Genomic DNA, 51,006 nt, shown 5'->3' with positions numbered 1-51,006 from the left:
TGCGATACTAGCTCAGTTGGTAGAGCGCAACCTTGCCAAGGTTGAGGTCATCGGTTCGAACCCGATGTATCGCTCCAGCTTTCTTCTAAAAAGCTATTAAGACTCTTTAAACCACCGTGTTTTTCTTTAGATCACAGAGTTTAAAGGCGACCTTAAGGGTCACGCTCTTTCTTTAATGCTGCGAAGCATAATCCCCCCAAAAAGCAAATAATCCTCCATCATGGTGGATATTTTTTTGTCTTAAATTTTTCTTAGCAACTGGAATGCTAGTAAACATCAGGTCTCTGAAGCAGATACTTGAGGTTTTTCATATCTATAAACAGACTTATCCACAAAATGTTAGGTGTGGATAACTTGGTTGATAAAGTTATTTCAGTCTTAATTCTTTACATATCCCTAAAAGATCTTTCTTGTTTTCAATATATTAGCTGAATTGTGGTGATCGTAACTTGTTGTTTTTTATCAAGTTGAATGCTTATCTTGAATTTGATAAAAGATCGTTAACTTGTTGTTTTTTGATCTTAATCATTTATCGGTACTGTGTTTAACTTTGTGCGGGTGTCGGAAGTTTACGAGAGTTCTGAATTTTTTCCACATTGTTAGAATTGAGAACAAGGTCAAACATTGTTCTAAAATTATGTGCAACGAGTTGTCTTAAATATTGGACTATCGATGTGGGTGTCGCTGTCAATCCTTGATGCCAAAAGGGCTAGGCGTCTCTTGGTAGCCCTTTCTCAACAATGCGTATCAGTCTGTGCTTTTTGGTGAGGATTTTGCTGTTACTTTTTTGTACACCGTTATCTTCTTGCAGACTGCTAGAGTTGGGTAACTGCTGTAGTTGTTTATTCAAAGCCCACTCTATATGCACATCCAACATATCGTTTTTTCCTTGATGGGATTCCAGCGTTTCAACAATGCGTTGTTGGAATGGTGCATTGCCCATCGCAACAAAGATGTTGCGTAACCACTGGGTGTGGCCGATACGTCTTATTGCTGAGCCTTCCATTTTCTTTAGGAAGGTTGCTTCGTCCCAACTTGAAAGTGAAACCAGATCGGCTTCTTGGAAATCTTCTCTGCGGTGAAAGTCTGTTTGCTCTGTGAGTTCGGCATGACGATTCCACGGGCAAACTAACTGACAATCATCGCAACCGTAGATACGGTTACCAATAGCATCTCTATACTCTTCAGGGATCACACCATCATATTCAATAGTTAAGTACGAGATACATTTTCGCGCATCAACCACGCCATCAGCAATAATGGCACCCGTTGGGCAAGAAGTGATACATGCGGTGCATTTGCCGCACTCATCGACACTGGGTTCATCCGTTGGAAGAGGGATGTTAACCAACAGCTCCCCTAAAAAGAACCAAGAGCCAGCGTCTTTATCAAGAATTAATGAGTGTTTACCTGTCCAACCCAACCCGGCTTTCTGAGCGAGCGGTCTTTCCAAAATAGGTGCTGAATCGACGAAAGGGCGTGAGTCTAAACCCTCGACCTCTTTTTCAATTCTTTGTCCCAGCTTTTTCAACTGGTTACGGAACAATTTGTGATAGTCGCGGCCTAAAGAATAACGGCTGATGTAGCCTTGAGTGGTATCGCTTAGGTTAGAGGCAAACTGAGCTTCTGGTGGTAGGTAATTCATTCGAGCGCTGATCACTCGAATTGTGCCTGGGTGAAGTTCATCAGGGCGTGCACGCATCATCCCATGTCGAGCCATCCAATCCATTTCGCCGTGATTGCCAGCATCTAGCCATGCTTGAAGAGGGGCTTCGTGTTCACTTAAGTCAACATCGCAGATGCCAACTTTTTGAAAGCCTAGCTCTTTTCCCCAGATTTTAATTTTTTCAGCAAGATGGTCTAGATTCATGGCTTAATTCTTATTTTCTCTGTTTTACAATTAGAGATAAGGCTAATTAAAATTAGGTTCGGCAAAAATGGGGGCGGATCTTAACGGATCTTAGTGGTATTGACCAGAACAGACGCGTTTTGAGCAGTATTTTTCATAGAACTTACACTTGAGTGCTTGTCTCCCAAAAGCATCACGGTTTACTATTCTTGTTCTTTTGATTTTTATATAGTCAACGATCGATTTTTAGAGAACGTATTCATGAGCACGAAACAATTTACTTTGAAAGATGAACAAGCAACGATTCAATTAGGAACGGAGCTTTCTAATCTTTGCTCACAGCAGACGACTATTTATCTGCATGGTGATCTTGGCGCAGGTAAAACGACTTTCAGTCGTGGCTTTGTAAAAGCACTTGGCCATCAAGGAAATGTAAAAAGCCCAACGTATACTCTAGTTGAACCTTATCAACTTGCCGATTGGCAGGTGTACCACTTTGACCTTTATCGCCTAGCCGATCCTGAAGAGTTAGAGTTCATGGGAATTCGTGACTATTTTACGCCGGATGCTATCTGTTTGGTTGAATGGCCTGAGAAAGGTTATGGGATGCTACCAGAAGCCGATTTGGATATTGATATTCGTTACCAAGACGATCACCGTATTGTTTCTTTAACCGCTAATAGTGAATACGGACAGCGCTTACTTAGTCAGTTGGAGTTATGTTGATTTCTAAACGCCTTATTTCAACAGTGGCCATGATGGCTGCTGTTTTTTCTATACTGTTTTCTTCACTTGTTTCTGCAAACTCACTGAAAAGTTTAAGGGTTTGGCCTTCTCCAGAAGAAACTCGTGTGGTTATCGACTTAAAATCAGAAGCGGACTTTAGCTATTTCACTCTGAGTAGCCCTAGTCGTTTAGTGGTCGATTTAAAGAATACCAATCTTGCGACTAAGTTACCGGTCGTGGTGAAAGACAGCCCTGTTCTATCTAAAATTCGTAAGAGTTCACCACCAGACAAAAACACCTATCGCTTGGTTTTTGAGTTAAAGAAGTCGTCTAAAGCAGAATTATTCAAACTGAGCCCGACTCCGGGTGGTCAGTATGGACACCGTTTGGTGATTGACTTACCTCATGGTGCGGCAAGTAAAGCGACATCGACGCCGAGTAAGCCAACGGTCAGTAAGAACATTAATCAGGTTAAGCGCCAGAAAGACATTCTAATTGTGATTGACCCTGGCCACGGCGGTGAAGATCCTGGCTCAATCGGTCCATCTCGTAAGTATGAAAAAGACGCGACTCTGAGTATTTCTAAGAAGTTAGCAGCTCAACTGAATGCGGTCCCGGGGATCAAAACTCGTATGACTCGTAATGCTGACTACTTTGTGAACCTGAATCGACGTGTTGCAATTGCTCGAGAGAATGAAGCTCACCTGTTGATCTCTATTCACGCCGATGCCTTTACGACGCCTCAACCAAGAGGTGGTTCGGTATTTGTGTTGAATACTCGACGAGCGAATACCGAGATCTCACGCTGGATTGAGAACAAAGAGAAACAGTCAGAACTGCTGGGTGGTAGTGGTGCGGCTTTCACTGGCAATATTGATGATAAGAACGTAAACCAAACCCTGCTTGATTTGCAGTTCAGCCACTCACAGAAAGAGGGCTATAAGCTTGCAACAACGATTCTGTCTGAGATGGGTAAGGTTGCGAAACTGCATAACAGTAAGCCGATTAACACCAGCTTAGCGGTATTGCGTTCACCGCAGATCCCATCTGTATTGGTAGAGACAGGTTTTATTTCGAATCCGACCGAAGAGAAGCTTCTTTTCCAACGTTCGCACCAAGATAAATTGGCACGAGCAGTGACTAAAGCGGTCGTTAAGTATTTGAAGGCTAACCCGCCTGAAGGGATTATCTTGTCTAACGCAACGTCATCAACGGGCAGCGTGAGCCAACATAAAGTCTCTCGTGGTGAGTCTTTGTCTGTGATTGCGAGTAAATATGGTACCTCAACACAGACGTTGATGAAGTTCAACAATCTGAAATCGAGCAGCCTAGCAATTGGCCAAGTACTTAAGATTCCAGGCAGGGCTTCAAGCTCATCATCAAGCAGTACTGTTAAAACGAAGACCATCACTCACACGGTTAAGTCTGGAGAGTACCTAGGTAAGATAGCCAGCCGTTACAAAGTATTGGTTGCAGATATCAAACGTGAGAACCGCTTGAAGTCTGAAACATTGAGAGTCGGTCAGAAGTTACGTATTACGGTTGAAGTGAAAGATGTCCCACTGCGCAAACACAAAGTTGCAAGAGGTGATTACCTTGGCAAGATAGCTTCGAAATACGGCGTGAGCGTCAACAGCATTCGCCAAGCGAATAAGCTACGATCTGACAGCCTGGCTATCGGCCAAGTGTTGATTATTCCTCACAAGTAGTCTTGGGAATACTAAGCGGCTTCAGGTATATCAATGTTAAAAAAGAAGAACTAGTGCAAACGTAACAGCGTTTCCACCAATGGCAGTAAGGTAGCTATAAATATGACGATCAAAATACTGCCAGCTCGGTTAGCTAACCAAATCGCAGCGGGTGAGGTGGTAGAAAGACCCGCTTCTGTTGTAAAAGAGTTGGTTGAGAACAGTTTGGATTCGGGTGCCACTCGTATCGATATTGATATCGAGAAAGGTGGCGCCAAGATGATCCGCGTTCGTGACAACGGTAAGGGCATCGTTAAAGATGAGCTTGCCTTGGCGCTGAGTCGTCATGCGACCTCTAAGATCCATACCCTTGATGACCTAGAGGCGATCGTCAGCCTCGGTTTCCGTGGTGAAGCGCTGGCGAGTATTAGCTCGGTTGCGCGCTTAACCATGACTTCACGCCCTGCCACTCAAGATCAAGCTTGGGCGGCACACAGTGAAGGTCGTGATATGCAGGTGAAACTGCAGCCTGCAGCGCATCCCATTGGTACTTCGGTTGAGGTGTTGGATCTGTTCTTCAATACACCAGCGCGCCGCAAATTCTTACGTACCGAGAAAACCGAGTTCACCCATATCGATGAACTGCTGAAACGCATCGCATTGAGCCGTTTCGATGTGACGATCAACCTTCGCCATAACGGTAAAATGATTCGTCAGTACCGCGCTGCAAAAACACAAGTTCAAGCAGAAAAGCGCATCGCTGCGGTATGTGGCAATCCTTTTGTTCGCCATATGCTTAAGATCGAACTTGAGCATCAAGGCCTAAAACTTCATGGCTGGATCACCACGCCAGAAGGGGCAAGACAACAAAGCGACCTGCAATACTGTTATGTGAATGGTCGTATGATGCGTGACAAGCTGATCAATCATGCGATTCGTCAAAGCTACGAAACCAGCCTGCGTCCAGACCAATTCGCGACTTATGTGTTGTTCATTGAGTTAGACCCTCATCAAGTGGACGTGAATGTTCATCCCGCAAAGCATGAAGTACGTTTTCATCAAGCGCGTCTTGTGCATGACTTTATTTACCAAGCATTGAGCGATGGTTTAGCACAGAGCAAGCAGATTAATGCTGCGCCAATCAATCAGTCGGCTTTTCATCAATCAGAAGTGATTCATCGTCAGCAAGATAGTACGAGCTCTGAAGTTGATGGTGTTGCAAGTTTCGCTGAGCCAGAAAGCGTAATGCCTAGCAGTTCGGATCAAACCCAAGTTTCGGATAGGGTGCGACACGCTATTGAGCAAACGCCTGCCTACCCGAGAAAAGCAGAATCAGAGCACGCTTTTGATAAGCCTCAACACAGCGTTAATGATGGTGGGCGACACTATGCTCCATCAACCAGCTCAAGTTCATCTGCTGGCCGAAGCTCGTCTGCTAGTGAAAGCAGTTTTACCGGGTCTCCTCGTCAAGAGTGGATAGAGTCTCGACCTGAACCTAAAAAAGAGAAAAAGCCACATCAGCATCATGGTGAACCTGCGCCATCTAAGCGAGAAGTGAAAGCCTATAAAGAGCTTCTGAAAACGCCTGATTTTGATGATCAAGTTTTACAGCCTTCATCTTCTCAAGCGCATGTGGCACCAGTAGAAACCAGAGATAACATAGACAAAGAAGCTAAGCCTGCTCAACAGAATCCCGTTAACTTGAAACCAAGAGCACCTGTAACGGACTTGGGTAAAGCGGTCTCGATTGTGGAACGTCAATATCTGGTGATGGGCAATAAGAACGGCAGTGTATTGGTTTCCTTGGCTAAGGCTGAGTTATTGCGTGTTGTTGGTCAGCTTGATACTCGAGGGGGCGCGTTAAAAAGCCAGCCACTATTGGTACCCTTATCGATTAAGCTGGGTAGTGAACTTGTCGAAGTTGCTAAGGCGCTGAGCCAAACTCTGGCATTACTGGGGATTGAGCTTAAGGCGCGAAACAGCGAGGCGGTAATGGTGATGGGCGTGCCTTCTCCTTTAAGGCAGCAAAACTTACAAATTTTGATCCCAGATCTGTTATCTTACGCGGCTTCATTAAACGCTCAGATTGCTGATAATCACACGGCTAATGTTTCTAACGACCTATTGCCATCATTGGTCAACTGGATCGGGATTCAAACAGCACAAGTAAAAAGCGACTACACTTTATCTGAAGCGGTTCAACTAGTTGGGGAACTTGAACAACTTTGGCATGGTCTACTTCCATTAGATGATCCAGAGTTTGTTAATCCTATCGACTTTTCAGCGACTATAGCCGCGTTTACGGTTTAATTTTTTCGCGACGACATTTGTCTTTTTAGCTGAATACGTCGCGACACAAAGCCCTTTGCTAAAAAGCGCTAAAACAGAGAAGCAAATACAAAATATCATGACTGAAAAATTACCTTTAGCGTTGTTTTTAATGGGCCCAACGGCGTCAGGAAAAACAGATTTAGCTATCCGCTTACGTCAGAAATACCCTGTAGAGATCATCAGCGTCGATTCGGCATTGATCTACAAAGACATGGATATTGGTACCGCTAAACCGGATGCGGAAGAGCTTGCGCTCGCGCCTCATCGCTTGATTGATATTTTGGACCCAAGCGAAGCGTATTCTGCGGCAGATTTTCGTCGTGATGCGATCAATGAAATGAATAAGATTGTAGCGGAAGGCAAAATCCCCTTACTTGTTGGTGGCACAATGCTGTACTACAAAGCATTGTTGGAAGGTTTATCGCCATTACCAGCAGCGGATCAAGAGATTCGTAAGCAGATTGAAGCGGAATCTATCGAACAAGGTTGGCAGGCATTGCACGATCAATTAAGAGAGATAGATCCCGTATCCGCTGAAAGAATACACCCAAATGATCCACAAAGGCTTTCAAGGGCATTGGAAGTTTACCGAATTTCGGGTAAAACATTAACAGAGCTAACTCAAACGAAAGGCGATAGCCTGCCATTTCGTGTAAAACAATTTGCAATAGCTCCCAAGGAAAGGACTGAACTCCATCGCCGCATTGAGCTGCGTTTCGAGAAGATGATAGAAGCGGGATTTGAAGATGAAATGAAGGCGTTGTACGCCAGAGAAGATCTTCACCCTGAACTGCCATCGATCCGATGCGTTGGTTATAGGCAGATGTGGGATTATTTAGACGGTAATTGTAATTTAGACGAAGCGGTTTTCCGTGGTGTCTGTGCAACCCGTCAGTTGGCCAAGCGACAAATCACCTGGTTGCGCAGTTGGGATGATTTAACTTGGTTAGATAGCGAAAACATTGATCAAGCGTTAGAAACTCTTTCAGATGCAATAGCATCTGATTAGTATTGCTGTGTATAATGTGATCGCTTTTGCGTGAATATACTCTGGAAAGGATCCGTTATTGAGGCTTTTAAAAAATCACAGCCTTTCAATAACAACGGAGTTTTTTTATTCATTTAGCTCAGATGCAAAGGCCGCACCTTTTTGTGCACCACTAGCTAAATAATTACAACAAAATACAAATAAGGAAAATAAAATGGCTAAGGGGCAATCGCTACAAGACCCATTCCTAAATGCACTCCGTCGTGAGCGCATTCCAGTCTCTATCTATCTTGTTAACGGCATTAAGCTGCAAGGTCAGATCGAGTCTTTCGATCAATTCGTGATCTTATTGAAGAACACAGTAAACCAAATGGTTTACAAGCATGCGATTTCTACTGTGGTACCTGCTCGCGCAGTTAGTCACCACAGCGGCGAGCAACGCACGCCATCTGATCGTCCAGAGAAGACTGAAGATTAATCGTTCAATTGATACAGCTTGCGCTGTAATAAGGAGTTGGTTGCTTGTTTGACCGTTATGAATCCGGCGAGCGAGCCGTACTTGTTCATATCAACTTCACGCAAGAGGGAGAATGGGAAGACCTAAGCGAATGTGAAATGCTGGTCTCCTCAGCGGGGGTAGAAACGCTACAAGTGATTACTGGTAGCCGACAATCCCCACTCCCTAAATACTACGTTGGAGAAGGTAAAGCCCTAGAAATCGCACAAGCTGTTCAGCTAACCGGTGCTGAAATTGTGATTTTTAACCACTCCCTCTCTCCTGCCCAAGAGCGAAATCTCGAGCAATTGTGTAAATGTCGTGTGATTGATCGCACGGGTTTGATCTTAGATATCTTTGCACAACGTGCGCGAACTCATGAAGGTAAGCTACAAGTTGAGCTCGCTCAGCTTCGTCATATCTCTACTCGATTGATTCGTGGTTGGACTCACCTTGAAAGGCAGAAAGGTGGTATTGGTCTTCGTGGTCCAGGTGAAACTCAACTGGAAACCGATCGCCGTTTGTTGCGTGACCGTATAAAGGCAATACTACGTCGTTTAGCGAAAGTCGCTAAGCAGCGTGAACAAGGACGACGTGCTCGTAATCGAGCTGAAATCCCAACAATTTCTTTGGTTGGTTATACCAACGCAGGGAAATCAACACTTTTCAATCGCATCACAAGTGCTGGTGTTTATGCGGCAGACCAACTGTTTGCAACCCTAGACCCAACACTACGTAAGATTGATTTGGCAGATGTCGGGCCTGCAATTCTCGCAGATACCGTAGGTTTTATCCGTCATCTACCACACGACTTGGTCGCTGCGTTCAAGGCAACATTACAAGAGACGCAGGAAGCTGACATTTTGTTACATGTTGTCGATGCCAGTGATGACCGTTTTCGTGAGAACATTCAGGCTGTTCATGAAGTATTAGAAGAAATCGATGCTCATGAAGTGCCAACCCTTGTAGTCATGAACAAAATTGACTGCATGGAAGACCAAAAACCTCGAATTGAAAGAGACGAAGAGGGCGCACCTCGCGCTGTTTGGGTTTCTGCAATGGAAGGAGAAGGTATTGAACTGCTGTTTGAAGCTTTAACTGAGCGTTTAGCTAGCCAGATGGTTCAATTCCGGTTGTGTATTCCACATCAACATCAGGGCCGTATTCGCAGCTTATTCTTCGAGATGAAATGTATTCAACAGGAAGAGTATGATGAAAATGGTAACTTGTTGATAGATATCCGAATGCAACAAATAGATTGGTCTAAACTTGAAAAAAGAGAAGGGGCGCTCTTAGGTGACTTTATCGTTACCAAAGAGACTGCTACAGTATAACGTCATATCAAATGATGGAGCTTTCTAATGGCGTGGAATGAGCCTGGAAATAACAACAACGGCGATAATAACGGCCGCGATAATGACCCTTGGGGTAATAAAAATAATCGCGGCGGCCGAGATCAAGGACCGCCAGATCTAGACGAAGTGTTTAGTAAACTAAGTCAAAAGTTAGGTGGCAAGTTTGGTAAAAAGGGTGGCAACGGTAACGGGCCATCTATTGGTGGTGGCGGTGCAATTGGCTTTGGTGTCATTGCCGTTATTGCTATTGCTATCTGGTTCTTCGCTGGTTTCTACACCGTTGGCGAAGCAGAAAGAGCAGTAGTACTTCGACTGGGTCAGTTCGACCGTATCGAAGAACCTGGTCTTAACTGGCACCCACGCTTCATCGATGAAATCAAAGATGAGCAACTAGTCAACGTTCAAGCGATTCGTTCTCTACGTGCTGCTGGCACGATGCTAACGAAAGATGAAAACGTTGTGACCGTTGAAATGGGTGTTCAATACCGTGTTTCTGACCCATACAAGTACTTGTATCGTGTAACGAATGCAGACGACAGTTTACGCCAAGCAACCGATTCTGCGCTTCGTGCGGTAATTGGTGACTCACTAATGGATAGTATCCTGACAAGTGGTCGTCAACAGATTCGTCAAAGCACTCAAGAAACGTTGAACCGTATTATTGATAGCTACGACATGGGTATTCTGATTGTTGACGTGAACTTCCAGTCAGCACGTCCACCTGAGCAAGTGAAAGATGCATTTGATGATGCTATCGCGGCTCGTGAGGATGAAGAGCGTTTCGAGCGTGAAGCTGAAGCTTACCGAAATGACATTCTTCCAAAAGCAACAGGTCGAGCTGAGCGTTTGAAGAAAGAAGCGGTGGGTTACTCAGAGCGCACAGTTAATGGTGCTCTAGGTCAAGTAGCTCAGTTCGAGAAACTGCTACCTGAATACCAAGCTGCTCCTGAAGTAACACGTAACCGTATGTATCTAGATACAATGGAAAAAGTGTACTCAAGCACATCGAAAGTCCTGATTGATTCTGAATCAAGCGGTAACTTGCTATACCTACCAATTGATAAGCTAGGCGCACAAGGTGGTTCTCAGTCGGGCTCTCGCCCTGCAAAAGCATCATCAACTTACGATCAAATTGAGTTAGAAACTCAAGCGGATCCTAAGCCTAGCACTCAAACTCGTTCAGACAGTTCACGCCAAGGGAGATACTAATAATGCGTAAATTAATGATCCCTGTATTAGTTGTGACGATTGCCCTTCTATTGATGTCACTATTTGTGATTCAAGAAGGCGAGCGTGGCATGGTAATTCGTTTTGGTCGAGTTCTCGATGACAACGGCGTATCACGAATCTATGAACCAGGCCTGCACTTTAAACTGCCTATGTTTGATCGCGTAAAAGTACTTGATGCTCGTATTCAAACGATGGATGGTCGTTCTGACCGTTTCGTAACATCAGAGAAAAAAGACGTTCTAATTGATACTTACGCAAAATGGCGTATTGCTGATTTTGGACGTTTCTATCTGAGTACTGGCGGCGGTAATATCATGACGGCAGAAGCACTTCTTGAGCGTAAAGTGACAGATGTTCTTCGTTCTGAAATTGGTTCTCGTGAAATTAAGCAGATCGTGTCAGGTCCTCGTAATAAGGACATCCTGCCAGACTCTGCTGATAGCGAAGTCGTCACAACGGTAGCGGCTGCAGAAGCACTAGAAGTTGATGGCGAACGCGATAAGATCATGGAAAACGTTTTGTCTGGAACGGCAGAAAGTGCGATGGCTGATTTAGGTGTTGAAGTTGTTGATTTCCGTATGAAGAAGATTAACCTTCCTGACGAAATCAGTGAATCTATCTACCGTCGTATGCGTGCAGAACGTGAGTCGGTTGCTCGTAGACACCGTTCTCAAGGTCGTGAGAAAGCGGAAGTTATCCGTGCTCAAGCTGAGCTAGAAGTGGCAACAGTTCTTGCTGAAGCTGACCGTACAGCTCGAATCACTCGTGGTGATGCGGATGCAGAAGCAGCGAAGATCTACTCTGATGCGTTCAGCAAAGATCCTGAGTTCTACGGCTTCATGCGTTCACTGCAAGCTTATGAGACATCATTTAGCGATAAGAGCGACATTCTAGTACTGGATCCGAAGACTGACTTCTTCCAATACATGAATCAAGCAAGCGGCGCTCCAGCAAAATAAGCTGATGCGTTAGCGAATGCTTAGCTCAATAAGCAAAATACGTTAAAACTTAAAAGGCTCCCATTGTGGGAGCCTTTTTGTTTTCTATGACTTATTTCAGGAGGAGACATGTTTGCGGATTCACTATTGAGGCACGAGTGAAGGCGCTCAACAGCGTTCTACTTATAGAAACTAGCGGTAGGTCATGAAAGCGATAACCGCTCCAGCCACCACAAGACAGCCTCCAATGCGGCGCAGTTGCGTGTCTGGTTGCTCGCTCAGTTGTGCGACCATGTTTCTCCAGCCATTGGGTGCAATCAAGGGGCCGAGCCCTTCCACAATAAGTACGAGCCCAATAGCGAGCCAAATTGATTGAGACATGGTTCTGCCTTTTGTCTGTAAAAAAGCAATGATATCAGTATCTTTACACATCTGCCCCCAGTTATGGCTGGTTTATTTTTGTACAGCGTTAACGTTTATGAACAAAAAGTGACTGCAAGAAGTGTGATTCAGTGCTAGAATCCATTTTTAATTAGCAACAGAAATTGGAAAGATGGGAAATAACGTAGTCGTTCTAGGCACCCAATGGGGTGATGAAGGTAAAGGTAAAATCGTTGACCTTTTAACTGAAGATGCAAAATACGTGGTTCGCTACCAAGGCGGTCACAATGCAGGTCACACACTTGTAATTGACGGTGAAAAAACCGTTCTTCACTTAATTCCATCAGGCATCCTACGTAATAACGTTAAATGTGTTATTGGTAACGGTGTAGTATTATCGCCTGACGCACTTCTTAAAGAAATGAAGCCTCTTGAAGATCGCGGTATTCCAGTACGTGAACGTCTTTTCATCTCTGAAGCTTGTCCTCTAATTCTTCCGTACCACATTGCAATCGACAACGCGCGTGAAATCGCTCGTGGCGCTAAAGCTATCGGTACAACGGGTCGTGGTATCGGTCCTGCTTACGAAGATAAAGTTGCTCGTCGCGGTCTACGCGTTGGCGACCTTTTCGATAAAGAAGCATTTGCTGAGAAGCTAAAAGAAGTGATGGAATTCCACAACTTCCAACTAGAGCACTTCTACAAAGCTGAAACAGTAAGCTACGAAGAAGTTCTTGAGCAAGCGATGAGCTACGCAGATATGTTAACTGCGATGGTTATCGACGTAACTGACGAACTAGACGCAGCACGTAAGCGCGGCGACAAGATCATGTTCGAAGGTGCTCAAGGTACGCTACTAGATATCGACCACGGTACTTACCCATACGTAACGTCTTCTAACACGACTGCTGGTGGTGTTGCTGCAGGTTCTGGTTTCGGTCCTCGTCACATCGGTTACATCCTTGGTATTACTAAGGCTTACTGTACTCGTGTTGGTTCAGGTCCATTCCCAACTGAACTATACGATGGCCTTGAGAAGCAAGACCCAGTTGGTAAACACCTAGGCGATGTTGGTCACGAGTTTGGCGCAACAACTGGTCGTCTACGTCGTACTGGTTGGTTCGATGCTGTTGCTATGCGTCGTGCAATCCAAATCAACTCTCTATCTGGTATGTGTCTAACTAAACTAGACGTTCTAGATGGCCTAGAAGAACTAAAAATCTGTACTGGTTACAAGATGAAAGATGGTTCTATCCTAGAAGTTTCTCCAATGGCTGCTGAGTCATTCGAAGAAGCGACGCCAATCTACGAAACAATGCCTGGTTGGTCTGAAAACACATTTGGTGCTAAATCTATCGACGCGCTTCCACAAGCAGCTCTAGATTACATCAAGCGTATCGAAGACCTAACTGGCGTTCCAATTGATATCGTATCAACTGGCCCAGATCGTAACGAAACTATCATCAAGGTTCACCCATACGGCGCGTAATGCCCGTTGAGTGATTACCACAGCACATAAAGTGCTTTGATAATTAAATCGTTTTTAAAAGCCGACTTTATTAAGTCGGCTTTTTAATGCCTGTAATTTAGCCGCTCACTCTTTGATGGTGATCTTTTAAGCGTCATCAGGCAAAATATTGCCCATTAGCGGCAAGTTTTGTCTAAAGCCGTCAGGATTATTGCCGATACAGATATCATGGAAAGTGAAGTTCACCCTGTTTTGTGCGTGTAGAAATCCTCTGCACTCCTCAATAGATAACTTTAGCGACAGATAATAGAGTGCAGGTATGAAGCTACGAATTGTGGCAGCTTCATTAATAATGGCGCTGAGCTCACCCTTGAGTCATGCAAATTTGGCTGATGTGGGAGAGCCCGTTCCAATATATACAGAAGCTGAACTGATTAATTTAATCGAAAATAATCAACATCTAGAGCGAGTGAAAGCTGATAAGTGCCAGTTAGTTGAAGATATCGTTGCTCGTGCGACGCGTATTAGCTTGCCTTCTTATGAGTTTTTATACGGTGATATGTTGGCTTGGGGTGTGTGTGTTCCACAAGATGTAGAGCTTGGCCTTTACTATATGGAAAACGCGGCACATCAAGGTTTACCCGCTGCCTTAGAGCAGTTAGGTCGTTATTACTCTCGTGGTACTTTGGTACAACAAGATCAAGAGCGTGCGATTCCGTATCTACGTGAAGCGGCCTCTATGGGGAACTTAAGTGCGAGCATTCACTTAGCGGAACTCTTGTTACGTGACTACGGTAGCCCATTGGATTATGAAGATGCTTACCGTTGGTTGTATAACTCGGTAACCGCAGACCAAAGACAACACAGACGTATCACTGTGCTTCGTAGCGGTCTGGAACAGAGAATGCCAGACAATATTATTGCTCGAGCAAAACGTCGAGACGTGTTCTGGTAATACCGTGCAAAAAACCTGTAATGATCCCTGCACTCATTGTTACAGGAAACAAGACTTAAAAAGCCCCGCCTAATTTAGTTAGTGCGGGGCTTTTTACGTTTAGATGGTCATGCTATTCGTTAGCAAGTTTATTGAACAACCTCACCAGACTCAATTACCGTTTCACGAACAACCTTAGTGAAATCGAGTGCTTCTTGGCGAATCTTGTCTTCGTCTACCGTTAGCATGTCGCGATCTTGCATGATGATCTTGCCATCAACGATGGAGTGACGAACATTGCCTGAATTAGCTGAGTACACCAGTGCTGAGTATGGGTTGTAGACCGGAACCATGTTTGGCGCTTTAGTATCGATCACTATGATGTCGGCCAGTTTGCCAGCTTCAAGAGAGCCGATCTTATCTTCCATATGCAGCGCTTTTGCTGCGCCCATTGTCGCCATATCGATCACTTTGATCGGCGGCATCGCAGCACGATCTTTGTTAACTAGCTTGTGAACCTTAGCGACTTGGTTGAACTCATCAATGGTGCTCAGTGTGTTACCAGACATTGGGCCATCAGTACCTAAACCGATACGCACGTTCTCGTCATACATCTTAAGGGCAGGTGATACACCTTTTGCTGACTTGATGTTAGCACTCATGTTATGAGCCACACCCATATCCGATTTTTTCACAAGTTCGATATCATGATCGTCAACGAGGATCATGTGTGCACCCACCAAGTTCTTGTTGAGTGCGCCAATGCTGTCCATGTATTGAACCGGGGATAACCCATCAGAACGCTCTGCGATTTTCTCTTCTTCACGGTGTGATTCTGCAAGGTGAATCATTACTGGAACATCTAATTCTAGGGATAGTTTAGATATTTTCTGAAGGATCTCTGTGGTGTTGGTGTAAGGCGCATGCGGGGCAAACGCTGGTGTGATGCGTGGGTGATCTTTGTACTCTTCAATAAAATTCAACGCGTACTTAATGCCTTCTTCGGCGTTAGCCGCATCGGCTACAGGGAACTTAATCACCGTTTCACCTAGGATGGCACGCATACCGATCTTATCGACGGTTTTCGCGACTTCATCTTCGAAGTAGTACATGTCGGCGTAAGTCGTCACACCGCCTTTCACCATTTCAACGTTACCTAGGTTGGCACCAATGCGTACCATGTCTCGCGATACTAGCTTCTTCTCTAGCGGGAAGATGTAACGGTGCAGGCGATCTGGCACATCATCGGCCAACGAACGGAAAACCGTCATTGATACGTGGGTATGAGTATTGATGAGACCTGGCATAACGATATCGCCATCCACGTCTAACACTCGCTTAGCTTGGTACTGCTTCTCTAGTGAAGCATCCCCAACCGCAATGATTTTGTTGTCTTTGACCACAACAGTACCGCTTTCATAAACCGTTTTGTCTTGGTTCATGGTTAGAACCATCGCATCGGTAATCATCAGGTCAGCTTTTTCCATTGCCGAACTTGCGAATGGGAACAGCGCTAGGCTCGCCATAGCTGAAGCCAATAAAGTGCGTTTTAGTTTCATATCATACTCAGAACAGGAGTTGGTAAAGTGCGTGGATAATAGTGTATTTCATTCATGGCGCAAACGTTTGTTTTATCGTTTGCTTGAAATTTTGATGATAGTCCACGTCTATGAAGCGATGTTTCACAAAGTGAAGATATGTATCAATCTAAGGTTATTTGAGTGTTTTCTAAAGCATATCTGTAGCTTACCCCTAGCATCAGATATACTAGGGGTATATACCTTCCTTGCTTAAGCAGGCCCGCCTATGTCAAAAAACACACCAACGTCAGAAAACACGACAGCGACAACCACTGTTGATCCTTTTGCCGACCGAGAGTCGAAAAATTACGATAACCCAGTACCAAGCCGAGAGTTCATTATTTCGTTTCTAACAGACGCGAATATTCCGATGAACCGCAACGATCTATTCGAAGCTTTGGGTCTGGCTGGAGAGGAACAATATGAAGGGCTGCGTCGTCGTTTACGTGCAATGGAGCGTGATGGACAGCTTATCTTTACTCGTCGTCAGTGCTACGCATTGCCTGAGAAGATGGAACTGATCAAAGGCTATGTGATTGGTCATAAAGACGGTCATGGTTGGGTTCGCCCAGACGGCAGTGTGGGTAAAGACAATGATATCGTGCTGCCGCATCATCAGATGAAAACCATCATGCACGGTGATTACGTATTGGTTCAGCCTACTGACAACAGTAAGCGTGGCCGTCGTGAAGGTCGCTTGGTTCGTGTGCTTGAAGAGCGTAAAACGCCACTTGTTGGTCGCTTCTTCCTAGAGTACGGCCATTCTTACGTTGTTGCTGATGATTCGCGTATTAGTCACGACATCCAGATCCCTACTGAGCATAAAGGCGGTGCTCGAATGGGTAATGTGGTTGTGATTGAGATTACGGATCGCGGTGGTCGTTCTCGTAACATGATGGGTAAAGTAACCGAAGTTCTTGGTGAAAACATGGCTCCGGGTATGGAAACGCAGATTGCGATCCGTACTCACCAGATCCCACAAGAGTGGCCTGAAGCGGTAGATAAACAAATTGAAAACCTAGGTGAGCATGTTCCTGAAGAAGCAAAAGAAGGGCGTGTAGACCTGCGTAAACTGCCATTAGTTACCATTGATGGTGAAGATGCGCGTGACTTCGATGATGCGGTTTACTGTGAAGCGAAGAAAGGCGGAGGCTGGCGTCTATGGGTAGCGATTGCTGACGTAAGTTATTACGTTCGTCCAGATACAGCGCTAGACAAAGAAGCGATTAACCGTGGTAACTCGGTATACTTCCCGTCACAAGTTGTACCAATGCTGCCTGAAGTGCTTTCTAACGGCTTATGTTCTTTGAACCCTCAAGTCGACCGCTTATGTATGGTGTGTGAGATGACTATCTCAGACAAAGGTAAGCTGTCGGGTTACAAACACTACGAAGCGGTAATGAACTCTCATGCTCGTCTTACTTACAACAAAGTAGGCGCGATCTTAGATGGTAATGAAGAGCTTCGTGAGCGTTACGAGCCAGAAGTACCGCATCTTGAAGAACTGCACAAGATGTACAAAGTGCTTAAGAAAACGCGTGATGAGCGTGGCGCGATTGAGTTTGAAACGGTAGAAACCAAATTTATCTTCAATGCGGATCGTAAGATCGACCGTATTGAACCGGTAATCCGTAACGATGCACACAAGATCATCGAAGAGTGTATGATTCTGGCGAACATCGCATCGGCATCTTACGTAGAGAAAGCGAAAGAGCCTGCTCTGTACCGTGTTCACGAAACTCCGGGCGAAGAGCGCTTAATGGGCTTCAAGAGCTTCTTAAGTGAATTAGGTTTAACACTGGAAGGTGGCCTGTCACCATCTCCAGTAGACTACGCACAACTGATGCAGCAGATTAACGAGCGTGAAGACCGTGAGTTAATCCAAACCATGCTGTTACGTTCAATGAAGCAAGCGGTCTACAACGCGGATAACGCGGGTCACTTTGGTTTAGCCCTTAAACGCTATGCTCACTTTACCTCGCCGATTCGTCGTTACCCTGACTTGCTATTGCACCGTGCGATTAAGTACCTTATTGCGAAAGAAGGCGGTCGTAACAGCGAACGTTGGACGCCAACCGGTGGTTACCACTACACTTTCGATGATATGGACTTCTACGGCGAGCAGTGTTCAATGACTGAGCGTCGTGCTGATGACGCAACGCGTGAAGTAAACGACTGGTTGAAGTGTGAATACATGCAAGACCATGTTGGCGAAGTGATGGATGGCGTAATTGCTAACGTGACTGGTTTTGGCTTCTTTGTTCGTCTAACTGAACTGCACATTGATGGCTTGGTACACATCTCAGCGCTAGCGAATGATTACTACCAATTTGATGCTGTTGGTCAGCGTCTAGTGGGTGAAAGCTCAGGTAATATCTACCGCTTGGGTGATTCGGTTAAAGTGAAGGTTTCTGCGGTTAACTTAGAAACTCGCCAAATCGACTTTGACTTAGAAGACACTGATCGTCAGCCGCGTGGTAAAGGCAAAACAGCCAAGAAGCGTGCAGCAGAAGCGATGAAAAAGGCGAAAAGCAAGAAGCGCTCTGCAGTGAAGAGTAATAAGCCAGGTGTATCAGCGAAGCCTATGGTTGAGCCAACTAAGCGACCTGATGGAAGCAGTGAAGGCCCTGCTAAGAAGAAAAAGCCAGCGAATAAAACCGGTGCTGCGAAAGCTCGCGCAAAGAAAAAGCGTGCTGCAAGCCGTAAGCCAAAGGCTGATAAGTCTTAAGACTGATAAATCTTAAGGTTAATAAGGCGCTCTGCTAATCAGGTTTAGCGCCTAACTGATTTAATTTAGTGCGAGAGTATCAGGCGCAAGACACATACTCTCGAAATGAACAACACAGAGAGGGATGCATCGGCATTGATGTCATTCTTCTCTGAGCAATAAGAGTAATTTGAGACAATGAGTAACGAATTTATTTACGGTATTCACGCGGTGAAAGCCGTACTAGAAAAAGATCCTGCACGTTTTATCGAAGCGTATGTATTGAAAGGTCGCCAAGATGAGCGTCTTCTTCCATTACTGAACCAACTGCAACAGTTTGGTGTGTCGATTCAACAGATGGGTCGTAAGCCGCTGGATGAAAAAGCACAAGGTGCGAATCACCAAGGTCTTATTGCTAAGGTGAAGCCTGCTAAGCAGCTTAATGAAACTCACCTAGACGATATCCTAGCACAGCACGAACAGCCTTTGCTGTTGGTTCTAGATGGCGTAACAGACCCTCATAACCTAGGCGCTTGTCTGCGTAACGCGGATGCCGCAGGTGTTGCTGCTGTTATCGTACCGAAAGATCGCTCTTCGCCGTTAACAGCAACGGTAAGCAAGGTTGCGTGTGGCGCAGCTGAAACGGTTCCTCTCGTTCGCGTAACCAACCTAGCTCGCACAATGCGTGCACTGCAAGAGCAGGGCGTATGGTTTGTGGGTACGGCAGGTGAAGCAACACATGATATCTATCAAGCGAAGCTAACAGGCCCTCTTGCGGTTGTTATGGGGGCTGAAGGTGACGGTATGCGTCGTCTAACGCGTGAAACCTGTGATGACCTAATTAAGATCCCAATGGCAGGCAGCGTGTCGAGCCTAAACGTTTCGGTAGCATCAGGCATCTGTCTGTTCGAAGCGGTACGTCAGCGTCTAGCTCAATAGCGTTAAGCTGAGTCAAAAGGCAAAACGACTTTAAGTCTATGAATTTATTAACGCTCACCACTTGTTGGTGGGCGTTTGTTTTTTGGTGATAGTAGACAGGCGTATTGGTTTGTTGGATGGCTAGATGGCGAAAGAAAAACTGTTTCATTATTCGCCAAATACCACTTGCCAATACAGGGTTCTTTCTATAATATTTGCCGTCCTTAAAACTCGGTCATTTATCTTTAGTTCCTTGCTTCCTCTGGACGACCGGGCCACTCGTGGAAGCTAATAATCCGTAAGGAGCAACCAAATGCGTCATTACGAAATCGTATTCATGGTTCACCCTGATCAAAGCGAGCAAGTTGCTGGCATGATCGAGCGTTACACTGGTTCTATCACTGAAGCTGGCGGTACTATCCACCGTCTAGAAGACTGGGGTCGTCGTCAAATGGCTTACCCAATCAACAAGCTTCACAAAGCTCACTACGTTCTTATGAACGTTGAAGCTGGTCAAGAAGTGATTGACGAGCTAGAAACTGCTTTCCGTTTCAACGATGCAGTTCTACGTAACATGATCATGCGCACTAAAGGCGCTGTGACTGAGCAATCTATTATGCTTAAGCAAAAAGAAGAGCGTGCAGAGCGTGCTCCTCGTCGCGAAGAGCGTACAGAAGCTAAACCAGAAGCAGCTGCTGAGTAATTCTTTTTTGGCTTAACGCCTTAAAAAATTCTCAACTTGTTTTAGGTCATTGATAGTTATTTCGATAATTGTGAAAGACCGCTTTACTAAATTTAAGATCAGGAGATAGCCCATGGCTCGTTTCTTCCGTCGTCGTAAATTCTGCCGTTTCACTGCAGAAGGCGTACAAGAGATTGACTACAAAGACGTAGCAACTCTTAAAAACTACATCACTGAAGCTGGTAAAATCGTACCTAGCCGTATCACTGGTACAAGCGCTAAGTACCAGCGTCAACTAGCTCGCGCTATCAAGCGTTCTCGTTACCTAGCTCTACTACCGTACACTGACAAGCATCAGTAATCGGTAATAGTTAATAATAGTTTAAGAGGACTAAGATAATGCAAGTTATTCTACTTGATAAGATCGGTAACCTAGGTGGCCTTGGCGACCAAGTAAACGTTAAATCTGGTTACGCTCGTAACTTCCTTATCCCACAGGGTAAAGCAGTTATGGCAACTAAAGACAACGTTGCTATGTTCGAAACTCGTCGTGCTGAACTAGAAGCTAAAGTTGCTGAGCAACTAGCTGCTGCTGAAGCTCGTGCAGAGAACGTTAACACTCTAGAAGGCGTTTCAATCGCTTCTAAAGCTGGTGACGAAGGTAAACTATTCGGTTCTATCGGTACTCGTGACATCGCTGACGCTATTACAGCGGCAGGTGTTGCAGTAGCTAAGAGCGAAGTACGCCTACCTGAAGGCGCTCTACGTAACATCGGCGAATTCGAAGTAAGCATCCAACTTCACTCTGAAGTTTTTGCTACTGCGAAAATCGCTATCGTTGCAGCTGAGTAATTTCAGTACCAAGACGAATTCTTTCTTTTGAAAGTTTTAAACACCAGCTTCGGCTGGTGTTTTTTTATGTCTGGAATATAGGAAAGTACAAGGGAGGGCTACAGTAGGTAAAAAGCTTACGGTGATCCATAAGCTGTTATTGCTGAACAAGCCGTTCTGAAGGTTAGAGGTGGCCTAAGATTAGAACTGGAAGAGCAAGTTGATAGATAGAACAGAGTCTTCTTTGCTTAACCCTTCAGGCACTTTATCGTGGTACTGGCGAGAGTGAGCGATCTTCAGCGCGATATTGTCAGTAATATCGTTGATGGCTTCGAGTTCAGTATCAAACTTTAGGTTACTGTGACCAGATACAAGCGTCACGTCGGCCTTGAGCTGCAAATTCTTCAACACCTGCCATGACGTATTCACGTTGCCACGGAAAATTGCTTCTTCAACAATCTCTGGGAAGATGATGTCATCGTCGTCTAATTCATCAAGGTTTGGCTCTTGGTAACGAAAACCCGGTCCCACTTCGACTTCCAACACAAACTCTTCGGTATTTGAAAACTGGTAACCCAGACCACTCGAAATTGTGTAGTCCTTAAAGTAAGCACTGTATCGCGAGTCGACCCCTTTAAAACTGCCGTAAAGGTAGGTTTTAGGACTTAACTTGTAGTCACTCTGAGCTGAGTAAGTCGATTGCCTTTTATCCTCTTCGCCATCTTTGTAGAGGTTGTAGTATTTCCATTCACCACTGGTTCTATGACGGCCAGCCGTGTACTCACCGTTAAGGCGTGCGTTAAGCGATCGTGAATCAGAATTACCAGTATGCGACTGATATCCAAATTCGACTTCCGTTTTTAGCGGGCTCGGCAGTTCTGTATCACTAGTATCACTCGGTGCGATATCCATATCTTTTTCTTCAGGTGTTGGTGCAACGACGATCGGCTCAGCAGTAGGTTCTGGTACTACTATAGAGTCGAGGATTGCATCAACAGAGGCTTTAGCATCATCCGCTAAGGCCATCGGAGCGCTCAGGAGACCAGTGCTTAGAAGACCAGTGCTCAGAGCCAATAATTTGGACACGCATACCTCTAGTTATACAGTGAGTGAATGGCAGGATCGTAATGCTACCCTTGGTTAATTCCGTCAGCAATAGGTAAATTCTTCCTGAAGAATAAAACAAACTCATAGGATCGGATTACAAACGGATGTTCTTGGGTATAATGAACGATCATTATTAGTTATTGAGTGTAGTCATAGTGGATACCAAAAGTCAGAAATCAGCCAACGATCAGGTGGACGCCATCAAGGTCCCGCCACATTCATTAGAAGCTGAGCAATCTGTTATTGGCGGTTTGTTATTGGATAACGAACGCTGGGATACGGTTGCCGAAAAGGTTGTGGCCAAAGACTTTTATAGCCGTCCTCACCGTCTGATCTTTGAAGCGGTAAAGGATATCCTTGAAGAAAGTTCTCCTCTGGATCTTATTACACTCTCTGAACATTTAGAGCTGCGTGAGCAACTTGAAGATGTGGGTGGCTTTGCTTACCTAGCTGACCTAGCGAAAAACACACCAAGTGCCGCAAACATCAATGCGTATGCGGATATCGTGGCGCAACGTGCACTTGTTCGTAGCCTGATTGGTGTCGCGAATGAGATTGCTGATTCTGGTTATGACCCTCAAGGTCGTACATCGGAAGAACTTGTTGATCTGGCTGAGAGTAAAGTCTTCGCGATTGCTGAAGGCCGTGCAAGTGAAAACGAAGGTCCACAAAACGTTGATAGCATTCTAGAGAAGACACTAGAACGTATCGAGATCCTGTACAAAACGCCGCAAGATGGTGTGACAGGTGTCGATACGGGTTTCAACGACCTCAATAAGAAAACAGCAGGTCTACAAGGCTCTGACTTAATTATTGTTGCTGCTCGTCCATCTATGGGTAAAACCACGTTTGCGATGAACTTGTGTGAAAACGCAGCGATGAAGCAAGACAAACCGGTTTTAATCTTCTCGCTAGAGATGCCAGCCGAACAGCTGATGATGCGTATGCTTGCGTCACTTTCTCGCGTAGACCAAACCAAGATTCGTACTGGTCAGTTAGACGATGAAGATTGGGCTCGTATCTCGTCGAGTATGGGTATTCTTATGGATAAGAAGAATATGTATATCGATGACAGCTCGGGTCTAACGCCAACTGAAGTACGTTCTCGTGCTCGACGTATTGCTCGTGAACACGATGGTATCTCTATGATCATGATAGATTACCTTCAATTAATGCGTGTACCTTCGTTATCTGATAACCGTACGCTTGAAATCGCCGAGATTTCTCGCTCATTGAAAGCGCTGGCAAAAGAGCTCAACGTTCCGGTTGTGGCACTTTCTCAGCTTAACCGTTCCCTAGAGCAACGTGCTGATAAGCGCCCAGTTAACTCGGACTTGCGTGAATCAGGTTCGATTGAGCAAGATGCCGATTTGATCATGTTCATCTATCGTGATGAGGTTTATAACCCAGATAGTTCATTGAAAGGCATCGCTGAGATTATCCTTGGTAAGCAACGTAACGGTCCGATCGGTTCGGTTCGTCTTACGTTCCAAGGTCAACACTCCCGATTTGATAACTATGCAGGCCCTGCATTTGATGATGAGTAATCGCTAATGACTTACATGAAAGCGGCGACGGCGAGCATTGACTTAAACGCGCTCGAACATAACCTGAACCAGATAAAGTCGAAGGCTCCTCAGTGCAAGGTCATGTCTGTTGTGAAAGCCAATGGCTACGGACACGGCTTACTGCATATCGCCAAGCATTCAAAAAGCTCTGATGCTTTTGGTGTAGCGCGTATTGAAGAAGCGTTACAACTTCGTGCTGGTGGCATTGTTAAACCTATTTTGTTGCTGGAAGGATTTTACTCTTCGGGCGATTTGCCAATCTTGGTGACCAACAACATTCAGACTGTAGTGCATTGTGAAGAGCAATTAAGCGCGCTAGAGAATGCGGATTTGGAAACCCCCGTTGTGGTATGGCTAAAAGTCGACAGTGGTATGCACCGATTAGGTGTTCGCCCTGAACAGTATCAGAACTTTGTTGAGCGTTTGCATCAATGTGCGAATGTTGCCAAACCTCTACGTTACATGAGCCACTTCGGTTGTGCTGATGAACTGGATAGAGCAACCACTGTTGAACAGACAGAGCTTTTCTTGTCTCTTACAGAAGGTTGTGAAGGAGAGCGTTCACTTGCTGCCTCGGCGGGTTTACTCGCTTGGCCAGACAGCCATCTTGATTGGGTTCGTCCGGGAATCATCTCTTACGGTGTTTCTCCGTTTGTGGATAAATCAGCGCAAGAGCTTGGTTTTTTGCCTGTGATGACCCTGACCTCACACCTAATTGCAGTTCGCGATGTGAAAGCCGGTGAAAGTGTGGGTTATGGCGGAAACTGGACCAGTGAACGTGATACCAAGGTTGGTGTTATCGCGATTGGTTATGGTGATGGTTATCCTCGCACTGCACCTAATGGCACTCCAGTGTTCGTTAACGGTCGAAAAGTACCGATCGCAGGACGTGTATCAATGGACATGCTAACGGTTGACCTAGGCCCTGATGCGGCAGATAAAGTCGGCGATGAAGCGACTCTGTGGGGTAAAGATTTACCTTCTGAAGAAGTGGCTGAACATATCGGCACTATCGCTTACGAGTTAGTCACTAAGCTGACTTCGCGTGTTGCGATGGAGTATGTGAAGTAATCATGGATCTTGAAAAGTAAATTATGTTCAAGCGAACGACTCGAAACTGGCTAATGTCTGTAATGACATTACTCGGTGTCAGCTTTTCTTCTTCCGCTGCGAGTGAAGAAAAAGATTCAGCCTTTGTCCCTTTCTACTTCAGCACCGAAACCATGGGTAACACCTTTGGGGTTGCGGGTGTCGCAAAGGGTGTTTGGCAACCTCAAGCCGCTCTGTTTGGTATGGCACTCTATTCAGACAAAGACAGTTACGTCGGTTTTCTATCGGCTTTTAACTATGCCTTGTCTGAGAACGTATTGTTTAGCACTCAGATGTATCAAGCGCGCTTCAACGACAATCCTTATTACATAGGCTCTCAAGGCGATAACGATTCATCTATCGATGACAAAACCATTGCCGATGGCTTAGAGCAAAACTATCAGTTTGAGTTTAAGTATTTGCTACCTTGGGGCAACGTTGCAGAACACGGCTTACTCGGCGCTTTTCAGCCAATCAAAGATGTGAGCTTTGCTTCGCCAGTCGAATCGGGTGTCAGTTCGATTCTATTTACGCCTTTTTATACTGCTCGTGAGTTGGAAGGTTTAAATAATACCGAGGAGGCGACAGGCTTTAGTTTGGCGTTTGATTGGGATAACCGTGATAACACACGTAATCCAACCAGAGGCTCTCACACTAACCTTGAGTTCACAACAGGCGCAGAGAGTTGGTCTAACGATGATTTGTGGCTCAAGTGGACCTTCCAAAATAGCCAGTACTTTGCTTTAGGTCCTTTAGGGGACTTATTCGATCAACAAGTTTTAGCATTCGATTTCTATACGGCTGACACGCCAACGTGGGATAACTGCTCTGGGCAAGATTGTGCTCGCCCGCCAGAAACGGAGCAAGCTCGACTTGGTGGCTTGTATCGTTTACGTGGTTATACCGGAGGTCGTTATCACGGTCGCTCTGCAGTCCATTACTCTGCTGAGTACCGAGTACTTCCAGATTGGCAACCACTTGGTGATATCCCACTGATTAACTACTACGACTTGCCTTGGTGGCAATGGGTAGCGTTTGCTGAATTAGGGCGCGTTGCGGATGAGTACGACATCAAAACACTGCACTCAGACATGAAATGGAGCTTAGGTGGCGCGGTGCGTTTCCAAGTGGAAGGCATTGTTGTACGTGCTGAGTTGGCTCGAGGTGGTGACGAAGGGACCTTTAGGGTCATGATAAACCAGCCTTTCTAAGCCTATCTAAACTAAGCAAAGCTTTAGCCGTTAAATTTTTCTTATTGTTAAAGGGTGATACATAATCGTGTCACCCTTTTTTGTTTCTTATCATTATGTTTATTAAGAGCTTATTACTCTTGGGTTGTTATGATTACTCACCTTGAATAGTCGCAATCACAGTACGGCTGCCACCACAATCTCGGTGTTCTCCTAAGTAAATGCCCTGCCATGTTCCTAAAGCTAAACGACCATTGCTAATTGGTATTGTCACACTGGTGCCAAGTGTCGATGCTTTAATGTGGGCAGGCATGTCATCATCGCCTTCATCGGTGTGTCTGTAGTAGGGCGCTCGCTCGGGAACAAACTTATTGAAGTGCGACTCCATATCAGTACGGACGGTAGGATCTGCGTTCTCGTTTAATGTGAGGCTGGCTGAGGTATGTTGGATAAAAAGATGTAATAAACCAACAGATAAAGAATTGATATCGTGTATCTGTTGTTCAATTTCATCAGTAATGAGATGAAATCCACGCTTTCGTGCATTTAGGTGTATAGTCTTCTGAATCCACATACGCCATCCTTTATAATGTATTTGGAAAAAAAGTGGTTTAACGCTATCTTTTGAACTTGAATTTATCAGGTATCGCTCACATTTAATTATGTTAGAGCTAGAGTCAGTACCGATTCTTGTATCAGGAAATCTAATCCTGATTTATCTCAAGGTACAGCTCTTCATATGCGGCATAATACGTCGTGAAAAAAAATTACAAAGAATCTTTCAGTGGTGATGCGGTTTGGTCATCACAGAAAAATATAAACTTTCGCCTAATCGGGGGTTCTATTCATCACCCAGGTGACGTTTAGAATAAAACCTACAGTAACATCGGGATAGATACCATGTTGAAAAATATCAACCCAACGCATACACAAGCGTGGAAAGCTCTAACTGCACATTTTGAGTCTGCTCAAGATATGGATATGAAAGAACTGTTTGCTCAAGATGCAAAGCGTTTCGAGAGCTTTTCTACTCGTTTCGGTTCTGACATCTTAGTGGATTACTCTAAGAACCTTATCGATGCTGAAACTATGCAGCACCTATTTGCTCTTGCGAACGAGACTGAAGTTAAGTCTGCAATCGAAGCAATGTTCGGTGGTGATGCAATCAACAAGACTGAAGGTCGTTCAGTACTTCACACAGCTCTACGTAACCGTAGCGACAACCCAGTAATGGTTGATGGCAAAGACGTAATGCCAGCAGTGAATGCAGTACTAGCAAAAATGGAACTGTTTACACACCGCATCGTTTCTGGAGAGTGGAAAGGTTACACTGGTAAAGAGATCACTGATGTAGTTAACATCGGTATCGGCGGTTCGGACCTTGGTCCATACATGGTGACTGAAGCTCTAACGCCATACAAAACTCGTCTAAACATGCACTTCGTTTCTAACGTAGATGGCACTCACATTGTTGAGACACTTAAGCCTCTGAACCCAGAAACAACGCTATTCTTAGTGGCATCTAAAACATTCACGACTCAAGAAACAATGACTAACGCGCACTCTGCTCGTGATTGGTTCTTGGCTGAAGCGGGTGATAACGCACACGTAGCTAAACACTTCGCAGCACTATCAACTAACGCAACTGCGGTCGCTGAGTTTGGTATTGATACTGACAACATGTTCGAATTCTGGGACTGGGTTGGTGGTCGTTACTCACTATGGTCTGCAATCGGTCTTTCTATCTCACTATCTGTTGGCTTCGATAACTTCGTAGAGCTGCTAGAAGGTGCTCACGAGATGGATAACCACTTTGCTTCAACTGAGTTTGAAAGCAACATTCCAGTAATCCTTGCGCTTATCGGTATTTGGTACAACAACTTCCACGGCGCTGAGTCAGAAGCAATTCTTCCTTACGATCAATACATGCACCGTTTTGCTGCTTACTTCCAGCAAGGCAACATGGAATCGAACGGTAAGTTTGTTGACCGTGAAGGCAACCCAGTAGAGTACCAAACAGGTCCTATCATCTGGGGCGAACCTGGTACAAACGGCCAGCACGCGTTCTACCAACTGATTCACCAAGGCACTAAGCTGATCCCATCAGACTTCATCGCGCCTGCTATCAGTCACAACCCAGCATCTGATCACCACCAGAAGCTAATGTCTAACTTCTTTGCTCAAACTGAAGCTCTCGCTTTCGGTAAGACAAAAGAAACAGTAGAAGCTGAATTCCTAGCTGCGGGCAAAACAGCTGAAGAAGTGGCTGAGCTAGTACCTTTCAAAGTATTTGAAGGTAACCGCCCTACGAACTCAATTCTTGTTAAGCAAATCAATCCTCGCTCTTTAGGTAACCTAATCGCGATGTACGAGCACAAGATCTTCGTTCAAGGCGTTATCTGGAACATCTTCAGCTTCGACCAATGGGGTGTAGAACTTGGTAAGCAACTAGCAAACCAAATTCTTCCAGAGCTTGCTGATGATGGTCAAGTAACGTCTCACGACAGCTCAACGAACGGTCTAATCAACGCATTTAAAGCGCTTAAAGCTTAATTGAGTTGATAGCACCAAAAAAACGCCAACCTTCGGGTTGGCGTTTTTGTATCTGTAGAGCAAGCAATGGTTAAATCGCAGGTAATAAAAAAGGCTGGCATTATGCCAACCTTCTTTGATTTGATACTCAGTACTGCTAGAAATAAACAGCTGTTATTCGAAACAGATCTCGATGAAAGCATTACCCCATTGAGATGAGAAAGGCATGATGATGATTGCCCCATCACACTTGTGACGAATCGTATGACCTTTACCGGAAACCACGATTGGTGTTGCCATATCGAAGTCAAAACCGCTTTCCGCAAGAATACGTTTTGCACCGCCAGTCACCATGTTAGTGATTTCACCCACCATATCGGTCACTTCTTCGTTGAGGCCGTTTGGTCGTTCACCGAGCATGTTTTCCATGATTTCGAGAGCGAGACCTTCATCAAAGGTGATCGACATTGAGCCACGAGATTGTGTACCAACCATACCAATTAGGCCGGATACATCACCACGAGCGATTTCATCTTTCTTAACTCTCGGTTTTTGTGGCTTCAATTCTAAAGAAGCCATCGTTTTTAATACGTTCATCAAAGAAGCTAAAAACGGGTTTACAAATTCAGCGCGCATAATGTTCTTCTATAATCTTATTCTTTCATCTCAGAGGAGCAAGATTGGCAAATGCCATGCGATTCAATGACATGATTCGTCAATTGAAAGCCATGCTTCTCAGCGTTACTGGCGAGTAGGGTGACAAGCGCATCGTCTTGTAGTTCTATCACAGTGCCACATTTATCGCAGATCAGTAGTTGGGAGAAATGTTTGTTGGCATTGCAAGAACAGCAGCATATGAAGCTATTGGTTGACTCAACTCGGTGAATGAAACCTTGTTCCAACAAGAAATCCAAAGCGCGATAAACTGTAGGAGGCTTGGCCTGTGGTTCACTGACTTTCAACTGCTCTAATAATTCATAAGCACTGGAGGCTTTCTTATTAGAGAGGATGAGCTCAAACACTCGCTTTCTTTGAGGTGTTAATCTAACGCCTCGCGATGCGCATATCCCTTCAACTTGCTCTATTAATGTGTGGTCCAAATTTTTCACCATTCAATCGGACATCCCTAATCAAACCTTATTTCTAGGTTACTACGTTTTGGGAGCCAATGATTTCTATTAAAGTCAGGTACAGAGCGTATTGTGACCCACGACTTTGAATAAGACAAGGTAACTCAAAATGACAGTGTGACTCAAGGCATAACTGATTAATGAGGTTGAATTAGAGATCTGGTGAATAGGTTTATAAAAAAGTATGAGGTAAAGTTCATATAGCACAAATAGGGCATAGCATTTACAATAGCCGACCTTGCTTTTGCTGGGTATTCCAGCATATTTTTTTGACTCGCTACTAGGGTACTTTGCCATGACACATTCATGTAGGTTGTCTGTCGCTCCAATGCTCGATTGGACTCACTTTTAAGTAATACCAGTAGTTAAAAGCAAGTCATACGTACTATGTCCGTACTAGTTTAGTTTTTCCTTTAACTTTTAACTGACCTTTAGCCGGAATTGCGTAATGCTTTCCTAAATGCAAATCTAGTATGAGGTCAAATTGCTCAGGATTATCTTGGTAAGATTTAAACTGGTGAGGATACAAATCTATTTCAAGTACTTGTAAAGGGGTTAAAGTCACTCTGGTTTTTAATTCGTTAGGTGATAGATAGCCTAAACTATTTCGAACAAAAACTCCCCGTAACAAAAGGTTTGATTCCCCTTCGTTGCATAGTATTACTTTCCCTTTAGTCTTATTTTTCCCAAGAAAAGTTCGTTCAACCTCATAAGTCACGAAAGTTGTGTTTTTAAGCTTGTTTAACATTGATGTGAAAATCACTGCAAAGATAGCGGCGGTGAAGGACATTAAAGTAGCTATGTTGATTATTTCTTGGCGTTCCTTTTGGACGTTCTTCACTTTATCTTCATAGGTTGCAGTAAATCCATTCAATAGGCTTTCCATTTCTCTGTCTTCTATCGCCATGTATTCATAAGCGCAGTACATAAAAGATAGTGTTAAGCTGAAGCATATAAACGATCCAACCATCATCGTAGACGAGCTAGGCCTTGGTGCTTTGTTTCTGATCTTTCTTCTCAAGTTTCTGAACATTTTTACAATTACATCCTTTGCCCTGACCAAACCACCTCACCGATGATCTCGAAGTCATTGCCTTTAATCTCTTCTTTTCCAAGTTCCCATGCTTCATAAGCACTATTGTCACTGACCACCTTGATTCCGTTTGGTAGAAATTGAAGTCTCTTCACCATCAGTCGATTGTCATATCTGAATACGTAAATCCCATCAGTAGAAAAACCATCAACGCGGTTCACCATTACGATGCTCTGGTTTTTAAGAGTAGGAATCATGCTGTCACCACGGACAGGCATTAAGAAAACGTTGTTTGGATTAAAGCCAAGCTCTTGTCTAATGAATCGCTCACTAAAAACCATCGCGCTAGATTCTTCTTCTTTTTCAACAAGCGCACCATGCCCAGCACTTACCTCAATATCGAAGAACTTCAATTCCAAATAGCCTTTTGGAGTCAATGAGCCACTTTTTGCGATCTCGTTCGCTTTTAGAAAAATATCTTCAGGAATTTTCCCACGCATTCTCCACGTTTGAATGGTTGATGCTGAAACCCCTAAAGCTTTTGATAAATCAGTGTTTTTTGAGGTTTTGGTTAACTTCTTAAGTTCAGATATTTGTTCGTCTACGATGCTCATTGAATGCTCCAGTGTGCTCAAAGGTGTTGCAATGTATAAATTATGATCCAATAATGTCTCATGACGACATTGAGACATTCTTGAGTTAATTATAGTTGCTCTTAGTTAACTCACCATAATTGCATAGGTGATTTATGAACACAAACTTCGCATTACTCGCTAGATTTGAAAGCCCTACTGTAGAACTTAAACAAGTCAGCCAAGAGTTTTTTGGTATCACCCCTAAGACGGCAGAGCAAAGAGCGAAAGCTTGTGACTTTCCCGTTCCTACTTTCAAGTTGCGTGATTCAGAGCGCAGCCCGTCGTTAATCAAGATAGAAGACCTAGCTGCTTATATTGATGAACGTCATTCAGTAGCTAAGTGTGATTGGCTATCGGTAAACGGGTAGGAGGATTGAGCATGAATAATGTAGCGACTCCGATTCACAGCGTTAACGTAGACCTTTCTCACTCGAGTGAAGCCAGAGAGCTTTTCATGATTATCAAAGGTCGCTTGTCTTGTTTAAGCGAGTCTTCACCTGAGTTTGAATTTTTATACCCGATTTATAACCAGTTCCTAGAAGCCACCATTTTATTGGAAAGCTTGGAGGAATAGACATGCAGGTTTCTGACCCGATCCACTTACCTTGTCCCGATATGCTCGGCATGGTTGACCCAAAACCGGAACTACGCGAACGCTCTATTCATTTGATAGAGCAGTTACGTGAAAAACATGGTTTGTCGAAGCGTTCAAAGCGCAAAGCTAGACCGATGAATTACGTTTGCACAAATCATTCGTGTACGGGGCTGTAATGAACGAACAAGCGATGATAGCCGCACTTGCTAACATGGAAGCTAAAAGTGACGCAGGGGAACTCACTCGTTACTCTGCGTTCACTAAACGCTTCTTTCCTCGCTTGCCTAAAATCGTGCGTAACGATGTGAAGCGCAAAATAGCCAAGCGTAAACAACGCCAAAACCCTACCAAAGAAAATCTGATACTAGCGGCAGAAGATGCCGTTAAATTTGGGCTGAAAAGAGCGCACTTCATTGAAGACAAATTCCCGTTTGTTGATAGTCGCGCCAAGACTCGAACTCAACCGTTAAGCCACGATATTTTGATGCGTGATGATGCCGTTAGTGAACTAGCAAAAAAGTTCGCTGATAAGTGTGCGTTACTGCTTACCGAAGAAAGCCAACCCGAAGTATTCAAAAGCTTTTTAGATGCGATAGAGCATGTTTACCAATTGCAGGAGGCTGAACTAAAAACGATTCATGTTAATGCGCCACAAGTGAACCTTAAAAAACGCGACAAGAAACCGGAAGAGTTAGAACAAGACCTACAGGTAGCCGTACTCAAGATGCAATCTGAATCTTGGATAGAGGGACGCTTGTTACACCTCCGAGCGCAGTACATTGAGTACTCACAAATCACGCTTGAGCGAGTTGGTGAGGGAAAACATCAGTCACCGGTGATCAGTGCGTTGTCATTTGCCAACTGGAAACAGAAACAGCGTGACGCTAAAGCATTCCTTGAAACGATGGCCGTGATGAATAACGAGACGGGCGATTCTTTTAATCTTGAGGATGTGGTTAAGCGAACGACCGCGAACCCAGAAAATCGTCGTATTGAAATGATGGTGCGTTCTCGCGGGTTTGAAGAGTTGGCTCAAGACTTAGGTTATACCGCGCTTTTTATTACTTGGACGTTGCCGAGTAAATATCACCGAGTCTCTAAAAAGTGGAATGGTGCGAGTATCAAAGATGGTCACCAAGTTCTCATGCAGCAATGGGCGTTAGGCCGAGCGCTAATAGCCAAAGAAGAGATTCATTACTTTGGTTTTCGAGTGGCTGAACCACACAAAGACGCGACCAGTCATGCTCACTACTTTCTGTTTTGCTCGCCTGACGACAAAGACTTCATTATCGAAACCTTAAAGGTGTGCGCTATCTCTGAGGATAAGCACGAACTAGGTTCTGATATTTCACCTCGTTTTGATGTGAAAGAGGCTGATCCGAAAAAGGGCGGGGCGACTGCCTACATTGCTAAATATGTATCGAAGAACATTAACGGTAAGCACATGCCAGAAAACGAGGGTGAAGAATCTGCCTATCGTGCTCGTGCTTGGGCTTCCACTCATCGAATCCGCCAGTTTCAGCAATTTGGTGGTAAGCCTGTTTCCCTTTGGCGAAATCTACGCAGGGCAAAACCGGAACAGACCATGATAGACCCAAAGCTCGAAGAACTGCGCCAAGCGGCAGATTCTTCGAAGTGGTCGCTGTTCTGCCAATTGGCTGACAGTGCAAAAGTGGCCTACCAAACAAAACAAAACCAATACGGTGAAACAACCAAAAAGGTGATCGGCTTTTCTTGGCTCGGTCGTCTTATCGAAACATCTAGCGAGTGCTATTCGCTCGTTAAGAAAAAAGACGTGAAGCGTCTTCAAGAGGCGCGGAGCGTCTCACCTTGGAGCACTGAAAATAACTGTAACTCTCCCTTAGTTGAACATCTTCAACGCGTGACCGGATGGAGCGTAGAGGGAGTCCAATGCTTAATCTCACCGCTAATGCGGGGGGCTAAAGTCCAAATCGATAAATACACGAATATCAGTTTTAGAAACAATCGTCTGATTGTGTATTAAACCATTGCCAACGATGTGAATCAGGGGCTAAACACTAAACAACGTCGTGAGACAGAGGATTGAAATGAAAATACTATCGCTTGAAGAGTGCCAGCGAGATTTAGCCGCTTTGGACGCGGCTGACAAACTAACCAGCAACATGAAAGTGGAAATTGACCGCTTTAAAGAAATGGATACCAGTAAGCTCATGAAAAAAGCCATGGGAATGTTGATGGGTGGCAACTTATCACTGGAGGCGTTAGGGCTTCCCGTCAATCTATTTGAGCAATTAGAGCAACTCGAAAAACTCAATGGAGTGGCGCGCAATAAGTACCGTGCTATCGTCGTGGCCAACCAAGAGCAACTTGGTGATGTCGAAAGCATCGAGGTGAACCATGGCTAAATATGAAAACCCTGTTCGTGGGTATATCGCCTGTCCTGTTTGCCAGTCTACCGCCACCACTCACCAAGTGGGTGAGGGTCAATTGATCGCCTCTGGTGAGCCACCAAAAAACAGCCGTAACATTGGGCTGATGTATTACCGTTGCCCTGAGTGCGGTAACAGTTCGAATAGCAAAAAGGTTACGGAGTTCATCAAAGCGAATTCCGTTGCTGAGTTAACCGAACTTAAACCGAACCCAACCGAGAAAGGTTCGGTTATTGAATCGGATTTGATAACCGAGCCTAACCCTATCGATGTAATTGAATTAACCGAATCGGTGCAAATGGATGAAGTCAGTAAAGACGTGGTTTCCAACCGAGAAGTAACCGAAACGATAGCAGATGAAAAAACAGAAAAGACCCTAAATAAATTCCCCTTTAAACGAGTAATCACGGGGTTAGCGTCGGTTATCTTTATCATTTGGGCGGTGTCTCAACTGCTACCGAAAGCCCCAACCGAACAACCGCAAGGGGGTGAGCATGGAGCAAGCTAACGAAGCCTTACCAGGTGAACAAGTTGAACAAGTTGAACTGGATGATTGGGGGGATTTTGGCTCCGTTATTCATCAACTTGAAGAACAAGAGAAAACCGAGAACGATTCGGTTGGCTTAACCGAGCCAGCCGAAACGGTAACCGAAGATAAAACTGAAGCTATGGCGGGCTTGCTGAATATTTTGTTTGCCTTAAGCGAGCAAGCGACCTCCATCATTTCGGGAGTTGAATTTGAGTTTGACGGTAAAGGTAAGCAAGCGGTGATGGATGCGGCTGAGCCTGTCTTTGCAAAACACGGTAGTACGCTTATGGGCGTGTTTGGGGATTACATCGAAGAGGCCACCTTATTGCTTGCGGTTCTTGGTTTGATTTATGCCTCTAAAAAGCAATTGCTCATGTTGCAGCAATCAAAGGAGGTGGACGGTGAAAAAACCGAAGCCCCTAGCCCTACCGAACCCCGTTAACTCGAACCCGTCACATGATGCCGAGCACACCATTTATGTGGCGGGAACAGGAGGAGGTAAAACCTCAGCCGTTAAGCATTTGGGGCTAGTCCCTAAAACGGCTCAAGCGGTCTTTTTTGACCCCTACACCAACTACGCAGGGAGTAAATTTCAAGGCCAAATGTGCCACGGCACTTCATCACGCTTAACCTTTGTCAAAACGCTCATTATGGCGCGTCGTCGCGGTGGCTCGTTTAAGCTGGCCTACATTCCAGCAAATGGGGCAACGGCCGACGAATTAGAGTTCTTTGCGTCGGTGGTGTGGTCGGTGGGTAACGGTCGGGCTAGCCAGCTCTATACCGTTATCGAAGAATTGGCGTCATGTGTAGAAACCTCGGGCAAGCTTCGAGGTCGTGCGGGTGAGCTTTTGCGCGGAGGTCGTCAATACGGTCTGGTGGTGCATACGGTGTTTCAACGAGGGCAAGAAGTACCCAAAACCGTGACTGAACAATCAAGTGTTTGGTGGGTAGGCGCGGTTAACTCAATGAGTGATGCTCACTGGATAGCGGATAAACGTGGGTTGGATGTGAATATCGTGGCGGGGCTAAAGTCTGCCAAGGTAAATAAAGAACGCATTGGTAAACCGATAGCCGAATACTTATTGATTGGTGATGGTATCGGCAATATCGAGCACAAAGCATTTAACTGTCAGTCCGGCTCAAAGCTTAATTTAAACTACCGTTAATCGACCTTTTTAACCTATAGGTTACCCGTTCAACCTATAGGTTACTCTCCCTTCCTTTTTTAACCTCACTCCTATTTGATAAACGCTCAATTTGATTATTCACAATCCAACGTCGAGAGACAGGGGAACTCATGAAAGCTCAACATAAAAACATGTTGATTGCTGTAGTACTGACCTTACTGGTGATTGCCATCATCAATAACGTATCAACGCTAGAAGCAGTCAAAGAACTCATTAACGGCAAGCGTGGCTGGTTTTAAGGAGAGTTAAACATGTCAGTAAAACCAATCAAACTTAATTCCATGGTCGGTGCTGCTTGGGGGCAAAAAGGTACGTTACCTATCCCTGTTGGTCCTACTTATCAAGAACTGGTATTAGAGACCAATGCCGAAGCTGCCGATATCGAGCGTTTGTCTATCACGCTTAATGCAGAAGAAATCTATGTCTTAACGGGCAGTGAGATTTTGATGCTTGAGCGTTACAAACAACGCGCTCATACAACAGGCCACTACGTGATCCCATTTAGTGATATTTCCGCACGTACTAAAAATGGTGTTCGTTACACGGGACTGGTGACGGAAGCGGGTGACAACATTCACTTAGATATCCAGTTCAAAGCGAAAGCCAGTGGCGACCCGCTATCGATTCAAGTCCATGCGTGGGTGACGAATGCGCAACCTGCACGAATCATCGTGCCAATGGTTAAGCGTGAAACCATGCCAGCGAACGCGGCAGGGGTGAACGAATTCACAAGCCTAGTATCAAGCCCATTGATTAGTTTACGTCGTGCGCACTTTATGCACACGGGTATCACTAAACTTGAAGTTGAGCGCGACTTTGTCAAAGAGTATGAAGCCAACAAGTTTATCAATGAAGCGAACGCCAAGCGTAACGAACGTACACCTCAAGCGGGTTACTTTCACTTCGATCCTATTGTGCGTGGTTTTTCTATCGATGAGCTATTTCCAACACAGCACAGCTCTAACTTGAAGTTCTCAGTAACAACGAGTGACGTAGCTGGCTCAATCCCTATTTTGGTTGAATCGGTGAAAGTGGTTCGCCCTGAAATGCTCGCGGGTCGAAGCTAAGGAGCCGATATGAGCTTTTTTGATGACCTCTTAGAGTTTGGGGGCGGTGCGCTTGATAGCGTGGGTGAAAATGCCGATTGGCTGTTTGGTGATGATGACAATTCATCTAACCCAAACACTACCCAGCAACCTAACGCGCCCGTTGTTGATAATAACGGCAACGCTGTTACAACCCCTCAAGGCTCACTTGTAGCGAAAGATAACACCCTGCTTTATATCGGAGGTGGTATTGCTGCGCTGTTAGTGCTGGTTCTGCTTGTTGTCATGCTGAAAGGTAAATAGTTATGCCATTACTTTTCATTGGTTTAGGTGGTCTTGGTCTTGGTTCTGCGCTTGGGTTTGGTGTGAGTCAGGGTATCAATAAGGCTCTGACTGCTACCGCGTTGATTGCCTTGTTATACCTTGCCTACAAATCGGGAGTGTTTCGCTAATGCTAGGTTCATTAACGTCTTTAACGGGTGGCGGTGGCTTGACGGGCGGGTCTTCGGGTCCAGCAAAATCAGGTAACACGTCTAACACCACAAATAACAGTGGCTTTACTGCTGGCGCAATGAATTTTGGCAGCAACAACGGCATACCGTGGTGGGGAATTGCGCTTGTTGCTCTGATTGCGCTGTATGTTCTCACTCGAAAGTAACTTAATTCCTGAAACTTGGGGCAATGCCAAGCCGAGGCTATGTAAAGCCCTTGGTGATTACCTCAAACAAGCAGAAATTGAAGTTCAAGAGGGGCGAGAGTCCCTTTATCGAGTGGAAGATACCTACATGTTACTACGCGGTGAGCAATCACAATCAGGCTCTAAGGAGTTGGTGGTGGTTGCGTTAGCGGGTGATATGGCCGCGGGTACGCTCAGTGCCATTAATCACGGTAAAGCGAATGGGTTTGACTCCATTCGCGCCCACTTTAGCAAACGCGGAGCCTATCGCTATATTCAGCGTAAATTACGATTGCCTGTTCGAGAGATTGAAACTCACAAGAATGAGCATGTATTACAGATAAGGTTTGATGATATGGGCGGGAAAAGTAGCTCAAAGAGTGATGCGAAAACCGTCACTACAACCACAAACAAAAGCAATAGCCAAGGTATCGGTGGCGATAACAATGGCTTTGCGCTGTCAGGGATAGAAAACTCTGACATTAATTTAAGCATGACTGACCATGGCGCAATGGCGGTTGCAGGTCGAACGGCAGAAGAAGCGTTTAAATTCGGAACTGACGCATTAGATTTTTCAGCGGATACCGTTGATGCTTCTTTGGGCTTTGGTGAGAAAGCGTTAGACGGAGCGTTCAGTTTTGGTGAGAGCGCATTGGATGCAAATGCAAATCTTAGCGAGCACGCGATAGATTCCATTAAATCCATGGCAGGCCAACAAACGGAAACGACCAAAGCTGCACTTGCCATAGCAGGAGCAGCAAAAGCGCGAGAGCAAACGGGTGAGAACGAAAGCAATAACGAGTTACTGAAAAATGTGTCTCTTATGGTCGGGATTCTCGTCTCGGTATTAACGATGGCTTATATGTTCGCGGGGCGTAAACAATGAAGCAACTGCATACCTTAAATACTGGCGAAGCCATTAAATTTAACGCAGGTCAGGCTGGTAAGTACCTCATCATGCGTGAGGCCAGTAATACCGTCATGTTGCGCGGTGATGCTCTGCGACCTGTAGAAATTGAACGTGGTGACACGGTTGATATCACTCGTTTTGATGAGCTTGAACTTTTTAATCACAAAGCGGATGCCGTGACGGTTGAATATCAAATCGCAGATGTTCCAATCATCACCAAAGCGCAAAAAATTGATATCAGTAATTCGGTAGCGATTAGCGAGATTTTAACGCCAATTACCGTTGATAAAGTTCTATCCCCGATAAAGGTGGGCGAAGTCCAAACCGAGGTAAAAACACGCATTCAAAATGACGTCCTCAAGGTGGAAAAGCTTGCTGATATGTACACCTTGCAAAAGGTCGGCAGTGGGTTATTGGACTTAACAAGCGATGAGCAAATTATTGATGGGAAAGCTGGGCGTAAAGGGCTCTTTATTCAGGCTTCTACCGACAATGCCAGTCCCGTGTTGGTGCAAGGCTTAATTGATCTTACAGCTGGCGGTCATACATTAATTCAAACGGATGCCATCGTGACACTGCAAGGTGCCATAGGCGATAGCGTCAAAGTAGGGGAGTTTATCTAATGTTCCAACTTTCAAACCCACCCCAAGCTTCTTCGAGTTCGGGCTCAGTTGGGGAAGTCGGGGCTAATGTCTTGGCCTGTATTCCTCTAAGTGCTCAAGATGGCGGGAGTGCGTCCGGTTTCGTGACCATCTTAAATAACCTTTATGACGATCCTGAGCGTAGTCATAACGCGGCTCTGTATCATCGAAATGAAAGCATTAATGGTGAGTGGGGTCGAAGAATGCAATTAAAGTCAGCAGTCGATTTGATAACGAAAGCGGAGCCTTATGATTCTGTATCGTTAATGATGTCGGTCACGCTCAAAGGGAAGATAAATCTTGATGCGTCGACGGCTGCGAAGGTGAGCGCGTTAGATACTCCTATTTCTTGCGTAATCGGAATTAAGACTCAAGCCGCCCCATCATATAGAGGCGCGTATTGCAGTGTGACAGCTGCGTACTCTTCGAGTGATTCGTCATTGGTCTTTGGTGGCTCGTCTGATGTTGTTCTTAATGTTCAAGCGGGCGATGTAGCCAGTATTGCTGAATCAGAACTTCAAATTTCTTTCGATGTGGAAGATATGACTAATGATGTGATGGTTTACTTGGAAGAGGCACCTGCAACGTTAGAAAACTTGTTTGGGCTTATCCATATCAAAAAGGCGTGGATTGCTGAGGAACCCGTTTATCCGGTGCCTGATTAACAAGGGGTTGGTGGTAATGAATATTAAGTATTGGCTAGTACTGCTTTTCCTGATCCTGTTTTGGGGGTACCTAATGAAAAAAGACAAGATAATCAAAATAGTGAGTGGCTTTGCTCTATCAGCTAGAAGTGAGATGCGCATGGTGGGTGTGCGCGGCGATTTAAAGCGAGTCGTTCGCCGCGCTATTGAGCTAACCCCGTTTGATTTTGGCATTACGTCAGGTAAGCGCACCGCAGAGGAACAGAACGTTCTATTCAAACAAGGCGCAAGCCAGTTAGACGGATACAACAAAAAAAGCCGTCACCAATCAGGCTGCGCGGTTGATTTTGTGGTGTATGACGAAAACGGCAAAGTGACGTGGGGCTTTAGTTATTACGAACAAGTGAGTTGGGCATTCAAACAGGCAGCGGATGAGTTAGGTATTCCGATTGTATGGGGCGGTGATTGGGTCAGCTTTAAAGATGGTCCTCATATCGAACTCGATAAAGCACATTACTCATAATAGGTGGCGTACCTGACGCCTACACCATCAAGTATTTAAGGAAGAGAAAATTACTATGAAAAGCTTATTAGAAAAAATCGGAATCGACCTTGACCAACCATCCACAAAAAAGGGTTTAGCGTTACTTGGCGCGGGGGCTGCTTTGGTAGCTGGTCACCCTGAACTTATCACCGCGAGCGTATCGGCAGACGGTGTTCAATTCGGTGGCATTATTGGCGCAAGTGCTCCAATAGTATTTGGCCTATGGGAAACCCTGCGTAATGAGTTTAAGTAAATGGCAGAGTATCAAACAATAATTGTTGCCGTTGTTAGTGCATTGTCTAGTGGGGTTGGTGTAGGCATCACACTCAAAACTGATGTTAAGTGGCTGCGCTTGATGATGGAAAAGATGGACGAGCGTTTGACTCGACTTGAAAGTAAAAGCCCTAATTTATAGGGCTTTTTTGAACAGTAATATAATTTTTGGTTAAATCTTTGAGTTTGGAGGTTATCAGCTTAAAAACGCCCAAAGCTCACTACTTACTACTAAAAGAATAAGGCTAGAAAATACGATAATGAAGAGCCATTTGATGCCTAACAATTCATTGAATGAAAAGTTACTCTTATTGTTACGATCAAAGTTGTCTCGTCGCATTGTGTATGAGCTAAGTCTACTAAAAAGCTCACCGAGTATATGGACTGTGAACCATGAACTATGTTCTAGTTTCAAATCGTTTATATAGAAGCTATCTAACCGTTTGACTTCAGGTAACTCTTTTACCGCGAGTACATTTATAGAATCAAGTTCAATCCCATGCTCAGTTTCTAAAGTTTTTAGACTTTTTAGATGTGAATCTAAAGTCTCAACACTTTCGAGGTGCTCTGGAGTTAGTTGAAACTCGGCTTTATTATGGTGAAACCAATGCCCATTTTTGTAGATATTAACCGAACTATCAATTCCATTCTCAGTGTATTTAACTATGTATTTGCTTAAGCTCGAAATGACAAACTCTTTACCATCTGGCTTTTCATCAAAGACTCGCCAAGGTTTAAGTGTTGCTATGTAGCCATTTCTTAAAGTTTCAAAAACAGGCATCCAGCCTTTGGTTCTTTTCTTCGTTACATATTTGCCGTTATTGGTTGAGAGGACAACTTTCACAGGTACTTTGTTTACTAAGTGGTTAATGTTAACTTTATAGTGGCTGCACCCATAAAAGGAAACGGGTTTGTAACTCCTAGTTATAGTTTCGAACGGCTGTAAAACTAGTGGGTCATCATTTAAATCTTCTAGCTCTATGTAGCAATTATTTCCGATAGAAATGCAAATACCAAAGATAGCTTCAGATTTATCTTTCAGGTTTTGAAGGGTTACATGGCTTGGATAGTGGTCATTGTAAAATGCACTGCTACTAAAAGAAGTCGAACCTATAATTTTAATAGAGCGTTTTAGTCGATATTGAGCCACTGCAAACCATACACCTAGAGCTGCGACAACTAGACTAAGTAAGGCTCCCACTACAGATACAAGGATGCTCAGGATGGTCAGTGTTGTTCCATCTAGTTTACTAAGCTCTTCAATAGCTTGAATCAATTTATCCATTAGTTGTGTCATTTAACTTATTTTAAGGGATAGCATATCAAGTGTGGTCATTAAAGCCAGTTTTCATAACTGATTCATATGCTTCATAATTGAGCCTTGTTATGTAACTTATGCGGAAATAATTGAGTATACACTTGCCACAAGATATTCAAGTTTCGGTGTCCTGTTACTTGGGCTACTTCTTCAATGGAGTAACCTTTCTCAAAAAGTCTGCTCGCTCCCTCTCTTCGTAAGTCGTGATATCTCAAATCCTCTATACCTAACTCGTTTCTCACTCGCTGAAACCCTGCGCTAACGCTTCGTGAGTTGTATGGAAAAATAAGCTCACCTTTGTTTGGTTGTTTTAGTGCGATCTCAAATGACTCGCCAAGTAACGGAACAATCATGTGATTGCCCTCTTTCTTCCTTGGGTCTTTTCTATCTCTAACGAGTATCGTCTTATGTTCTTGGTTGAGGTCTTCCCAACGTAGCTTGCAGACTTCGCCAATTCGCATGCAAGTGAGAATGCTGAACTCAAGAATGTCGGTGAATGGTATTCGAGTTTTGCCGTTTGGCCGGAATGACTCACGTTGCTCTAATCCAAGCTTTAAGCGCTTTAGTTCTTCGGAAGTTGGGCGGCGTGTTCGTTTCTGGCTTTTACCGATTAGCCCCATATCAATGAGAACCGGAACTGCTTCATCAAATATCTGGAAGTTGGCGGCAATATTGAAAACAGGTTTCGCTTTCTTCATGACAGAGCGGAGGTAAGCAACATCGTGATAGACAGTTGCACCGCCAGCCCCTCCACCTTTTCGGTTTTTACAGTGTTGGATTAAGTCGCTAGTTCTTAGCTTGTCGCTTTCAACCTTGGATATGTCGCAGTCACGAAGAAGCTTGATAACGTATTGCTTCGTTCGCCCTGTTTTATCCCATAAATCAGGCTCTTCCATAAACTTGTCCAGAAGTACGTACAGCGGTACGGATTTCTGTCCGGATTCGTCAGGGTTTTCTAGCTCCAGAACCCGCTTGTTTGCATAGGTTCTAGCGAGTTCTTTTTTCCTGAATGTTTTCGATTCCCTGTGTATAATCGCCGAATTCTTTTTGACTACAATGTCCACTGTGAAGCGTGATTCACCGCTTTTTAGTGTTCTTTTTTTAATGCTAAATGATGCCATTCGTCCTACTCCATCGATACGTACTATATGCGTACTGAAAGGGTGAGTTTGGGGCAACTCTAGCAAATTGCTGTATATATATACAGTATATAGATTTCGAGTAACACCTTATGAAACCTGACAATACTAGTAAATACGCGGCTAACCGCTTATCCGTTGCACCCATGCTCGATTGGACTGACCGCCACTGTCGTTACTTTCACCGTTTGCTTTCTCAGCAGACTCTTCTGTACACGGAAATGGTAACAACGGGCGCGATCTTACATGGTAAGGGCGACTTCCTAGAATATAACGAGCAAGAACATCCCCTTGCACTTCAACTCGGTGGTTCAAACCCGGTTGATCTTGCGGCTTGTGCGAAACTTGCTGGTGAGCGTGGTTACGATGAAGTGAACCTTAACGTAGGTTGTCCTTCAGACCGAGTTCAGAATGGTCGCTTTGGTGCTTGCCTAATGGCTGAGCCTGAGCTGGTGGCAGATTGTGTGTCGGCGATGAAAGAAGTCACTGATATTCCAATTACCGTGAAAACGCGTATCGGTATCGATGACCAAGACTCTTATGAGTTTTTAACTAAGTTTGTTTCGACGGTGTCTGAAAAAGGCGGTTGTGAGCAATTTACTATCCATGCGCGTAAAGCGTGGTTGAGTGGTCTTAGCCCGAAAGAGAACCGTGAGATCCCACCGCTAGATTACGATCGTGCATATCAAATCAAGAAAGACTTTTCTGATCTGGTGATTGCTGTGAATGGTGGGATTACTACTCTTGAGCAAACTAAAGAACATTTGCAACACCTTGATGGCGTGATGATCGGTCGTGAGGCTTACCATAGCCCGTTTATCTTGGCTGAAGTCGATCAGCAGATCTTTGGTTTAGACACACCAATCAAGAAGCGCTCACAAGTGGTTGAAGAAATGTACCCGTACATCGAACGTGAACTTTCAAATGGCGCAAGCTTAGGACATATCTCTCGTCATATGCTTGGTTTGTTCCAAAGCATGCCGGGCGCAAGACAATGGCGTCGCTACATCAGTGAAAACGCACATAAGAAAGGTGCAGGTATCGAAGTCATGCAGACGGCATTGGCTAAGATCCCTAAAGAGCTAAATGTTTAATCTCCCTCTAAGTTAAAAACTTAAGGTTAAATTCGCCATTAGAGGCTAAATTTACCACCGTAAGTTTCTAAAAAGCCATGCATGAAGATGTGTGGCTTTTTATTTATATGATAAGTAAGGTTTTTATTGGTTTGGCATACTTGGTATGGAAGCTGCAATGTTAGAAAGTAGGAAAGATAGGTCATTAACTCATTAGGGAGACCATTATGTTTGAATTAATCTTTGTTCTTATTTTCGTTGCAACTCTACTTGTCACTGGTATTACGTTTATGACGGTATTGGCTGCAACCGGAGTGGCGTTATTAGTCATGTTGGTCTTAGGTATGATGGGCGTCGTGTTTAAGTTACTGCCTTGGTTGATCGTGATTGCAATCGGTGTGTGGTTTTTCAAAAACTTTGTACACAGTTCTAATCAGAGACGTTACTAAGGTCATCGTGCCGTCAAATCTTTACTCGTCAGCGGTTTATCGTTTTAGAATTTAAGATGTGTGGTAGAATTTTCCCCAATAATCTATGAATGTGCATACAATTAGCACTACGATATGGAATTGGAGCTATCTCAAATGAATAAAATGCCATTAATTGCTTTAGTGGGAATGCTATCTTTAAGTTCAGCAGTGTCTGCTGCCGAAGAGTTTTCTTACACGGCTAAAGTCGGTGCCGATATGTGGTGGGGAAGTACAAAGCTAAACGAAGTTAGACAAGATGACGACTCTAACTCACCTTCGTTGTATTTCGCATTTGAGCATAATGCCCCAATGCTCCCAAATGCTAGCTTCCGTTATACCTCTATTGATGCGGACTCGTTGGCTTTTGATAAATACGACTACACGTTTTACTACACACTGTTAGAGCACAAGCTGATGAACTTCGATGCTGGTGTGACGTTTACTCAATACTCAAACTCTAATTACATTGAGCCAAAAGCAACAGGTGCGAAAACATCGACGTTTGATGAGTTCACGTGGAGCTTCTACGGTAACGCAGAGATCAATGTGCCGGACACCAACTTCGATATCATTGGTACGATGGAGTTCGGTGATAGCAGTGGTATTAAGAGCACAGACTTGATGGCGGGTGTTCAGTACCGAATCCCTGTATCAGAATCTGAAATTGCCCTGCGTGGTGGTTACCGTGTTATCGATTTAGATTCGGATGAGTTCTTTAGCTCAGAACTAGGCAAGAGCTTTGTCATGGTCGATGGTTGGTTTGCTGGTGCTGAAGTGCGCTTCTAGGCCATACAAAGCAAATTTAGAACGAATTTTAAGAACGCCACTTTATTAAGTGGCGTTTTTTTATATCTATTGGTTACTTGGGTATATATCTTTCTGGAATTAGTTAGCACATTCATCACTTTCGACCATCCTTATTACAGAGAGCTAATTTGCGTCTATTCTTATAAGGTCTATGTAGTGAGGTCAAAGCAAGGGATGGAATATGACACTCAATGAATTACGAAATTTATATAGAGAAAACATGCTGGTTGAAGCCATCATAGAGCCCTCAATTCAAGAAGGGTCTTGGGTTGTGGAGTTTCGTCATATGGGCGGTGGCTTTGTTCTGCTTACTGATGTTCATGGTGAAGAGTGTCATTACGCGGATTTAGACCTAGCATCTAAGTCGGCAATGGCGGTTGGCTTTCAGCAAGTACGCATTGAAAACCAGTAAGACAATTTGCGTTTCAATCGGTTTTTACTTCCAAAAAGTTATAAAACATACTTTTCTATTCTTTCTTGTTATTAAAAGGAGTGGTTAATCTATCGTCACGCAATGATTAGGGATGTCGTGACCATGTCTTTAAATAAGAAAGAGTCTTCACAAAATAATAATGCACAGTCTGGGGCTAATGAGCTACCTGGGCTAGCAGCACCACTTAATGACCAACAATTGGGTCATCTTCAGCAAACTGTTTCTGAACTGTCTTCACAGCAACTGGCATGGGTCAGTGGTTACCTTTGGGGAGTGAGCCAAGCTCAGCCTGTCGGTGCTGCTGCGCCAATCGCTCAAGCGGCCGCTGCAGTAGCGGCTAAGCCTGCGGGTAAGCTTAGCATTATCTTCGCTTCTCAAACTGGTAATGCTAAAGGTGTCGCTGAATCGCTCGAGGCAGAAGCTAAAGCCTTGGGAATCGCGGTCGAGCTTTTCGATGCGAGTGATTATAAAGGTAAGAACTTAGCCAAAGAGACTCACGTCATTTTCGTCGCTTCAACCAATGGTGAGGGCGAAGCCCCTGATAACGCGATTGAGTTGCATGAATTCCTTCAATCGAAGAAAGCGCCAAAATTATCAAACCTACAATACGGTGTGATTGGTTTAGGTGACTCAAGCTATGAGTTCTTCTGCCAAACGGCTAAAGACTTCGATAACTTCCTCGCTAAGCTTGGTGCGAAATCGTTTGTCGATCGCCTTGATTGTGATGTTGATTACGAAGAGTTAGCAACGGAATGGCGCGCTAAAGCGTTATCACAAGTTCAAGAAACGCTATCGACAGGTGCTGAGGCTGATATCGTTCAGTTACCAGTAGGCCAAGCAGCTGCCGGCCATTCGCAATACACCAAACAAAATCCATATACAGCGACACTATTAACCAGTCAAAAGATCACGGGTCGTGACTCGGGTAAAGATGTTCGTCATATCGAGATCGATCTTGATGAATCTGGCATTACCTACCAACCCGGCGATGCGCTAGGCGTATGGTATGAAAACAGCTCAGAACTCGCGAATCAGATTCTTTCTAAGGTTGGGTTATCGGGTATCGAAAGTGTCGATGTCGATGGTAACAATCTATCTATCCATAGTGCGTTAGTGAGTAAATTTGAGATTACCACTTCAAACCCTCAACTTGTGACTAAGTTTGCTGAGTTATCGGGCAGCAAGAAGTTAATCAAGCTGGTGGAAGATAAAGACAAGCTTCGTGAATATGCGGGTAATACACAAATCATCGATGTACTCGCTGAAAAGAAAACCAAGCTATCGGCTGATGAGTTAATTGGCCTGTTACGTAAGCTGACTCCACGCCTCTATTCTATTGCATCAAGCCAAGCCGAAGTAGATGAAGAAGTTCACTTAACGGTTGGTCTGGTTGAATACCAAAAAGGTGAAGAGTCTCGCTTAGGTGGAGCATCAAGCTTCTTGGCTCAGCGCCTTGAAGAAGGTGGAGAAGTGAAGGTGTTTGTAGAGAACAACAATAACTTCAAGCTACCACAAGACGACAATACACCAATCATCATGGTCGGCCCGGGTACAGGTATCGCACCTTTCCGCAGTTTTGTTCAAGAGCGTGAAAACAATGATGCTGAAGGCAAAAGCTGGTTGTTCTTTGGTGACCGTACCTTTACTCAAGATTTCTTATACCAAGTTGAATGGCAAAAGTACCTCAAGTCTGGCGCGTTAACTAAGCTAGATGTTGCCTTTAGCCGTGACCAAAAAGAAAAGGTTTATGTTCAAGACCGTTTAATCGAACAAGCAGAGCAGGTTTGGCAATGGCTTCAAGAAGGCGCGTACCTCTATGTCTGTGGCGATGCGACTCGAATGGCTAAAGATGTCCATGAAGCGTTAGTTACAATTGCGGAAAAACATGGCAATCAGAACCGCGAACAAGCTGAACAATATATTAATGATTTACGTAAAGCGAAACGTTACCAAAGGGATGTGTACTAATGAGCAAGCAAGTAATAGAGCAAGAAGTGCTAGGTCAAGTACTTGGACCTTTGGCTGACAATGAGCGTCTTAAGCGTGAAAGTAATAACCTACGCGGTACGATTGAACAAGATCTCCAAGACCGTATAACAGGTGGCTTTACTGCTGATAACTTTCAGTTGATTCGTTTCCACGGTATGTATCAACAAGACGACCGTGATATTCGCAACGAACGTACCAAGCAAAAGCTCGAACCTTTACATAACGTCATGCTGCGTGCGCGTATGCCGGGTGGCATCATTACCCCTAAGCAGTGGTTGGCGATTGATAAGTTCGCAGACGAAAGCACCTCTTACGGTTCAATTCGTCTAACAACACGTCAAACGTTTCAGTTCCACGGTGTGTTGAAGCCGAACATTAAGTTGATGCACCAAACGCTCAATAACATTGGCATTGATTCCATTGCGACAGCGGGTGATGTAAACCGAAATGTTCTGTGTACGACAAACCCAGTTGAATCTGAACTTCATCAAGAAGCTTACGAGTGGGCGAAAAAGATCAGTGAACATCTATTACCGAAGACTCGTGCTTATGCAGAAATCTGGTTAGATGGTGAAAAACTAGAAACAACGGATGAAGAACCTATCCTAGGTAGCAACTACCTACCGCGTAAGTTCAAGACGACAGTTGTCATTCCTCCACAGAATGACGTAGATGTTCATGCTAATGATCTTAACTTTGTTGCAATTGCTGAAGACGGAAAGCTGGTGGGCTTTAACGTGTTAGTCGGTGGCGGCCTTGCTATGACACACGGTGATACCTCTACTTATGCACGTAAAGCTGACGACTTTGGTTTTGTGCCATTAGATAAAACGTTAGATGTAGCAGCTGCGGTGGTAACGACTCAGCGTGACTGGGGTAACCGTTCAAACCGTAAGAATGCAAAAACCAAATACACACTAGACCGTGTTGGTATTGATGTATTCAAAGCAGAAGTAGAAAAGCGTGCAGGCGTAGAATTTTCTGAAAGCCGACCTTATGAGTTTACTGGCCGTGGTGATCGCATTGGTTGGGCGGAAGGCATTGATGGTAAGCACCACTTAGCGTTATTCATCGAGAATGGTCGTTTACTTGATTTTCCGGGTAAAGCTCTGAAAACAGGTGTTGCTGAAATAGCGAAGATCCACAAAGGTGACTTCCGCATGACTGCAAACCAAAACCTAATTGTTGCGGGTGTGTCGACGAGTCAAAAGGCCAAGATTGAAAAACTGGCGCGTCAATATGGCTTGATGGACGATGCTGTTTCAGAGCAACGTAAAAACTCAATGGCGTGTGTGGCTTTCCCAACATGTCCTTTAGCAATGGCAGAAGCTGAGCGCTTTCTTCCTGAGTTCGTAACGGATGTTGAAGACATTCTGAAAAAACATGGATTACCAGAAGAAGATAACATCATCCTTCGAATCACAGGTTGTCCAAACGGTTGTGGTCGTGCAATGTTGGCTGAACTTGGTTTAGTGGGTAAGGCTCCGGGGCGTTACAACATGCACCTAGGTGGCAACAAGGCCGGAACTCGTATCCCTAAGATGTATAAAGAGAACATCACATCAGCTCAGATCTTAGAAGAGATTGATGCGCTGGTGGGACGTTGGGCTACAGAACGCAGCGACAATGAAGGGTTCGGTGATTTTACAATCCGAGCAGGCATCATCGAAGAGGTGATCATTTCCAAGAGGGATCTGCATGCATAATTCTGTCGCTTCAAAATTGAAGTTAGCAGAGCTACTCGCATTGACTAAGACGGAGCAAATACTTCGTCTTGGGCAAATTAATGCTGAGTTGGAACAGCTAACAGCATTAGAAAGAGTTAAATGGGCATTAGAAAACTTGGAAGGATCACATGTTGTGTCTTCAAGTTTCGGCATTCAAGCCGCGTTAATGCTGCACTTAGTGACTCAAGCAAAACCAGATATTCCGGTTATTCTGACGGACACAGGGTATCTATTTCCGGAGACCTATCGCTTTATCGATGAGTTAAGTAAGAAGTTGACTCTAAACCTTCAAGTCTTTCGCGCCCAACAGAGCCCTAATTGGCAAGAAGCGCAATATGGAAAACTTTGGGATCAAGGTATAGAAGGGATAGAGAAGTACAACAAGCTTAATAAAGTTGAACCGATGAGAAGAGCGTTAGATGAGCTCGAGGCTGGGACATGGTTTTCCGGTTTAAGAAGAGAGCAATCTCAATCGCGTGCAAATTTGCCAATCTTATCTATCCAAAATGGTGTGTTTAAATTTTTGCCGGTAATCGATTGGACGAATAAAGATGTTCACTATTACCTAGAAGAGCATGGTCTAGGTTATCACCCGCTTCGAGAGCAGGGTTACCTTTCTGTTGGAGATACACATACAACTAAGAAGTGGGAACCGGGTATGACTGAAGAGGAAACTCGTTTTAATGGGCTGAAACGAGAATGTGGTCTCCATGAAGATGATGGAGAGCAATATGGTTCTGGGATTTAGACTCATTGCTATTTAAAAAGCTGCCATTAGGCAGCTTTTTTAGTTTCTAGGGGATAAACTAGAGTGATTGTGGATAAGTCTGTGGTTATTGTGTAGTTACTTTGTAGTTAAAGTTGCATAAATAAGGCTTTGAGTGTTTATTCGTCATGTAATCGCTATTTTTGCATTTTTCTTTAATAAACACTTGCCAATGTGAGGAACATCTCTATAATGCCGCCTCACTGACACGGCAGACGCCACAAGGCTTCAGCGCAGAATGTTAGTTAGGCAACTAGCTTTAAGCGATAATTCGCTCCTACTTTTAGAAAGTAGAAATTAATTTTCAAAAGTGTTTGACACTGAGAATTAAATCGCTAGAATAGCCGCCTCTTCCGAAGTGATGTAAGTCACAACGAAGAGAAGCTCTTTAACAATTTAAACCTATCAATCTGTGTGGGCACTCGTTGATGAATATCAAAAC

At 44.5% G+C, this 51,006-nt stretch carries 56 protein-coding genes and 1 tRNA gene; 46 read left to right on the top strand and 11 right to left on the bottom strand.

Annotated features, from left to right (window positions below; all coding sequences use genetic code 11):
• Position 1 precedes the first annotated feature (1 nt).
• Positions 2 to 77: transfer RNA gene (locus tag MSG34_RS23765), tRNA-Gly, on the top strand.
• A gap of 632 nt (positions 78 to 709) precedes the next feature.
• Here MSG34_RS23765 and queG read toward each other — a convergent pair.
• On the bottom strand, positions 710 to 1,870 hold the full coding sequence (gene queG / locus MSG34_RS23760) for a tRNA epoxyqueuosine(34) reductase QueG (RefSeq protein ID WP_048617802.1): 1,161 nt from the start codon (positions 1,868 to 1,870) through the stop codon (positions 710 to 712).
• 240 nt (positions 1,871 to 2,110) lie between these two features.
• Between queG and tsaE the strand changes: the two genes are divergently transcribed.
• The 8 genes from tsaE to hflC all read left to right on the top strand — a co-directional run bounded on the left by tsaE (position 2,111) and on the right by hflC (position 11,622).
• On the top strand, positions 2,111 to 2,575 hold the full coding sequence (gene tsaE, locus MSG34_RS23755) for a tRNA (adenosine(37)-N6)-threonylcarbamoyltransferase complex ATPase subunit type 1 TsaE (protein ID WP_004735870.1): 465 nt from the start codon (positions 2,111 to 2,113) through the stop codon (positions 2,573 to 2,575).
• The gene (locus tag MSG34_RS23750) at positions 2,569 to 4,284 is read left to right on the top strand and encodes an N-acetylmuramoyl-L-alanine amidase (protein WP_248339585.1); all 1,716 of its coding nucleotides are present in this window, start codon (positions 2,569 to 2,571) and stop codon (positions 4,282 to 4,284) included. The genes tsaE and MSG34_RS23750 overlap by 7 nt, the downstream gene beginning before the upstream one ends.
• Before the next feature lie 102 nt (positions 4,285 to 4,386).
• Positions 4,387 to 6,573, top strand: a complete 2,187-nt coding sequence (gene mutL / locus MSG34_RS23745; RefSeq protein WP_248339584.1) for a DNA mismatch repair endonuclease MutL — start codon at positions 4,387 to 4,389, stop codon at positions 6,571 to 6,573.
• 97 nt (positions 6,574 to 6,670) lie between these two features.
• A complete protein-coding gene (gene miaA / locus MSG34_RS23740) occupies positions 6,671 to 7,603 on the top strand; it encodes a tRNA (adenosine(37)-N6)-dimethylallyltransferase MiaA (protein WP_248339583.1) in 933 nt (310 codons plus the stop codon).
• A 193-nt stretch (positions 7,604 to 7,796) separates the two neighbouring features.
• Positions 7,797 to 8,060, top strand: coding sequence for an RNA chaperone Hfq (gene hfq / locus MSG34_RS23735; protein ID WP_017059927.1), 264 nt, complete (start codon positions 7,797 to 7,799; stop codon positions 8,058 to 8,060).
• A gap of 44 nt (positions 8,061 to 8,104) precedes the next feature.
• A complete protein-coding gene (gene hflX, locus MSG34_RS23730; RefSeq protein ID WP_017059928.1) occupies positions 8,105 to 9,412 on the top strand; it encodes a ribosome rescue GTPase HflX in 1,308 nt (435 codons plus the stop codon).
• A 27-nt stretch (positions 9,413 to 9,439) separates the two neighbouring features.
• The gene (hflK, locus tag MSG34_RS23725) at positions 9,440 to 10,642 is read left to right on the top strand and encodes an FtsH protease activity modulator HflK (RefSeq protein ID WP_048610697.1); all 1,203 of its coding nucleotides are present in this window, start codon (positions 9,440 to 9,442) and stop codon (positions 10,640 to 10,642) included.
• Positions 10,643 to 10,644: 2 nt separating this feature from the next.
• A complete protein-coding gene (hflC, locus tag MSG34_RS23720; protein ID WP_010434102.1) occupies positions 10,645 to 11,622 on the top strand; it encodes a protease modulator HflC in 978 nt (325 codons plus the stop codon).
• Positions 11,623 to 11,793: 171 nt separating this feature from the next.
• On the opposite strand, the gene MSG34_RS23715 is transcribed toward hflC, so the two are convergent.
• A complete protein-coding gene (locus tag MSG34_RS23715) occupies positions 11,794 to 11,982 on the bottom strand; it encodes a DUF2065 domain-containing protein (protein ID WP_010434105.1) in 189 nt (62 codons plus the stop codon).
• A gap of 172 nt (positions 11,983 to 12,154) precedes the next feature.
• Here MSG34_RS23715 and MSG34_RS23710 point away from each other — a divergent pair, with 172 nt between their 5' ends.
• Both MSG34_RS23710 and MSG34_RS23705 read left to right on the top strand, forming a co-directional pair.
• Positions 12,155 to 13,471, top strand: coding sequence for an adenylosuccinate synthase (locus MSG34_RS23710; RefSeq protein WP_010434108.1), 1,317 nt, complete (start codon positions 12,155 to 12,157; stop codon positions 13,469 to 13,471).
• A gap of 298 nt (positions 13,472 to 13,769) precedes the next feature.
• Positions 13,770 to 14,405: a tetratricopeptide repeat protein gene (locus MSG34_RS23705; RefSeq protein WP_017063177.1), complete on the top strand. Its 636-nt coding sequence runs from the start codon at positions 13,770 to 13,772 to the stop codon at positions 14,403 to 14,405.
• Positions 14,406 to 14,533: 128 nt separating this feature from the next.
• On the opposite strand, the gene MSG34_RS23700 is transcribed toward MSG34_RS23705, so the two are convergent.
• Complete coding sequence (locus MSG34_RS23700) at positions 14,534 to 15,943, bottom strand: amidohydrolase (RefSeq protein ID WP_050712642.1); 1,410 nt, start codon at positions 15,941 to 15,943, stop codon at positions 14,534 to 14,536.
• Between the two features lie 247 nt (positions 15,944 to 16,190).
• Here MSG34_RS23700 and rnr point away from each other — a divergent pair, with 247 nt between their 5' ends.
• The 5 genes from rnr (at position 16,191) to rplI (ending at position 21,123) form a co-directional block, all read left to right on the top strand.
• Positions 16,191 to 18,692 carry a ribonuclease R gene (gene rnr, locus MSG34_RS23695; protein WP_050647227.1) on the top strand — a complete coding sequence of 834 codons (2,502 nt, stop codon included), beginning with the start codon at positions 16,191 to 16,193 and terminating at the stop codon, positions 18,690 to 18,692.
• Between the two features lie 177 nt (positions 18,693 to 18,869).
• A complete protein-coding gene (rlmB, locus tag MSG34_RS23690) occupies positions 18,870 to 19,610 on the top strand; it encodes a 23S rRNA (guanosine(2251)-2'-O)-methyltransferase RlmB (RefSeq protein WP_017063180.1) in 741 nt (246 codons plus the stop codon).
• 292 nt (positions 19,611 to 19,902) lie between these two features.
• Positions 19,903 to 20,292: a 30S ribosomal protein S6 gene (gene rpsF, locus MSG34_RS23685; RefSeq protein ID WP_004741278.1), complete on the top strand. Its 390-nt coding sequence runs from the start codon at positions 19,903 to 19,905 to the stop codon at positions 20,290 to 20,292.
• Positions 20,293 to 20,404: 112 nt separating this feature from the next.
• Positions 20,405 to 20,632 carry a 30S ribosomal protein S18 gene (gene rpsR, locus MSG34_RS23680; RefSeq protein WP_000090472.1) on the top strand — a complete coding sequence of 76 codons (228 nt, stop codon included), beginning with the start codon at positions 20,405 to 20,407 and terminating at the stop codon, positions 20,630 to 20,632.
• 38 nt (positions 20,633 to 20,670) lie between these two features.
• Positions 20,671 to 21,123 (top strand): 50S ribosomal protein L9, encoded by a 453-nt coding sequence (gene rplI / locus MSG34_RS23675; RefSeq protein WP_048610692.1) that lies wholly within the window; start codon positions 20,671 to 20,673, stop codon positions 21,121 to 21,123.
• Positions 21,124 to 21,303: 180 nt separating this feature from the next.
• Here rplI and MSG34_RS23670 read toward each other — a convergent pair whose 3' ends face one another.
• The gene (locus MSG34_RS23670) at positions 21,304 to 22,188 is read right to left on the bottom strand and encodes a DUF481 domain-containing protein (protein ID WP_050644369.1); all 885 of its coding nucleotides are present in this window, start codon (positions 22,186 to 22,188) and stop codon (positions 21,304 to 21,306) included.
• A gap of 176 nt (positions 22,189 to 22,364) precedes the next feature.
• Between MSG34_RS23670 and MSG34_RS23665 the strand changes: the two genes are divergently transcribed.
• From MSG34_RS23665 to MSG34_RS23655, 3 genes are read left to right on the top strand one after another with little or no spacing between them, the layout of a single operon-like run.
• Complete coding sequence (locus MSG34_RS23665; RefSeq protein WP_248339582.1) at positions 22,365 to 23,756, top strand: replicative DNA helicase; 1,392 nt, start codon at positions 22,365 to 22,367, stop codon at positions 23,754 to 23,756.
• Positions 23,757 to 23,762: 6 nt separating this feature from the next.
• Entirely contained in the window at positions 23,763 to 24,848 is a 1,086-nt protein-coding gene (gene alr / locus MSG34_RS23660) for an alanine racemase (protein WP_017065624.1), read from the top strand.
• A gap of 23 nt (positions 24,849 to 24,871) precedes the next feature.
• Positions 24,872 to 26,077 (top strand): BamA/TamA family outer membrane protein, encoded by a 1,206-nt coding sequence (locus MSG34_RS23655; protein ID WP_248339581.1) that lies wholly within the window; start codon positions 24,872 to 24,874, stop codon positions 26,075 to 26,077.
• A gap of 133 nt (positions 26,078 to 26,210) precedes the next feature.
• Here MSG34_RS23655 and MSG34_RS23650 read toward each other — a convergent pair whose 3' ends face one another.
• A complete protein-coding gene (locus MSG34_RS23650; protein ID WP_248339580.1) occupies positions 26,211 to 26,630 on the bottom strand; it encodes a secondary thiamine-phosphate synthase enzyme YjbQ in 420 nt (139 codons plus the stop codon).
• Positions 26,631 to 26,956: 326 nt separating this feature from the next.
• On the opposite strand from MSG34_RS23650, the gene pgi reads away from it, so the two are divergent.
• Positions 26,957 to 28,609 (top strand): glucose-6-phosphate isomerase, encoded by a 1,653-nt coding sequence (gene pgi, locus MSG34_RS23645; RefSeq protein WP_248339577.1) that lies wholly within the window; start codon positions 26,957 to 26,959, stop codon positions 28,607 to 28,609.
• Positions 28,610 to 28,762: 153 nt separating this feature from the next.
• Here the strand turns inward: pgi and MSG34_RS23640 are convergent, their stop codons facing one another.
• The 4 genes from MSG34_RS23640 to MSG34_RS23625 all read right to left on the bottom strand — a co-directional run bounded on the left by MSG34_RS23640 (position 28,763) and on the right by MSG34_RS23625 (position 31,365).
• A complete protein-coding gene (locus tag MSG34_RS23640) occupies positions 28,763 to 29,224 on the bottom strand; it encodes a chemotaxis protein CheX (RefSeq protein ID WP_017059940.1) in 462 nt (153 codons plus the stop codon).
• Between the two features lie 17 nt (positions 29,225 to 29,241).
• Positions 29,242 to 29,700, bottom strand: coding sequence for a zinc uptake transcriptional repressor Zur (gene zur, locus MSG34_RS23635; RefSeq protein ID WP_017059941.1), 459 nt, complete (start codon positions 29,698 to 29,700; stop codon positions 29,242 to 29,244).
• Between the two features lie 403 nt (positions 29,701 to 30,103).
• Positions 30,104 to 30,604: a hypothetical protein gene (locus MSG34_RS23630; RefSeq protein WP_248339575.1), complete on the bottom strand. Its 501-nt coding sequence runs from the start codon at positions 30,602 to 30,604 to the stop codon at positions 30,104 to 30,106.
• Between the two features lie 155 nt (positions 30,605 to 30,759).
• The gene (locus tag MSG34_RS23625; RefSeq protein WP_102277782.1) at positions 30,760 to 31,365 is read right to left on the bottom strand and encodes a S24 family peptidase; all 606 of its coding nucleotides are present in this window, start codon (positions 31,363 to 31,365) and stop codon (positions 30,760 to 30,762) included.
• Positions 31,366 to 31,499: 134 nt separating this feature from the next.
• On the opposite strand from MSG34_RS23625, the gene MSG34_RS23620 reads away from it, so the two are divergent.
• The 19 genes from MSG34_RS23620 to MSG34_RS23535 all read left to right on the top strand — a co-directional run bounded on the left by MSG34_RS23620 (position 31,500) and on the right by MSG34_RS23535 (position 40,984).
• Positions 31,500 to 31,754, top strand: coding sequence for a pyocin activator PrtN family protein (locus tag MSG34_RS23620; protein WP_017108645.1), 255 nt, complete (start codon positions 31,500 to 31,502; stop codon positions 31,752 to 31,754).
• A gap of 11 nt (positions 31,755 to 31,765) precedes the next feature.
• A complete protein-coding gene (locus MSG34_RS23615; RefSeq protein ID WP_017108644.1) occupies positions 31,766 to 31,960 on the top strand; it encodes a hypothetical protein in 195 nt (64 codons plus the stop codon).
• Positions 31,961 to 31,962: 2 nt separating this feature from the next.
• On the top strand, positions 31,963 to 32,157 hold the full coding sequence (locus MSG34_RS23610) for a hypothetical protein (protein ID WP_048662771.1): 195 nt from the start codon (positions 31,963 to 31,965) through the stop codon (positions 32,155 to 32,157).
• Positions 32,157 to 33,986 carry a replication endonuclease gene (locus tag MSG34_RS23605; RefSeq protein ID WP_248339573.1) on the top strand — a complete coding sequence of 610 codons (1,830 nt, stop codon included), beginning with the start codon at positions 32,157 to 32,159 and terminating at the stop codon, positions 33,984 to 33,986. The genes MSG34_RS23610 and MSG34_RS23605 overlap by 1 nt, the downstream gene beginning before the upstream one ends.
• A 64-nt stretch (positions 33,987 to 34,050) precedes the next feature.
• Positions 34,051 to 34,368 carry a hypothetical protein gene (locus MSG34_RS23600; protein ID WP_059021666.1) on the top strand — a complete coding sequence of 106 codons (318 nt, stop codon included), beginning with the start codon at positions 34,051 to 34,053 and terminating at the stop codon, positions 34,366 to 34,368.
• The gene (locus MSG34_RS23595; protein ID WP_248339572.1) at positions 34,361 to 34,900 is read left to right on the top strand and encodes a hypothetical protein; all 540 of its coding nucleotides are present in this window, start codon (positions 34,361 to 34,363) and stop codon (positions 34,898 to 34,900) included. Before MSG34_RS23600 ends, MSG34_RS23595 begins: the two co-directional genes overlap by 8 nt.
• Positions 34,887 to 35,363 (top strand): hypothetical protein, encoded by a 477-nt coding sequence (locus MSG34_RS23590; protein WP_248339571.1) that lies wholly within the window; start codon positions 34,887 to 34,889, stop codon positions 35,361 to 35,363. Before MSG34_RS23595 ends, MSG34_RS23590 begins: the two co-directional genes overlap by 14 nt.
• 79 nt (positions 35,364 to 35,442) lie before the next feature.
• Complete coding sequence (locus tag MSG34_RS23585) at positions 35,443 to 36,087, top strand: hypothetical protein (RefSeq protein WP_170960831.1); 645 nt, start codon at positions 35,443 to 35,445, stop codon at positions 36,085 to 36,087.
• A gap of 131 nt (positions 36,088 to 36,218) precedes the next feature.
• Positions 36,219 to 36,347: a hypothetical protein gene (locus tag MSG34_RS24230; RefSeq protein WP_004735828.1), complete on the top strand. Its 129-nt coding sequence runs from the start codon at positions 36,219 to 36,221 to the stop codon at positions 36,345 to 36,347.
• Positions 36,348 to 36,359: 12 nt separating this feature from the next.
• Positions 36,360 to 37,175 carry a major capsid protein P2 gene (locus MSG34_RS23580; protein WP_050621038.1) on the top strand — a complete coding sequence of 272 codons (816 nt, stop codon included), beginning with the start codon at positions 36,360 to 36,362 and terminating at the stop codon, positions 37,173 to 37,175.
• 9 nt (positions 37,176 to 37,184) lie between these two features.
• Positions 37,185 to 37,457: a hypothetical protein gene (locus MSG34_RS23575; RefSeq protein ID WP_004735826.1), complete on the top strand. Its 273-nt coding sequence runs from the start codon at positions 37,185 to 37,187 to the stop codon at positions 37,455 to 37,457.
• A 2-nt stretch (positions 37,458 to 37,459) separates the two neighbouring features.
• Entirely contained in the window at positions 37,460 to 37,606 is a 147-nt protein-coding gene (locus tag MSG34_RS23570; protein WP_170960258.1) for a hypothetical protein, read from the top strand.
• A complete protein-coding gene (locus MSG34_RS23565) occupies positions 37,606 to 37,812 on the top strand; it encodes a hypothetical protein (RefSeq protein ID WP_004735824.1) in 207 nt (68 codons plus the stop codon). Before MSG34_RS23570 ends, MSG34_RS23565 begins: the two co-directional genes overlap by 1 nt.
• Entirely contained in the window at positions 37,793 to 38,716 is a 924-nt protein-coding gene (locus tag MSG34_RS23560) for a hypothetical protein (protein WP_248339568.1), read from the top strand. Before MSG34_RS23565 ends, MSG34_RS23560 begins: the two co-directional genes overlap by 20 nt.
• Positions 38,713 to 39,363: a hypothetical protein gene (locus MSG34_RS23555; RefSeq protein ID WP_248339565.1), complete on the top strand. Its 651-nt coding sequence runs from the start codon at positions 38,713 to 38,715 to the stop codon at positions 39,361 to 39,363. The genes MSG34_RS23560 and MSG34_RS23555 overlap by 4 nt, the downstream gene beginning before the upstream one ends.
• Positions 39,363 to 40,046, top strand: a complete 684-nt coding sequence (locus MSG34_RS23550; protein ID WP_248339563.1) for a hypothetical protein — start codon at positions 39,363 to 39,365, stop codon at positions 40,044 to 40,046. Before MSG34_RS23555 ends, MSG34_RS23550 begins: the two co-directional genes overlap by 1 nt.
• A 73-nt stretch (positions 40,047 to 40,119) precedes the next feature.
• Entirely contained in the window at positions 40,120 to 40,548 is a 429-nt protein-coding gene (locus MSG34_RS23545) for a M15 family metallopeptidase (protein ID WP_248339586.1), read from the top strand.
• A 55-nt stretch (positions 40,549 to 40,603) separates the two neighbouring features.
• Positions 40,604 to 40,822, top strand: coding sequence for a hypothetical protein (locus tag MSG34_RS23540; RefSeq protein ID WP_059021649.1), 219 nt, complete (start codon positions 40,604 to 40,606; stop codon positions 40,820 to 40,822).
• Positions 40,823 to 40,984: a hypothetical protein gene (locus tag MSG34_RS23535; protein WP_181360311.1), complete on the top strand. Its 162-nt coding sequence runs from the start codon at positions 40,823 to 40,825 to the stop codon at positions 40,982 to 40,984.
• Positions 40,985 to 41,038: 54 nt separating this feature from the next.
• Here MSG34_RS23535 and MSG34_RS23530 read toward each other — a convergent pair whose 3' ends face one another.
• Entirely contained in the window at positions 41,039 to 42,127 is a 1,089-nt protein-coding gene (locus MSG34_RS23530) for a hypothetical protein (RefSeq protein ID WP_248339561.1), read from the bottom strand.
• Between the two features lie 83 nt (positions 42,128 to 42,210).
• The gene (locus MSG34_RS23525; protein ID WP_248339560.1) at positions 42,211 to 43,281 is read right to left on the bottom strand and encodes a site-specific integrase; all 1,071 of its coding nucleotides are present in this window, start codon (positions 43,279 to 43,281) and stop codon (positions 42,211 to 42,213) included.
• Between the two features lie 110 nt (positions 43,282 to 43,391).
• On the opposite strand from MSG34_RS23525, the gene dusA reads away from it, so the two are divergent.
• The 7 genes from dusA to MSG34_RS23490 all read left to right on the top strand — a co-directional run bounded on the left by dusA (position 43,392) and on the right by MSG34_RS23490 (position 50,546).
• Positions 43,392 to 44,393, top strand: a complete 1,002-nt coding sequence (dusA, locus tag MSG34_RS23520) for a tRNA dihydrouridine(20/20a) synthase DusA (protein ID WP_017069030.1) — start codon at positions 43,392 to 43,394, stop codon at positions 44,391 to 44,393.
• 206 nt (positions 44,394 to 44,599) lie between these two features.
• Entirely contained in the window at positions 44,600 to 44,821 is a 222-nt protein-coding gene (gene pspG / locus MSG34_RS23515; protein WP_017059950.1) for an envelope stress response protein PspG, read from the top strand.
• A gap of 135 nt (positions 44,822 to 44,956) precedes the next feature.
• On the top strand, positions 44,957 to 45,628 hold the full coding sequence (locus MSG34_RS23510; protein ID WP_029405449.1) for a TIGR04219 family outer membrane beta-barrel protein: 672 nt from the start codon (positions 44,957 to 44,959) through the stop codon (positions 45,626 to 45,628).
• 202 nt (positions 45,629 to 45,830) lie between these two features.
• Positions 45,831 to 46,061, top strand: coding sequence for a hypothetical protein (locus MSG34_RS23505; RefSeq protein WP_086774851.1), 231 nt, complete (start codon positions 45,831 to 45,833; stop codon positions 46,059 to 46,061).
• A 123-nt stretch (positions 46,062 to 46,184) separates the two neighbouring features.
• Positions 46,185 to 48,050 carry an assimilatory sulfite reductase (NADPH) flavoprotein subunit gene (locus MSG34_RS23500; RefSeq protein WP_248339558.1) on the top strand — a complete coding sequence of 622 codons (1,866 nt, stop codon included), beginning with the start codon at positions 46,185 to 46,187 and terminating at the stop codon, positions 48,048 to 48,050.
• Positions 48,050 to 49,777 (top strand): assimilatory sulfite reductase (NADPH) hemoprotein subunit, encoded by a 1,728-nt coding sequence (gene cysI, locus MSG34_RS23495; protein ID WP_248339557.1) that lies wholly within the window; start codon positions 48,050 to 48,052, stop codon positions 49,775 to 49,777. Before MSG34_RS23500 ends, cysI begins: the two co-directional genes overlap by 1 nt.
• Positions 49,770 to 50,546, top strand: a complete 777-nt coding sequence (locus tag MSG34_RS23490; protein ID WP_050634941.1) for a phosphoadenylyl-sulfate reductase — start codon at positions 49,770 to 49,772, stop codon at positions 50,544 to 50,546. The genes cysI and MSG34_RS23490 overlap by 8 nt, the downstream gene beginning before the upstream one ends.
• Positions 50,547 to 51,006 lie beyond the last annotated feature (460 nt).

It is taken from the genome of Vibrio sp. 1CM2L, from assembly GCF_023161695.1.
In the GTDB taxonomy this organism is placed as follows: Bacteria; Pseudomonadota; Gammaproteobacteria; order Enterobacterales; family Vibrionaceae; genus Vibrio; species Vibrio coralliirubri.
The sequence above is the reverse complement of the archived record's forward strand: the minus strand, read 5'-3'. Positions and strand labels throughout refer to the sequence as shown.

Coding starts and splice junctions, on each gene's coding strand:
- rlmB (WP_017063180.1), top strand. CDS start 18,870: ATGAGTAACGAATTTATTTACGGTATTCACGCGGTGAAAGCCGTACTA.
- MSG34_RS23625 (WP_102277782.1), bottom strand. CDS start 31,365: ATGAGCATCGTAGACGAACAAATATCTGAACTTAAGAAGTTAACCAAA.
- MSG34_RS23650 (WP_248339580.1), bottom strand. CDS start 26,630: ATGTGGATTCAGAAGACTATACACCTAAATGCACGAAAGCGTGGATTT.
- tsaE (WP_004735870.1), top strand. CDS start 2,111: ATGAGCACGAAACAATTTACTTTGAAAGATGAACAAGCAACGATTCAA.
- rnr (WP_050647227.1), top strand. CDS start 16,191: ATGTCAAAAAACACACCAACGTCAGAAAACACGACAGCGACAACCACT.
- MSG34_RS23595 (WP_248339572.1), top strand. CDS start 34,361: ATGGCTAAATATGAAAACCCTGTTCGTGGGTATATCGCCTGTCCTGTT.
- MSG34_RS23640 (WP_017059940.1), bottom strand. CDS start 29,224: ATGCGCGCTGAATTTGTAAACCCGTTTTTAGCTTCTTTGATGAACGTA.
- dusA (WP_017069030.1), top strand. CDS start 43,392: ATGAAACCTGACAATACTAGTAAATACGCGGCTAACCGCTTATCCGTT.
- MSG34_RS23610 (WP_048662771.1), top strand. CDS start 31,963: ATGCAGGTTTCTGACCCGATCCACTTACCTTGTCCCGATATGCTCGGC.
- MSG34_RS23605 (WP_248339573.1), top strand. CDS start 32,157: ATGAACGAACAAGCGATGATAGCCGCACTTGCTAACATGGAAGCTAAA.
- MSG34_RS23710 (WP_010434108.1), top strand. CDS start 12,155: ATGGGAAATAACGTAGTCGTTCTAGGCACCCAATGGGGTGATGAAGGT.
- hflC (WP_010434102.1), top strand. CDS start 10,645: ATGCGTAAATTAATGATCCCTGTATTAGTTGTGACGATTGCCCTTCTA.
- MSG34_RS23590 (WP_248339571.1), top strand. CDS start 34,887: ATGGAGCAAGCTAACGAAGCCTTACCAGGTGAACAAGTTGAACAAGTT.
- MSG34_RS23545 (WP_248339586.1), top strand. CDS start 40,120: ATGAAAAAAGACAAGATAATCAAAATAGTGAGTGGCTTTGCTCTATCA.
- MSG34_RS23655 (WP_248339581.1), top strand. CDS start 24,872: ATGTTCAAGCGAACGACTCGAAACTGGCTAATGTCTGTAATGACATTA.
- rpsF (WP_004741278.1), top strand. CDS start 19,903: ATGCGTCATTACGAAATCGTATTCATGGTTCACCCTGATCAAAGCGAG.
- pgi (WP_248339577.1), top strand. CDS start 26,957: ATGTTGAAAAATATCAACCCAACGCATACACAAGCGTGGAAAGCTCTA.
- MSG34_RS23490 (WP_050634941.1), top strand. CDS start 49,770: ATGCATAATTCTGTCGCTTCAAAATTGAAGTTAGCAGAGCTACTCGCA.
- MSG34_RS23630 (WP_248339575.1), bottom strand. CDS start 30,604: ATGGAAAGCCTATTGAATGGATTTACTGCAACCTATGAAGATAAAGTG.
- hfq (WP_017059927.1), top strand. CDS start 7,797: ATGGCTAAGGGGCAATCGCTACAAGACCCATTCCTAAATGCACTCCGT.
- hflK (WP_048610697.1), top strand. CDS start 9,440: ATGGCGTGGAATGAGCCTGGAAATAACAACAACGGCGATAATAACGGC.
- MSG34_RS23535 (WP_181360311.1), top strand. CDS start 40,823: ATGGCAGAGTATCAAACAATAATTGTTGCCGTTGTTAGTGCATTGTCT.
- MSG34_RS23510 (WP_029405449.1), top strand. CDS start 44,957: ATGAATAAAATGCCATTAATTGCTTTAGTGGGAATGCTATCTTTAAGT.
- MSG34_RS23540 (WP_059021649.1), top strand. CDS start 40,604: ATGAAAAGCTTATTAGAAAAAATCGGAATCGACCTTGACCAACCATCC.
- MSG34_RS23500 (WP_248339558.1), top strand. CDS start 46,185: ATGTCTTTAAATAAGAAAGAGTCTTCACAAAATAATAATGCACAGTCT.
- MSG34_RS23565 (WP_004735824.1), top strand. CDS start 37,606: ATGCTAGGTTCATTAACGTCTTTAACGGGTGGCGGTGGCTTGACGGGC.
- MSG34_RS23555 (WP_248339565.1), top strand. CDS start 38,713: ATGAAGCAACTGCATACCTTAAATACTGGCGAAGCCATTAAATTTAAC.
- MSG34_RS23560 (WP_248339568.1), top strand. CDS start 37,793: ATGTTCTCACTCGAAAGTAACTTAATTCCTGAAACTTGGGGCAATGCC.
- MSG34_RS23580 (WP_050621038.1), top strand. CDS start 36,360: ATGTCAGTAAAACCAATCAAACTTAATTCCATGGTCGGTGCTGCTTGG.
- MSG34_RS23505 (WP_086774851.1), top strand. CDS start 45,831: ATGACACTCAATGAATTACGAAATTTATATAGAGAAAACATGCTGGTT.
- MSG34_RS23525 (WP_248339560.1), bottom strand. CDS start 43,281: ATGGCATCATTTAGCATTAAAAAAAGAACACTAAAAAGCGGTGAATCA.
- MSG34_RS23530 (WP_248339561.1), bottom strand. CDS start 42,127: ATGGATAAATTGATTCAAGCTATTGAAGAGCTTAGTAAACTAGATGGA.
- MSG34_RS23620 (WP_017108645.1), top strand. CDS start 31,500: ATGAACACAAACTTCGCATTACTCGCTAGATTTGAAAGCCCTACTGTA.
- MSG34_RS23575 (WP_004735826.1), top strand. CDS start 37,185: ATGAGCTTTTTTGATGACCTCTTAGAGTTTGGGGGCGGTGCGCTTGAT.
- MSG34_RS23550 (WP_248339563.1), top strand. CDS start 39,363: ATGTTCCAACTTTCAAACCCACCCCAAGCTTCTTCGAGTTCGGGCTCA.
- MSG34_RS23750 (WP_248339585.1), top strand. CDS start 2,569: ATGTTGATTTCTAAACGCCTTATTTCAACAGTGGCCATGATGGCTGCT.
- zur (WP_017059941.1), bottom strand. CDS start 29,700: ATGGTGAAAAATTTGGACCACACATTAATAGAGCAAGTTGAAGGGATA.
- queG (WP_048617802.1), bottom strand. CDS start 1,870: ATGAATCTAGACCATCTTGCTGAAAAAATTAAAATCTGGGGAAAAGAG.
- MSG34_RS23615 (WP_017108644.1), top strand. CDS start 31,766: ATGAATAATGTAGCGACTCCGATTCACAGCGTTAACGTAGACCTTTCT.
- MSG34_RS24230 (WP_004735828.1), top strand. CDS start 36,219: ATGAAAGCTCAACATAAAAACATGTTGATTGCTGTAGTACTGACCTTA.
- MSG34_RS23705 (WP_017063177.1), top strand. CDS start 13,770: ATGAAGCTACGAATTGTGGCAGCTTCATTAATAATGGCGCTGAGCTCA.
- MSG34_RS23600 (WP_059021666.1), top strand. CDS start 34,051: ATGAAAATACTATCGCTTGAAGAGTGCCAGCGAGATTTAGCCGCTTTG.
- MSG34_RS23700 (WP_050712642.1), bottom strand. CDS start 15,943: ATGAAACTAAAACGCACTTTATTGGCTTCAGCTATGGCGAGCCTAGCG.
- alr (WP_017065624.1), top strand. CDS start 23,763: ATGACTTACATGAAAGCGGCGACGGCGAGCATTGACTTAAACGCGCTC.
- mutL (WP_248339584.1), top strand. CDS start 4,387: ATGACGATCAAAATACTGCCAGCTCGGTTAGCTAACCAAATCGCAGCG.
- cysI (WP_248339557.1), top strand. CDS start 48,050: ATGAGCAAGCAAGTAATAGAGCAAGAAGTGCTAGGTCAAGTACTTGGA.
- miaA (WP_248339583.1), top strand. CDS start 6,671: ATGACTGAAAAATTACCTTTAGCGTTGTTTTTAATGGGCCCAACGGCG.
- MSG34_RS23570 (WP_170960258.1), top strand. CDS start 37,460: ATGCCATTACTTTTCATTGGTTTAGGTGGTCTTGGTCTTGGTTCTGCG.
- rpsR (WP_000090472.1), top strand. CDS start 20,405: ATGGCTCGTTTCTTCCGTCGTCGTAAATTCTGCCGTTTCACTGCAGAA.
- pspG (WP_017059950.1), top strand. CDS start 44,600: ATGTTTGAATTAATCTTTGTTCTTATTTTCGTTGCAACTCTACTTGTC.
- MSG34_RS23715 (WP_010434105.1), bottom strand. CDS start 11,982: ATGTCTCAATCAATTTGGCTCGCTATTGGGCTCGTACTTATTGTGGAA.
- rplI (WP_048610692.1), top strand. CDS start 20,671: ATGCAAGTTATTCTACTTGATAAGATCGGTAACCTAGGTGGCCTTGGC.